At 43.7% G+C, this 57,671-nt stretch carries 52 protein-coding genes (1 of these 52 running past the window's edge); 29 read left to right on the top strand and 23 right to left on the bottom strand.

Translation table 11 applies throughout. The annotated features are described in order from the left end of the window. Together QEP08_RS17595 and QEP08_RS17590 are read right to left on the bottom strand one after the other, a co-directional pair. Nucleotides 1-1,079, bottom strand: partial view of a GMC oxidoreductase gene (locus tag QEP08_RS17595; protein WP_285059939.1) — the 5' portion only. 625 nt of this gene lie to the left of the window's left edge; only the first 1,079 of its 1,704 coding nucleotides appear in the window; it begins with the start codon at nucleotides 1,077-1,079; its stop codon lies beyond the left edge, outside the window. 18 nt (nucleotides 1,080-1,097) lie between these two features. Further along, complete coding sequence (locus tag QEP08_RS17590; RefSeq protein ID WP_285059938.1) at nucleotides 1,098-1,787, bottom strand: gluconate 2-dehydrogenase subunit 3 family protein; 690 nt, start codon at nucleotides 1,785-1,787, stop codon at nucleotides 1,098-1,100. Between the two features lie 185 nt (nucleotides 1,788-1,972). Here QEP08_RS17590 and QEP08_RS17585 point away from each other — a divergent pair, with 185 nt between their 5' ends. Beyond that, nucleotides 1,973-2,917, top strand: coding sequence for an NAD-dependent epimerase/dehydratase family protein (locus QEP08_RS17585; RefSeq protein ID WP_285059936.1), 945 nt, complete (start codon nucleotides 1,973-1,975; stop codon nucleotides 2,915-2,917). A 36-nt stretch (nucleotides 2,918-2,953) separates the two neighbouring features. Beyond that, nucleotides 2,954-3,682, top strand: a complete 729-nt coding sequence (locus tag QEP08_RS17580) for a YebC/PmpR family DNA-binding transcriptional regulator (protein ID WP_285059935.1) — start codon at nucleotides 2,954-2,956, stop codon at nucleotides 3,680-3,682. Nucleotides 3,683-3,693: 11 nt separating this feature from the next. On the opposite strand, the gene QEP08_RS17575 is transcribed toward QEP08_RS17580, so the two are convergent. Then, the gene (locus QEP08_RS17575; RefSeq protein WP_285059934.1) at nucleotides 3,694-4,632 is read right to left on the bottom strand and encodes a glycoside hydrolase family 43 protein; all 939 of its coding nucleotides are present in this window, start codon (nucleotides 4,630-4,632) and stop codon (nucleotides 3,694-3,696) included. A gap of 6 nt (nucleotides 4,633-4,638) precedes the next feature. Continuing rightward, nucleotides 4,639-5,424, bottom strand: coding sequence for a carboxylesterase family protein (locus tag QEP08_RS17570; RefSeq protein WP_285059933.1), 786 nt, complete (start codon nucleotides 5,422-5,424; stop codon nucleotides 4,639-4,641). A 140-nt stretch (nucleotides 5,425-5,564) separates the two neighbouring features. Between QEP08_RS17570 and QEP08_RS17565 the strand changes: the two genes are divergently transcribed. Next, a complete protein-coding gene (locus tag QEP08_RS17565) occupies nucleotides 5,565-6,347 on the top strand; it encodes an AraC family transcriptional regulator (protein WP_285059932.1) in 783 nt (260 codons plus the stop codon). Nucleotides 6,348-6,423: 76 nt separating this feature from the next. After that, complete coding sequence (locus QEP08_RS17560; protein WP_285059931.1) at nucleotides 6,424-6,846, top strand: VOC family protein; 423 nt, start codon at nucleotides 6,424-6,426, stop codon at nucleotides 6,844-6,846. Nucleotides 6,847-6,853: 7 nt separating this feature from the next. On the opposite strand, the gene bglX is transcribed toward QEP08_RS17560, so the two are convergent. From bglX to trhO, 8 genes are all read right to left on the bottom strand, one after another. Next, nucleotides 6,854-9,154 (bottom strand): beta-glucosidase BglX, encoded by a 2,301-nt coding sequence (bglX, locus tag QEP08_RS17555; RefSeq protein ID WP_285059930.1) that lies wholly within the window; start codon nucleotides 9,152-9,154, stop codon nucleotides 6,854-6,856. A gap of 10 nt (nucleotides 9,155-9,164) precedes the next feature. Continuing rightward, a complete protein-coding gene (locus tag QEP08_RS17550) occupies nucleotides 9,165-9,830 on the bottom strand; it encodes a GDSL-type esterase/lipase family protein (protein WP_285059929.1) in 666 nt (221 codons plus the stop codon). A gap of 13 nt (nucleotides 9,831-9,843) precedes the next feature. Further along, nucleotides 9,844-11,592, bottom strand: a complete 1,749-nt coding sequence (locus QEP08_RS17545; RefSeq protein ID WP_285059928.1) for a family 43 glycosylhydrolase — start codon at nucleotides 11,590-11,592, stop codon at nucleotides 9,844-9,846. Beyond that, entirely contained in the window at nucleotides 11,589-12,953 is a 1,365-nt protein-coding gene (locus tag QEP08_RS17540) for a glucoamylase family protein (RefSeq protein WP_285059927.1), read from the bottom strand. The genes QEP08_RS17545 and QEP08_RS17540 overlap by 4 nt, the downstream gene beginning before the upstream one ends. 61 nt (nucleotides 12,954-13,014) lie before the next feature. Continuing rightward, nucleotides 13,015-14,496, bottom strand: a complete 1,482-nt coding sequence (locus QEP08_RS17535; RefSeq protein WP_285059926.1) for a RagB/SusD family nutrient uptake outer membrane protein — start codon at nucleotides 14,494-14,496, stop codon at nucleotides 13,015-13,017. 11 nt (nucleotides 14,497-14,507) lie between these two features. Next, nucleotides 14,508-17,513 carry a SusC/RagA family TonB-linked outer membrane protein gene (locus QEP08_RS17530; RefSeq protein ID WP_285059925.1) on the bottom strand — a complete coding sequence of 1,002 codons (3,006 nt, stop codon included), beginning with the start codon at nucleotides 17,511-17,513 and terminating at the stop codon, nucleotides 14,508-14,510. A 246-nt stretch (nucleotides 17,514-17,759) separates the two neighbouring features. After that, nucleotides 17,760-20,657, bottom strand: coding sequence for a triple tyrosine motif-containing protein (locus tag QEP08_RS17525; RefSeq protein ID WP_285059924.1), 2,898 nt, complete (start codon nucleotides 20,655-20,657; stop codon nucleotides 17,760-17,762). A gap of 15 nt (nucleotides 20,658-20,672) precedes the next feature. Then, on the bottom strand, nucleotides 20,673-21,608 hold the full coding sequence (gene trhO, locus QEP08_RS17520) for an oxygen-dependent tRNA uridine(34) hydroxylase TrhO (protein ID WP_285059923.1): 936 nt from the start codon (nucleotides 21,606-21,608) through the stop codon (nucleotides 20,673-20,675). Nucleotides 21,609-21,996: 388 nt separating this feature from the next. On the opposite strand from trhO, the gene QEP08_RS17515 reads away from it, so the two are divergent. Next, nucleotides 21,997-24,126, top strand: coding sequence for a hypothetical protein (locus QEP08_RS17515; protein WP_285059922.1), 2,130 nt, complete (start codon nucleotides 21,997-21,999; stop codon nucleotides 24,124-24,126). Between the two features lie 33 nt (nucleotides 24,127-24,159). On the opposite strand, the gene QEP08_RS17510 is transcribed toward QEP08_RS17515, so the two are convergent. Then, nucleotides 24,160-24,897, bottom strand: a complete 738-nt coding sequence (locus QEP08_RS17510) for an SDR family oxidoreductase (protein WP_285059921.1) — start codon at nucleotides 24,895-24,897, stop codon at nucleotides 24,160-24,162. A gap of 83 nt (nucleotides 24,898-24,980) precedes the next feature. Beyond that, on the bottom strand, nucleotides 24,981-25,571 hold the full coding sequence (locus QEP08_RS17505; RefSeq protein WP_285059920.1) for a TetR/AcrR family transcriptional regulator: 591 nt from the start codon (nucleotides 25,569-25,571) through the stop codon (nucleotides 24,981-24,983). Between the two features lie 192 nt (nucleotides 25,572-25,763). Here QEP08_RS17505 and QEP08_RS17500 point away from each other — a divergent pair, with 192 nt between their 5' ends. Then, complete coding sequence (locus tag QEP08_RS17500) at nucleotides 25,764-26,948, top strand: C1 family peptidase (RefSeq protein WP_431844617.1); 1,185 nt, start codon at nucleotides 25,764-25,766, stop codon at nucleotides 26,946-26,948. A gap of 143 nt (nucleotides 26,949-27,091) precedes the next feature. Here QEP08_RS17500 and QEP08_RS17495 read toward each other — a convergent pair whose 3' ends face one another. After that, nucleotides 27,092-29,539 (bottom strand): DUF5686 and carboxypeptidase regulatory-like domain-containing protein, encoded by a 2,448-nt coding sequence (locus QEP08_RS17495; RefSeq protein ID WP_285059919.1) that lies wholly within the window; start codon nucleotides 29,537-29,539, stop codon nucleotides 27,092-27,094. A 143-nt stretch (nucleotides 29,540-29,682) separates the two neighbouring features. Here QEP08_RS17495 and kbl point away from each other — a divergent pair, with 143 nt between their 5' ends. From kbl to QEP08_RS17460, 7 genes are all read left to right on the top strand, one after another. Then, entirely contained in the window at nucleotides 29,683-30,870 is a 1,188-nt protein-coding gene (kbl, locus tag QEP08_RS17490; RefSeq protein WP_285059918.1) for a glycine C-acetyltransferase, read from the top strand. Between the two features lie 30 nt (nucleotides 30,871-30,900). Continuing rightward, nucleotides 30,901-31,938: a phenylalanine--tRNA ligase subunit alpha gene (gene pheS, locus QEP08_RS17485; protein WP_285059917.1), complete on the top strand. Its 1,038-nt coding sequence runs from the start codon at nucleotides 30,901-30,903 to the stop codon at nucleotides 31,936-31,938. Next, the gene (locus QEP08_RS17480; RefSeq protein WP_285059916.1) at nucleotides 31,938-32,354 is read left to right on the top strand and encodes a Rieske (2Fe-2S) protein; all 417 of its coding nucleotides are present in this window, start codon (nucleotides 31,938-31,940) and stop codon (nucleotides 32,352-32,354) included. The genes pheS and QEP08_RS17480 overlap by 1 nt, the downstream gene beginning before the upstream one ends. Continuing rightward, nucleotides 32,354-32,929: a TetR/AcrR family transcriptional regulator gene (locus QEP08_RS17475; protein ID WP_285059915.1), complete on the top strand. Its 576-nt coding sequence runs from the start codon at nucleotides 32,354-32,356 to the stop codon at nucleotides 32,927-32,929. Before QEP08_RS17480 ends, QEP08_RS17475 begins: the two co-directional genes overlap by 1 nt. Before the next feature lie 70 nt (nucleotides 32,930-32,999). Continuing rightward, nucleotides 33,000-33,110, top strand: coding sequence for a phenylalanyl-tRNA synthetase subunit alpha (locus QEP08_RS17470; protein ID WP_285059914.1), 111 nt, complete (start codon nucleotides 33,000-33,002; stop codon nucleotides 33,108-33,110). 155 nt (nucleotides 33,111-33,265) lie between these two features. Beyond that, the gene (rlmD, locus tag QEP08_RS17465; protein WP_285059913.1) at nucleotides 33,266-34,729 is read left to right on the top strand and encodes a 23S rRNA (uracil(1939)-C(5))-methyltransferase RlmD; all 1,464 of its coding nucleotides are present in this window, start codon (nucleotides 33,266-33,268) and stop codon (nucleotides 34,727-34,729) included. Between the two features lie 21 nt (nucleotides 34,730-34,750). Then, nucleotides 34,751-35,158, top strand: a complete 408-nt coding sequence (locus QEP08_RS17460) for a hypothetical protein (RefSeq protein ID WP_285059912.1) — start codon at nucleotides 34,751-34,753, stop codon at nucleotides 35,156-35,158. 66 nt (nucleotides 35,159-35,224) lie between these two features. On the opposite strand, the gene QEP08_RS17455 is transcribed toward QEP08_RS17460, so the two are convergent. After that, entirely contained in the window at nucleotides 35,225-35,935 is a 711-nt protein-coding gene (locus QEP08_RS17455; protein ID WP_285059911.1) for a head GIN domain-containing protein, read from the bottom strand. 197 nt (nucleotides 35,936-36,132) lie between these two features. Between QEP08_RS17455 and QEP08_RS17450 the strand changes: the two genes are divergently transcribed. The 5 genes from QEP08_RS17450 (at nucleotide 36,133) to hemH (ending at nucleotide 40,194) form a co-directional block, all read left to right on the top strand. Further along, nucleotides 36,133-36,642: a phosphoribosyltransferase family protein gene (locus tag QEP08_RS17450; protein ID WP_285059910.1), complete on the top strand. Its 510-nt coding sequence runs from the start codon at nucleotides 36,133-36,135 to the stop codon at nucleotides 36,640-36,642. Nucleotides 36,643-36,679: 37 nt separating this feature from the next. After that, the gene (locus tag QEP08_RS17445) at nucleotides 36,680-37,303 is read left to right on the top strand and encodes a 1-acyl-sn-glycerol-3-phosphate acyltransferase (protein WP_285059909.1); all 624 of its coding nucleotides are present in this window, start codon (nucleotides 36,680-36,682) and stop codon (nucleotides 37,301-37,303) included. After that, a complete protein-coding gene (locus tag QEP08_RS17440; protein WP_285059908.1) occupies nucleotides 37,300-38,214 on the top strand; it encodes a hypothetical protein in 915 nt (304 codons plus the stop codon). Before QEP08_RS17445 ends, QEP08_RS17440 begins: the two co-directional genes overlap by 4 nt. Nucleotides 38,215-38,266: 52 nt before the next feature. After that, entirely contained in the window at nucleotides 38,267-39,115 is an 849-nt protein-coding gene (locus tag QEP08_RS17435) for a 4-hydroxy-3-methylbut-2-enyl diphosphate reductase (protein WP_285059907.1), read from the top strand. 65 nt (nucleotides 39,116-39,180) lie between these two features. Then, entirely contained in the window at nucleotides 39,181-40,194 is a 1,014-nt protein-coding gene (gene hemH, locus QEP08_RS17430; protein WP_285059906.1) for a ferrochelatase, read from the top strand. Here hemH and QEP08_RS17425 read toward each other — a convergent pair. Then, nucleotides 40,191-41,405 carry a 3-deoxy-D-manno-octulosonic acid transferase gene (locus QEP08_RS17425; RefSeq protein WP_285059905.1) on the bottom strand — a complete coding sequence of 405 codons (1,215 nt, stop codon included), beginning with the start codon at nucleotides 41,403-41,405 and terminating at the stop codon, nucleotides 40,191-40,193. The genes hemH and QEP08_RS17425 overlap by 4 nt on opposite strands. A 62-nt stretch (nucleotides 41,406-41,467) precedes the next feature. On the opposite strand from QEP08_RS17425, the gene QEP08_RS17420 reads away from it, so the two are divergent. Genes QEP08_RS17420 through rfbB form a run of 5 tightly spaced genes read left to right on the top strand, consistent with a single transcriptional unit; the run spans nucleotide 41,468 to nucleotide 46,420 of the window. Then, nucleotides 41,468-42,778, top strand: coding sequence for a UDP-glucose dehydrogenase family protein (locus tag QEP08_RS17420; RefSeq protein ID WP_285059904.1), 1,311 nt, complete (start codon nucleotides 41,468-41,470; stop codon nucleotides 42,776-42,778). Then, complete coding sequence (locus QEP08_RS17415) at nucleotides 42,778-43,767, top strand: UDP-glucuronic acid decarboxylase family protein (RefSeq protein ID WP_285059903.1); 990 nt, start codon at nucleotides 42,778-42,780, stop codon at nucleotides 43,765-43,767. Before QEP08_RS17420 ends, QEP08_RS17415 begins: the two co-directional genes overlap by 1 nt. Nucleotides 43,768-43,776: 9 nt before the next feature. Further along, nucleotides 43,777-44,799 carry a UDP-glucose 4-epimerase GalE gene (gene galE / locus QEP08_RS17410; protein WP_285059902.1) on the top strand — a complete coding sequence of 341 codons (1,023 nt, stop codon included), beginning with the start codon at nucleotides 43,777-43,779 and terminating at the stop codon, nucleotides 44,797-44,799. Next, complete coding sequence (locus QEP08_RS17405; RefSeq protein WP_285059901.1) at nucleotides 44,800-45,366, top strand: hypothetical protein; 567 nt, start codon at nucleotides 44,800-44,802, stop codon at nucleotides 45,364-45,366. It begins immediately after the preceding gene. Between the two features lies 1 nt (nucleotide 45,367). Next, a complete protein-coding gene (gene rfbB, locus QEP08_RS17400) occupies nucleotides 45,368-46,420 on the top strand; it encodes a dTDP-glucose 4,6-dehydratase (RefSeq protein WP_285059900.1) in 1,053 nt (350 codons plus the stop codon). Nucleotides 46,421-46,423: 3 nt separating this feature from the next. Here the strand turns inward: rfbB and QEP08_RS17395 are convergent, their stop codons facing one another. Together QEP08_RS17395 and QEP08_RS17390 are read right to left on the bottom strand one after the other, a co-directional pair. After that, nucleotides 46,424-47,656, bottom strand: a complete 1,233-nt coding sequence (locus tag QEP08_RS17395; protein ID WP_285059899.1) for an ABC transporter permease — start codon at nucleotides 47,654-47,656, stop codon at nucleotides 46,424-46,426. A gap of 91 nt (nucleotides 47,657-47,747) precedes the next feature. After that, nucleotides 47,748-48,101 carry a HesB/IscA family protein gene (locus QEP08_RS17390; RefSeq protein ID WP_285059898.1) on the bottom strand — a complete coding sequence of 118 codons (354 nt, stop codon included), beginning with the start codon at nucleotides 48,099-48,101 and terminating at the stop codon, nucleotides 47,748-47,750. A gap of 124 nt (nucleotides 48,102-48,225) precedes the next feature. Between QEP08_RS17390 and QEP08_RS17385 the strand changes: the two genes are divergently transcribed. The 3 genes from QEP08_RS17385 (at nucleotide 48,226) to dnaA (ending at nucleotide 51,932) form a co-directional block, all read left to right on the top strand. Then, entirely contained in the window at nucleotides 48,226-48,756 is a 531-nt protein-coding gene (locus QEP08_RS17385; RefSeq protein ID WP_285059897.1) for a DUF7935 family protein, read from the top strand. A gap of 3 nt (nucleotides 48,757-48,759) precedes the next feature. Further along, complete coding sequence (locus tag QEP08_RS17380) at nucleotides 48,760-50,307, top strand: acyl-CoA mutase large subunit family protein (protein WP_285059896.1); 1,548 nt, start codon at nucleotides 48,760-48,762, stop codon at nucleotides 50,305-50,307. 194 nt (nucleotides 50,308-50,501) lie between these two features. Then, on the top strand, nucleotides 50,502-51,932 hold the full coding sequence (gene dnaA / locus QEP08_RS17375; RefSeq protein ID WP_285059895.1) for a chromosomal replication initiator protein DnaA: 1,431 nt from the start codon (nucleotides 50,502-50,504) through the stop codon (nucleotides 51,930-51,932). A gap of 70 nt (nucleotides 51,933-52,002) precedes the next feature. Here dnaA and QEP08_RS17370 read toward each other — a convergent pair whose 3' ends face one another. From QEP08_RS17370 to QEP08_RS17355, 4 genes are all read right to left on the bottom strand, one after another. After that, the gene (locus QEP08_RS17370) at nucleotides 52,003-52,554 is read right to left on the bottom strand and encodes an NUDIX hydrolase (RefSeq protein ID WP_285059894.1); all 552 of its coding nucleotides are present in this window, start codon (nucleotides 52,552-52,554) and stop codon (nucleotides 52,003-52,005) included. Between the two features lie 89 nt (nucleotides 52,555-52,643). Then, on the bottom strand, nucleotides 52,644-53,411 hold the full coding sequence (locus tag QEP08_RS17365; protein WP_285059892.1) for a TPM domain-containing protein: 768 nt from the start codon (nucleotides 53,409-53,411) through the stop codon (nucleotides 52,644-52,646). Continuing rightward, nucleotides 53,408-53,857 (bottom strand): TPM domain-containing protein, encoded by a 450-nt coding sequence (locus tag QEP08_RS17360; protein ID WP_285059890.1) that lies wholly within the window; start codon nucleotides 53,855-53,857, stop codon nucleotides 53,408-53,410. Before QEP08_RS17360 ends, QEP08_RS17365 begins: the two co-directional genes overlap by 4 nt. Before the next feature lie 9 nt (nucleotides 53,858-53,866). After that, a complete protein-coding gene (locus QEP08_RS17355) occupies nucleotides 53,867-54,448 on the bottom strand; it encodes a LemA family protein (RefSeq protein WP_285059889.1) in 582 nt (193 codons plus the stop codon). Nucleotides 54,449-54,630: 182 nt separating this feature from the next. On the opposite strand from QEP08_RS17355, the gene QEP08_RS17350 reads away from it, so the two are divergent. From QEP08_RS17350 to QEP08_RS17340, 3 genes are read left to right on the top strand one after another with little or no spacing between them, the layout of a single operon-like run. Beyond that, nucleotides 54,631-56,172 carry an NAD(P)/FAD-dependent oxidoreductase gene (locus QEP08_RS17350; protein WP_285059888.1) on the top strand — a complete coding sequence of 514 codons (1,542 nt, stop codon included), beginning with the start codon at nucleotides 54,631-54,633 and terminating at the stop codon, nucleotides 56,170-56,172. A 30-nt stretch (nucleotides 56,173-56,202) separates the two neighbouring features. Next, nucleotides 56,203-56,658, top strand: coding sequence for a DinB family protein (locus QEP08_RS17345; protein ID WP_285059887.1), 456 nt, complete (start codon nucleotides 56,203-56,205; stop codon nucleotides 56,656-56,658). A 3-nt stretch (nucleotides 56,659-56,661) separates the two neighbouring features. Beyond that, the gene (locus QEP08_RS17340) at nucleotides 56,662-57,021 is read left to right on the top strand and encodes a CoA-binding protein (protein WP_285059886.1); all 360 of its coding nucleotides are present in this window, start codon (nucleotides 56,662-56,664) and stop codon (nucleotides 57,019-57,021) included. Nucleotides 57,022-57,671: the final 650 nt, after the last annotated feature.

The raw sequence follows: 57,671 nt of genomic DNA, 5'->3' as shown, positions 1-57,671 counted from the left end.
CCATAAGTATATTTGTCTTTAAAGTCTTCAGACCTTCCGGAAGCACCGCAACGGAAGTGGTGGTCCATCAGATTGTGTCCAAGTTGTCCGCTTCCATTTCCCAGGCCGTTTGGATGTTCATTGGAAGTAGAGTTTAACAGCAGGAAGGTTGAGCCTAAAGTAGAGCCGTTCACAAATACGATCTTTGCAAAGTATTCTATGGTTTCTTTTGTCTCTGAATCGATTACTACGACACCTTTTGCCTTTTGGGTTTCTTTGTCGTAAATGATGGTATTTACCAAAGAAAATGGCCTGAGGGTCAGGTTGTTGGTAGCTACTGCTGCGGGCAGAGTGGAAGACTGTGTGCTGAAATAGGCTCCGTAAGGACAGCCCCTGCTGCACAGGTTCCGGTACTGACAGCTGCCACGTCCGCCATGCGGTACTGTAAGATTAGCTACACGGCCGATTGTCATGATCCTTGACTTTTTCCACTTGTCCTCAATCCTTTTCTTCACATCCTTTTCTAAGCAGTTCATCTCCATCGGAGGAAGGAACTGTCCGTCGGGCAAAGCGGGCCAGCCTTCATTTTGTCCGCTGATGCCTGCAAATTTTTCTACATAGTCATACCATGGAGCAAGGTCTTTGTACCGGATCGGCCAGTCTACACCATGACCATCTTTAAGGTTATCTTCAAAATTCAGATCGCTGAAGCGGTAGCTCTGTCTGCCCCACATTAATGATTTTCCGCCAACATGAAATCCGCGGTACCAGTCAAAACGCTTAACTTCTGTATATGGGCAGTCGTGGTCATTTACCCAAAAACTCTCGTTGAACTCTGAGTATGGATAATCTCTTTTTTGTACCGGATGCGCCTCTTTTTGTGCTTCTGTGATTCTGCCCCGGTGTTCAAATTCCCATGGCTTTTTCAGGGCTGTGGTATAATCTTTTACATGCTCAATGTTTCTTCCTCTTTCGAGTAATAAAACTTTTAAGCCTTTTTCTGTCAATTCCTTTGCCGCCCATCCGCCACTTATTCCAGAACCGACAACAATGGCGTCATAAGTATTATTAGCCGTAGCTTTAGTATTTAAATTGCTCATTTTTGTACGCTAAATGGTTTAAGATGCCCAGACTCTTTGTCCGGGTTTTAAATCCGCACAACCATCATAACGGCCCGGGATTTCTACATATTCATAGGCCTTGGTTGCGCCTGTTTCTGAAGTGAAATAACCCAGCAGGGTTAAATCGCGCGCGATGGCAAAGAAACGGGGTTTCATATTGAGTTTTTCCTTTGGCAATATAGAAACCTCTTCCTGATTCTCCGTTTGTGATTTTGCATCTTCAGGATTTGTCGTTTTCTTTTCACGGTCGGCCTTTTCCTGGCTGTCCAGGGCATCCCTTTCCGCCTTGGTATCCACGACAGTTTGGTCGCGCAATTTGCTCAATAGCTGCTGGCGCTGGTCCACGGAAATTTCCAGGAATGATTTTTTGAATTCGTCTTTCGATTGCTCCTCCAGATCCTCAAGGCCTTTTACGAAAGCTTTTTGCGCGTCTTCCGGATAGCAGTCTTTGACCATTAATGCAATAAATGGTCCGACACCAGCGGCCTTGGCACCTGGTGTATTTGTAGTAGGGATGATAATGTCAGCAACCTCTGTGATCATTTTAAGCTGATCTTCGGTAAACAAGCTTCCATTGGTTTTGGTAGATGGTGAATTACAGCCTTCCAGGAATACTCCTATGGTGGTCGCGGATAACGCGCCCCCCATTAAAAAGGCCATGTTCTTCACAGCTTCTCTTCTGTCCATATTTGGCGGTTTAGGTGTTTTGGTGCTTTAAGTGTGCTTTTGTTTTGTAATATTAAGAAAAAAATAAATGGTTAGTGTTCTAAATACACAATTAAAGTAAATATATAATCTTTTTGTTACTTAATCAATCCAACGTAAATCGAGGCATAAATATTTTATTTACTTTTGCCAAAATCCCAGTATTTATGACGGAAAAAATAATAGTGTTGGGCTCTAACGGGCAGATAGGAACTGAGCTGGTAACGGCGTTACGAAAAAGTTACGGAGAAGACCATGTAATTGCCTGCGACATTCGCAGACCTGATTATGACATCAAGAATTCAGGACCTTTTGAATTTGTAAATGTCCTTGAAAAAGAGACCTTAAATCACATCTTTGCCAAATACAAGCCTACACAGGTCTATTTGCTGGCGGCATTACTGTCCGCTACGGGCGAGCAAAATCCAAAGCTGGCCTGGGACCTCAACATGAACGGCCTGCTCAATATATTGGACCTCGTCATTACTTATGGAACGGCTAAAGTTTACTGGCCAAGTTCAATAGCTGTTTTTGGACCAAACTCTCCAAAGGACGGCACTCCGCAATACTGTGTAATGGACCCCAATACGGTCTATGGCATCAGTAAACTTGCAGGCGAACGCTGGTGTGAATATTACCATCAGAAATTTGGACTGGATGTTCGCAGCATCAGGTATCCCGGACTGATCAGCTGGAAAGCAGCGCCCGGAGGCGGTACAACAGATTATGCAATCCATATTTTTCACGATGCGCTGAAAAAAGGCAGTTACGCTTCATTCCTGAATGCGGCAACTGAACTGCCGATGATGTATATGGAGGATGCCATCAGGGGTACAATCGAATTGATGGATGCGGAAGCAGCTAAAATATCGATCAGATCCAGTTATAACTTTACCGGGTTTAGTTTTACCCCGGAGGTTCTTGCTGAGGAGATCAGGAAACATATTCCGGATTTTAAATTAACTTACACCGAAAATGATCCCCGTCAGGCGATTGCCAATAGCTGGCCGAGGTCTATTGACGATAGTTATGCAAGGGGGGACTGGGCCTGGAAGCCTGAGTTTGACCTGGGCAGAATGACAGAAGATATGTTTAAGAATTTAAAAAAGTAAGTACCTGACGACCGAAAAATAAATAAAACCAAAGAAATGGGAAGAGCATTTGAATTTAGAAAAGAAAGAAAATTTAAGCGTTGGGCCAAAATGGCCGTACAATTTACCCGGATAGGTAAGGATATTGTGATGGCGGTGAAAGAGGCGGGGCCTCATCCGGAAACAAATTCACGTCTCCGTACTGCCATACAGAATGCGAAGGCGGTCAATATGCCCAAAGACAGAGTAGATGCCGCTATAAAGAGAGCTTCTGATAAAAGCATGGCCAACTATGAAGAAATTGTTTATGAAGGATATGCGCCGCATGGTGTTGCCGTACTTATTGAAACGGCTACGGACAATACAAATCGTACAGTTGCAAATGTACGGAGCTACTTCAATAAAACCAACGGTACTTTGGGCAAAACGGGTTCTCTTGATTTTGTGTTCAGCCGAAAATCTATATTTAGGTTTGTTCCTACCGAAAATCTGGATCTTGAGGAGCTTGAGTTTGAACTGATAGATGCAGGCCTTGAAGAATTGTACGTCGAAGCCGATGAAGATGGAAATGACATTGCGGTAGCACAGGGTGCATTTGAAAATTTTGGATCGCTGCAGAAGGCACTCGAAGAAAAAGGCATTGAGCTGAAAAGTTCCAAGCTGGAGCGGATTGCGCTTTCGCATCATGAGGTAACCGAAGAACAGGCAGCCGATGTATTAAAACTGATCGATAAGCTGGAGGAAGATGACGACGTCCAGGCCGTGTACCATAATATGGCGGAATAACTGCAGGGGCGTTATCTGATGATGGTCAGTTTGCCCTTGTTTTCTGAAACGCTGTAAATAACCGGCCGTTCTGTCTGGCTGTTTGGCGCATGATAGGAGATTTTCAGTTGTCCGGAGAAATCTCTGAACAACATGGCATGTCCGCCATCATCGTTGTTCAGGGGTTGAGGATCCTGCTTCCATGGGCCATTGATGGTTCCACTTTCAGATCTCGCAACACCAATTGCATATTTTCCGGATTTTGTAAAGCTGGACCATAAGATCAGTAAGCTGCCGCCTTTTGTCCGGTACATAAATGGGGCATCAGTGACATAGCCTGTTACCGACTGTGCAGTTATTGTACCCGTCCATGGGGCGTCGCTGCCTTTAAAAAGAATAACGGGAGCGCCCTCGGTTCTTTTCAGGTCGGCTGACAGGCGCTGGGCCACCACTTCTCCATCTTTAACTTCAAGCCATTCATGGCAATAAATAATCCAGGGCTGACGGGCGGCATCTACAAAGAGTGTACCGTCAAGCGCCATCCAGTTTGCCGGGGTGGTTGCCTGGTTTACGAGCGGCACAAAGCCACCTGTAGGCTTGTCAGAGACCAGGATGGAGGTGCCGCGCATTTTATTGGTGCCACTAAATGTGGCAAACACATAATATTTACCGTTGTAAGCCAGCAGATCGGGTGCCCAGAAGTCTTTTTTGCCCCAAAAATCAGTTCCTGCAGTGAAAATGTTGCCTTCATCTCTCCAGTTTTTCAGGTCTTTGCTGCTATATAGCTTAAATGAAGGTAGTTTATTGACGGCCAGATAATAAGTTTTAGATGCGGGGTCGGCCAATATAAAAGGATCACGGGCCTTTAAAGATGCATAGTCTATCGGATAGGATTGCCTGCCCGGATCAAGCATAACAGAACTCAGTAATAATATGCCTGCTGTGGCAAGCATCAGTGTCAGTCTGATCATCGCGGCTTATTTTCGTTCGTTAGAAAATAACCATGACAACAGTTCGGGCTCTGCGAATGCCGAGTCCCAGCTGTTGTGATTGTCCTCCGGATACAGCGTGATCTTAGGGTCTACGCCAAGTACCTTTAGCTGATCTGCAATGGCAGTCGATAATGCGACAGGTACCACATTGTCTTTTTCGCCATGAAAGATCCACAACGGGGTCTTTTTATATTTCCGGACATTGGCAACGTTGTCCCCTCCGCAAATGGCGAAGGCGGCTGCAAACATTTTGCGTTTGCGTCTCAGAATTTCGTACGTGCCCATCCCGCCCATGGAAAGCCCTCCGATATAAACCCTGTTTTTATCCACGTAAGGTTTGTCTAAAAAATTGTCAATCATCCCCAAAAGCGCATGCATGGATTTGGTGGGTTTTCCTCCGGTCAAAAAGTTAAAGCGCTCTTTGCCGGGCTGATCAGTAAGATCTACGTTTGCCCAGAAGCTGTCACTGCTGCATTGTGGAAAAACAATAATGGCAGGAAACTGCTTGCGGACACTTTCGTTAAGAAATAACTTGCCGCCATGTGTCAGCTGCTTTTCGTTGTCATTGCCACGTTCCCCTGAACCGTGCAGGAAGAAAAGTATGGGGTATTTCTGTTTGGCATCAAAATTTTCAGGGAACAGCAGTCTATAATAAATGCTGTCCTTGCCTTCGATAAAATTCCCCCTGTCGTATTTTTTGAAATCCTGGGCATTGCCGTTGATGGTAACTGACAATAGTACCAGAGTAACTGTTAATTTAAATCGGTCCATCTTACTAAATTAGCAAAATCAGTTTGTCTTTTTAAATTTTTATTTGGGATAGCCGTTGCGGTGAATGCACGCTGGGTGCAGAGATTGGATAAGGGTTACTTGATATTTAGTGTCAGGGGTATTATCTTAGTGAGATAGGAATGAATGTCAGAAATCTCAAACCAGCCGTAGAGGTTGCGGAATATGTCGAAAGGATATTGGTGATTGAAAATCATCAAATGATAACCCCCTTTTCCCTGCCGCTGTTTGCCAATGGTTTACCAACTTTGCTTTTCAAATCAACCAGAGGGATCATTAACAATAGTATGACCACGCATCTTACCCTCTTTGGGCAGACGATTCTTCCGGAGACGATTAGGTTTGATGAGGACTTTACGGCAATTGCCTATTTTTTTAAGCCCTGGTCGCTCAGTTCGGTCTTTGATGTGCCGGCCCGGGAACTGACGGACAAGCCTGTCGATTTGAATCTGGTCATGCCGAAGAAGGCGACTGAACTTCAGGACCGCTTGCTGAATGCCGGTGCTGTGGAAAGCATGACTGCTTTGCTGGACCAATTTATCCTGCTTCTGGTGGCCAGTTCTAAAAGGGAGTCTGATCTGATCAAATATGCCGTGAGCAGGATTGCCGGGCAACCGCTGCCAGAAATTTCTATACTGCTCCAAAAGGAATTGCACATCACTGAAAGGACATTCCGAAGAACGTTCGAGAAAAATATCGGTATTGCACCCAACTTATATAGACGGATCTGCCAGTTTAATGCAGCATTTCAGCAGTTAAACGGCAGGAGCTATGAGAAGTTATCGGACATTGCATTTCAGCATGGCTACGCCGATCAGAGCCATTATATCCGTTCCTTCAAAGAGTTCACCAGCATCACACCTAAAGAATACCTCAACTTTGGCAGTTCGTCAGAAAATACATAATTGTCCGTTTCATTCTATTTTGACTTTCCTGTCAACCCTATTTTTGTTGTATATCATTAATTTAAATTCAATAGAAATGAAAAATCAAATGTATCCATGTTTATGGTTTGACGGACAAGCCAAAGCAGCCGCAGACTACTACTGCTCTATTTTTAAAAACTCCAGGATCACCGCGGAAAACCCGATTGTGGTAAAATTTGAGCTCAACGGAAATCAATTTATGGCCTTAAATGGCGGGGCAAAATACAAACCTACTCCTGCAACTTCTTATGTGGTTGAATGTGAAACTCAGGAAGAAATTGATCATTACTGGGAAAAGCTGGGCGAAGGCGGCAGGTACGACGAGTGCGGCTGGCTTGATGATAAATTTGGTTTTTCCTGGCAAATCGTTCCCTCAGTTTTACATCGGTTAATGGCTGATCCTGAGCGGGCTCCACGGGTGATAGCAGCATTTGTGAAAATGTCAAAATTCAATATTCAGGAATTGCTGGAGGCATAAAGGCGTCTTACTTCATCAATGTAAACTGCGATGCTGTGACATCCCGGGAGTTGCCACCTATATAAACTTTAAAGTCACCGGGTTCTGCTGCGAATTTCAAATTGGTATTGTAAAACTTCAGATCTTCTTCGGTGATTTTGAAAGTCAGTGTTTTGGCTTCTCCCGGATCTAAACTGATCTTTTGAAAGCCTTTCAACTGTTTGACAGGTCTTGTTGAACTTCCGACGAGGTCCTGGATATAGAGCTGTACCACTTCTTTGCCTTCCCTGGAGCCGGTATTTTTAACACTGATGCTTGCGGTAATGGAACCACCGGATTTCAGGGCTTTGCTGCTTAGAGAAAGGTTGCTGTATTCAAATGTGGTGTAACTTAATCCGTAGCCAAAAGGATAAAGCGGATCGTTGCTCACGTCCAGGTAGTTGGAGCGGAACTTGGAAAACCATTTGCCTTCCTGCAAAGGTCTGCCGGTATTCTTGTGGCTGTAATACAAAGGGATCTGACCTACGTTCTGAGGGAAGGTCGCTGTTAGCTTTCCGGAAGGGTTCACGTCGCCAAACAGGACATCGGTGATTGCTGCGCCGGCTTCTGTTCCGCCAAACCAGACATTCAATATGGCAGGAACATTTTCATTTTCCCAGTTCAGGACCAGCGGACGGCCACTAAACAAAACCAGTACAACCGGTTTGCCCGTTTTTAGCAGGGCATGGAGCAATCTTTTTTGTACATCAGGGATTTCCAGGTTTGTCCTGCTTGAAGCCTCACCAGTCATTTCAGAGCTTTCACCTAAAGCAGCCAGTACCACATCAGATTTTTTGGCAATGGATACAGCTTCTTTGATGATTTCTTCTTCAGGCCTGTTGTCTCTGGGAATATCCCTGCCAAACATGGTTGCCCTTTGTTGATAGGCAGTGTCTTCTACCAGATTTGAACCCAGGCTATGCAGGATCTTTACCTGGTTACCCACGAGAGCTGTCATGCTTTCCAATAGGGATTTGGTATTGGCCAGGTCGCTGTTGACACTCCAGGTGCCCGGCATGTTAGCCCCTGTATTGGCCAGCGGGCCGATCAATGCTACGGTTCCCGCTTTTTTTAGCGGAAGCGTCTGGTTTTCATTTTTTAACAGGACAAATGATTGTCCGGCTACTTCACGTGCATATTTGAGATGCTCCGGCTTTAAGATCTCTGTTTTTGCACGCTCTTCATTGCAGTAACGGAAAGGGTCCTCGAACAGGCCGAGCTTGTATTTCGCTTCCAGCACCAGCCGGCAGGCCTGGTCTATCTGCTGCTGCTTTACCCTGCCTTCTTTTAAAGATTTTTTAAGGGTGGTCAGAAATCCCTCGCCCACCATATCCATTTCCACTCCTGCGTTCAAGGATAATGCTGAAACGGTTTGCAGGTCTCCAAGGCCGTGGTCTATCAGCTCGTTCACTGCGGTATAATCTGTCACTACAAATCCTTTGAAGCCCCACTGCTTGCGCAAAACATCAGTCATCAGCCATTTGTTTGCTGTAGCGGGCACTCCATTGATGTCATTGAAAGAGGTCATGACACTTCCTGCGCCCCCGTCTATAGCTGCTTTATAGGGAGGCAAATAATCGTTATACATCCTGTCGAGGCTCATGTCTGTGGTATTGTAATCCCGGCCGGCCTCCGCGGCTCCATATAATGCAAAGTGTTTTACACAGGCCATCATGGTGTTGTATTTGGACAGATCGTCGCCCTGATAGCCGCGGACCATGGCTTTAGCAATCTGGGATCCAAGGTAAGTGTCTTCACCGGAACCTTCAGAGATCCTCCCCCAGCGCGGGTCCCTGGATATGTCGACCATGGGGGAGAAAGTCCAGTTGAGTCCGTCTGCTGTGGCCTCAGTAGCAGCAATCCTTGCGGTTTGCTGGATCATGGGTAAATCCCAGGTACAGGATAGTGCCAGTGGAATGGGGAACGTCGTCTTGTAACCATGAATCACATCCTGTCCGAAGATGATCGGTATTTTAAGCCTGGTATGGTTCACCGCAATTTCTTGTGCCTTGCGGATGCGCGCAGGAGTGGTTAAACTGAAAATACCTCCTACCTGTCCGTTTTTTATTTTGGCCTCTACATTCGTACTTACTGCAGATCCCGTGGTTGCTTCTCCGCCCGTCAGCAGGTTCAGTTGCCCGATCTTCTCATCAACTGTCATTTTAGACATCAATGCGTTGATGAAAGTGTTCATTTTTTGGTCGGCTGTAGCGACGGTTTTTTTCTTTTGGGCTAACGCAGGGGCTGCGGTGGTCAGCAGCGCAAGTAAAAACAGGCAGGTGGCTTTCATAGGTATTTGTTTATTTCTTTTTTAAGTAGGGAGTGATCTCCTTTGCCCAGATTTCATAACCCGCAGGTTTCATATGCAGCATATCATTCTGGAACAATTCGGGTCTCATTTCTCCTTTGCTGTCCAGCATTTTTGTGGCAATATCTATGTAGGCTGCGTTCTTTTGTTTAGCGATAAATTCCCTGACCAGGGCATTCCCCTTAATGACTTCCGGAACGAACTTGCTGCGTGAGGGACTCAGTTTCATGGAAATAAAAGCAATGGAGGTCTTTGGGAGTTCTTTGCGGATGTTGCTGAACAGGGTAGTGAAACGGCTCAGGACCTCCTCTGCGCTGGCGCCTGAGGCAATGTCATTGTCACCGCAATAGATTACGACCTGACGGGGTTTATATCTTAGTATCACCTGGTCGATATTGTCATTGACCTGTGGAAGTACCGATCCGCCGAAGCCGCGGTTGAGGACATTGTATTCCTTATAGATGGTCTCCAAATCTTTCCACATTCTTATGGATGAGCTACCGGTAAAAACAATCCCGTTTTTGGCAGGCATAGCGATGCTGTCCTGACGCTGAAATTGTTGCATCTCTTTCCAGAATGGTTTGTCCTGTGCAAATGAACTGATAGAAAGGCATACCAGCGAGATAAGGAAAAGGCGAAATAAAAAGTTGTGTTTCATTTTAATGTTGATTTTAGTTTACGTTGACAACCTTTGTCCGTGGTGACACACCGCTTTCATTGATTGCTTCGATACTAAAGTAGTAAGTTTTATCTTTATCCATTCCTTTATACCAATACTCATTGGTATTGTAGACCATAATACAGTTGTACAATTTGTCCGGAGCTGTTCCGATGTAGATGTTATAGGCATAAGCATTTTCCACGGGGTTCCATTTGAGCCAGGCGCTCCGTTTGTCTTTTTCAGTCCTGAGTACAGTGAAATCTTTTACAGTTTGCGGCGCCTCCAGATTGGCATTGCCAAATACCCGGAGTCCGCTGATGGCGAATTTCCCGGTTGGCATATGGATGTTCTCCAGTTTGATGAAACGCGCCTTTACCGGCTTTTCGAGTTCGATATAGTCATGCGGAACATCTGTTTTGTTAGCGCTTTTATCTTTTAGAACCGTCCATTTGGTGCCGTCTGCTGAGTACCACAATTTATACTGATGATAGATGTCTGTTTTTTTACCTAAAAATTCAGCATCCTGATCGGCATAATTGATCTGCACGGCATTTACTGTGGAGACCGTACCGAGATCTGTCTGGATCCATTCGTCTTTTTCTCCTGTTTTTGCGCTCCAGTACGTTTTAATGCTTTCATCTACTGCATTATTGGCGTTGTAAGCACCCAATGTAGAAGAAACAGAGACAGGCTTGTTGTAGTTGAGCAGCATCCATCCCGTAAAACCGCTTTTCAAATGATCTGCGGATTTGCTGGGCAGATAATGTGGGTAATCTCCAAACGCAGCATCCATATACATCACGTCATCTTTATCAAAACCCGCAGGCCAGATACCCAGACGGCGCTCAAAGTTGTTCTTTACGGAGATGGCGATGGTAGAAACGTGCCAGTAATTTTTCCAATTGTCCTGGTAAGTAGCGCCATGACCTGCACCCCGTGCAAAGCCGCCTGGCTTATATGAAAAGGGCAGGGACTGATGCTCAAATGGACCTAAGGGGCTTTTGCCTATGGCTACACCATCTGCATATCCGCTGAACTCTGTGCCTGGTGCCCCATATTGAAGGTAGTATTTGCCATTGTGTTTGTTCATCCAGGCACCCTCCATAAATGGATTGAGAAAGGTATTGTCCAGGTATTCTCCGAATCTCTGCCATCCGTAGCGGTCGGGATCGAGTAGTAAAAGTTCTTTCCTGGTTCCAATAGGTGCAAATGTTTTGCGGTTCAGCTCTATTCCATAAAGCGGATAAACGTTGCTGCTGCCGTTGTACATGTACAGTTTTCCATCATCATCTACAAAATGGGCAGGGTCCCAGCCTCCGATCTCAAATTCATGCACGACTTCTTTCCACTCATTCTTTTTTGGATCGGTACTCATCCATATGGGGAAGTTTTTGGAATACGTAGATCCGAATACCAGCATGGTGTCGCCCTGTATCCATACAGACGGTGCGCAGAGGTCATCATAGACCTTGTGCTCGGGCCGGAGGAAATGGCGGGAGACAAACTTCCAGTTGTACATGTCGCTGCTCCACCAGTAGCCCCACTGGTTGGTGGAGAATAAGTAGTAATCTCCTTTGTAATTGACCATCACCGGGTCTGCGGTCGCCCGGTGTTTGCCTTGTTCGGCGAAATTTGGAATGGGCGTATAGCCATAGTCCAGGTTGATCGGGTTACAGTAAGTCGTCTGTTTTTTTTGTGCAGCGGTGATCAGACCGGCAAACAGCAGTACTAAAAGGACGATATATTTTCTGATGCTCATTTTTGCAATGCCGGACTTTCAAAGCCCAATTTTTTTAAACCTTCTTTAATCTCGGGATTACTCATAAATAATTTCCAGAGCAGGCCTGTTCTGTAGTTTTCGATCATCACAATGATGGGCCCCTGGTCTATAGCCAGGTGCGATTTGGCGTACCAGTTGTGCTGCTCACTGAAGGCGTCTACAAAACCGTACTGGCTCCAGATCTTATCACCAAGGTCAAAGTAGAAATGCTTTAGCGCCTGCATTGAGAATTCGGGGGTATAAGGGAAGGCAGACAGGGCTGCGGTAGGAGATATGACACCGAGATCCTCATTAGGGGAGTGGGCCGCATAACCCTGGTAACTGTCGCTGGCTGTGAGCCCCCAACTGTTGGCGCCGTAGCCTTTAAAGTTTTTTGGATTGGCCAGTACGTAGGCGCGGTTGATCAGGGTATGGTTTTTATTTTGTTCCCAATAGTCGGCATACTGGTCTTTCAGGCCTCTGGGGTCTAAACCTAAAAATGAATACTGCGAAAAGAACAGCGGGCCGCCGTTGTCAAAGCCAAGAGGCAGTTTGTACCCATAAAACTCCTTGCCGTTCTTGAAGAAGTTGCTTTGTGCCCAGCCGCGGTGATAGACGGAGGCCGGCACGGGATAGCGTTTGCCGGAGGCGGCCAAAACATAGGTGATCAGGCATTCATTATACCCGCGCAGCGGAAAGTTCATGGCCCAGCCATTGTTCGGGCTCCAGTGCCAGTACAGGACTTCTTCTCCGCCTTTTGTGAACCAGTCCCATTCTATTTCATCCCATAACCAGGTAATGCGGTTTCTCAGTTCGTTTTCTACAGGTGTGTTTGCATTGAAGTATTGTTTTGCGGTCAATAGCCCCTGGAATAAATATGACGACTCCACAAGATCTGCCCCATCGTCCTTCCTGCTAAATGGAATGGTCTTGCCTGTTGCTCCGTTCAGCCAATGCGGAAATACGCCATGGTAAGCGTCAGCCTTGCTTAGGAAATTCACCATTTTTAAAAGAAACCTGGAGGCGCTGTCGCGTGTGATCCATTTTCTGTCGGTCGCAACAATGGTAGCCATGATGCCAAAACCGGTTCCGCCTGTTGTAGTCACTTCATTGCCATAGCCAAAAGACGCATTGCTTCTTTCCCTGGCCAGGCCACTTACCGGATGTGCGAAATCCCAGAAATACCTGAATGTCTGTTTTTGTACAAGGTCGAGCAGCTGGTCGTCTGTCAGGTTCTTTTGGATCTTGAGTTCGGGTTTTATCGCACCAGAGGTTTTGCCCGGTTGGGCCTTTGCACAGGCTGCAAGGAAAAATCCGCAAAACGTCAGCAGGAATACAGTTTTTTTATAGGTATGGATCATGATTTTAAATTTAAGAGGTTGTCCGGACAAGTCAGAACAACCCCTAAAATAGCGATAAGTATTAATTGTATCCTGGGTTTTGGGTCAATTTGCCACCACTCAGGTCAATTTCCGTAGCAGGAATCGGCCATACTTCATTTTTGTTTGCTTTCCAGCCTTTGGGGCCAAAGATCTGTGGTGCGCGTCCCTGGCGGATCACATCAAAGTAACGGTCGTTTTCCATTGCCAGTTCGACCTGACGCTCATGCCAGATGGCATTACGCAGTTCGGTTTTGTCGTTGGTGGTCACGTCTGGCAGTATGTTTGGATTGCCGCCCCTGGCACGTGCACGCACGCGGTTCAGCGAAGATTTAGCCTGTGCCGGATTGCCCAGCTCGTTCGCAGCTTCTGCGTTCATTAGTAAGACGTCTGCAAACCGCGTTACACGTATATTTTGCTGTGCGCCCTCGTTGTATCCTGATACCCGCATGCTGAAAGGAACATAAGATTTTTGATTGTACCGTTCGTTTGGAACCGAATTAGGAATGACATCACCCTGCGGGGTCGTTTCGCCACGGAAAATAATAGTGGCATCTCTGCGCGGATCGCCCGGTTCAAATGCATCGGCTAATGCCTGTGACGGACTGTTGAAACCCCATCCGCCGCCGGTCACACCGGCTACGCCCTGTACCTGGCTATATTGTGAGTTGGATGCAGCAGTATTTCCTTCCAGCAGTTCAGCCTGGATCTCAAATACTGACTCGATGTTGTTCTCGTTCTCGGTACGGAAACCTTTTTCGAAGTTCGGGAAAAGATCATAGCCCAGACCCATGACCTGGTTGGTCAGCGAAAGCACTTGATCCCATTTTTGCTGATACATAGCAACTTTGGCATGCAGGCCCAGTGCCGCACCCTTTGTTGCCCTGCCTTTGTCATCTGCGCCGTAAGATGGCGGCAAGACTGCCGAGGCTTCGGTCAGGTCTTTTTCAATCTGGGCATAAGTTTCTGCTTTTTCTGCTTGAGGAATATTAAATTCAGTTGCATCTTTTGGCTCATGCAATCTGAGCGGCACACGTCCGAAAGCCCTTGCCAGTCTAAAATAAGAATAGGCTCTTACAAATTTGGCTTCGGCTATATATCTTGCCTTCAGATTTTCATCCATGGTAATGCCAGGGATACTGTCTATGGCCTGGTTGCAAAGCCGGATGTTTTGGTACTGACCGTTCCAGAAACCCTGCAACGAACCTTGTGTAGAGGTGACCGTGAAGGTGTCAAAAAGATTGAAAAAGGTAGCATCTGTTGGTGTACTTCCTTTATCTGCCTCATCAGCACCGGTGCTTTCGATCACAATGGCGTTAAAGGCCACATTGTCCCAGTTACGGAGCCGCGCGTATAGGGCGTTTACAGCTTTCCCTGCATCTTCGGCAGTTTTCCAAAACGCTGTTTCAGGCTGTTGTGCCTGAGGCGGAACATTTAGAAAATCCTTTTTGCAAGAGGCGATAAGCATTACGGAGCTCAGTGCGGCAATCGCTAAGCAATATTTTATGTTAATATGTGTTTTCATTGTTGAATCGATTAGAATGTTAAATTGACTCCAAAATTATAAGTCGCAAACAGCGGATACAGGTTAGTATCAATACCAGCATCCAAAGGGGCACCTCCAACTTCCGGACTAAAGCCTTTGTACCCGAAAATATTCACCGCGTTTTGTGCATTGAGGAACAATCTCAATCTTTGTGCTTTCCATTTAGAAGTCAGGGCGGCTGGAAGGGTATAACCCAGCTGGACGTTTCTCAACCTGATATAATCGCCTTTTTCCACGTAAAATGAGTTAGGAGAATTGTTTAGCCCACTCGCAAGGTTCGCTGAGGCATAGTTATTGGACGAGCCCGCTGCCGTCCAGCGGTTCTTAAAGAAATCCTTGGTGTAATTCTCATTACCAAAACGGTTGGCTAGGTTAGAATTCATGATTTCTACGCCCCCGACACCTTGAATGTCCAGCGACAGATCAAAGTTTTTGTAAGCAAAATTGGTGTTGAGACCATAAGTAACCCTTGGATTGGGATTCCCCAGTACAACTCTGTCACGTGAATCGATGATGCCATCGTTATTGGTGTCCGCATATTTAAAATCACCCGCTTTAAAACTATTGTTGGTCCATTCCGCCGCTTCGGCAGCCGTCTGGAACACGCCTGTAACCTGATAGCCAAAAAACTCACCGATCGGGCGGTTGTTTACTGTTCTTGTTGCGAGGTATCCACTGGTAAGACCGGCTCCTCCCGCATAAATCGGGTTATTGCCAGACAGTACGTTCAATACTTTGTTTTGGTTGAAACCAATATTGCCGCTGATGGAATAGGTGAAGCCACCTTCAGTTTTATCTGACCATGAAGCGACCACTTCATAGCCTCGGTTCCGAATATCGGACTGGTTGCTGTTAAGCCGATCGGTTGCTCCCAAACTGCCTAATACTGGAATTCCGAAGATCGCACTTTCCGTAGTACGGCTATAATAATCAGCCTCAATTTTCAGCCGGTTTTCCAGGAATCCCATTTCCAGGCCTGCATCTATTCCATTGCTGCGTTCCCAAAGCAATACCGGGTTCACTATTTTCGTATTGCCCGCACCGGTGTAAGGTTTGCCGCCAAAGAAAGCAATCAGCTCACCCGTTTGGGTAATTGTAGCGGTAGAGGGATTGAAAGGCACTCCTGCATTACCGATCTTACCCCAGCTTCCGCGAAGTTTCAGGTTGCTGAACAGCGTCTGGTCTTTCATGAAGTCTTCGTTGCTGATTACCCAACCTGCTCCGATGGACGGAAAATTACCCCATGCATTGTTACCAAAGAATTGGGACGCACCGTCACGTCTGAAAGAAGCATTCAGCAGGTATTTATTTTTGTAGGCATAATTTACCCTTGCAAAGTAGGAGGCGAAAGTGGAAAGTTCACCTCCGTCTTCAACTGTTTTGGTGCCTGCATTGCCAAGAGCAAGGTAAAGGTCACTTTGTGAGCTGAAAGGTACTCCTTGCGCCTCTGCATTCAAAAAATAATATTTCCTGCGCTGGGCACCTTGCCCAAGCAAAACGGTGAAACGGTGATCTTCTAATTGTTTGTCGAAGGTCAGTGTATTTTCGATGATCCAGTTGCGGCGTTCATTGCGGTCAATGTCCAGCTTGGAGATGGTCGTTTTCTGATTGGTAGTTGCTTCGTACTTAGGTACGTAACCCCTTACTTCCTCCTGTGAGAAATCGCCGCCAAAGCTGGTCCGGAAGGTAAAGTCCCTCAAAAACTTCAATTCCGCGAAGACATTACCGGTTATATTATACTTTGTTGTCCTTTGATTGAAGAAATCCAGTGTAGCTTGTGGATTTATGTTACTGCCGTTACCCAAGTTGAAATCAGCAGGATCTCCGTAGGAGCCATCTGGATTGAACACAGGCACTACCGGCGAAGCCGCATATAATCCCCTGAAGATTGCAGTAGGTGCATCATTGGACCTGCTCGAAGTCCCCGCAACGTTATAGCCGATCTTTAGAGGCTCGAATAGCTGAATGTCGTTGGAAAGCCTGGCTGTATACCGTTTAAAATTGTTCTTTTTAACAATGCCATCCTGATTTAGAAAACCCAGTGAAAGATTGTAAGTCGATTTTTCGGAACCGCCGTTTACGGATAGTTGGTGGTTAGTGATCATCGCGTCCCTTAATACCTGGTCATACCAGTCTGTGCCCTGGCCCAGGTTTGTATTACTGAATAAAGGTGCCTGACCCAATAATGCATAGGCCTCATTGACCGCAGTTGCATATTCACTAGCATTGGTCATTTCTACTTTATTGGTCACGCGCTGAGTTCCGACGGTACCGTTATAGTTGATCGTCGGGTCACCTTTTTTTCCTTTGACTGTTGTTACGAGGACAACACCGTTGGCACCGCGGATACCGTAAATGGATTGGGCAGATGCGTCCTTCAATATACTGATATCAGCAATGTCGGCAGGGTTTAGAAAGTTGATATTTTCATACCATACCCCGTCTACTACATAAAGCGCCCCTGTATTTCCATAAATGGTACTGGTTCCCCTGATGTTGATCTGCGGAGTTGAGCCCGGTGCCCCAAGGTTCGTGATCTGAACCCCGGCAACCTTGCCTTGCAGGCCGCTTACCGGATTGGGTGAGACTTGTTTTGCAATATCTTCGCCCTTTACGGTAGCAACGGATCCGGTCACATCAATTTTTCGCTGTGTACCATACCCCACCACTACTACTTGTTCCAGCATTTCAGATGATGCCGATAAAGATACATTGATCACAGTCTGGTTATTTACCGCAACTTCTTTAGTAGAATAGCCTATATAGGTAATCACCAGGGTTGCATTAGCCGGTGCGCTGACCGCGAATTTACCGGCGGCATTGGTCGTTGTTCCTGTAGTTGTTCCCTTTACCAATATGCCAACACCAGGCAGCGGGTTATTGTCTGCCGAGTCAATAACAGTACCAGTCACAGTAATATTCTGTGCCGAGGCTGTGTTGATCATAAGTAGGAAAAAGAAGGAGAATACAGAAAACTGAGTAAGAATTCTTTTCATACGTTTAAGTTTATTTTAGTTGGTTAAATCTCCGCAGAAGTAGCAGTGATCGCAAAAAAAAGGCCTTCACATTACTACATCAAACACAAGTTTTATATTCTCAGAACAAACAAAACGCAGCCTTGGTTTCGCTAAAAGTCATTGTTTTTATACCTGCATAGCAAATATCACTACAACAATCGCAGAGAGAGAAAAGTATATGCTGAAGAAGCCGGGAAGGGGCTGATGAGAGGTAATGATGTAGTATTATAGCTCCATAAGGAACTCTACCAGGTTCTTGTCGTGGGGTACATCGAGTTTCTTCCGGAGCCTGTAGCGCCGGATTTCGACTCCCCGCAGTGAAATATTTAGTAAAGATGCCATTTCTTTGCTGCTCATATTCATCCTCAGATAGGCACAGAGTTTAAGGTCGTTGGGAACCAGGTCAGGGTGATTTGCCTTCAGCTTTTTAAAGAAACTCTCATGTGCCTCGTTAAAGCTGTTTTCAAAAAGATTCCAGTCACGTTCGTCGTTCATGCCTTCATCTATTACCTTCTGGATTCTGCGCAACTGTTCTTCACCCAGCAGTTTTCCGCTGGAATCTTTCAGTTTGAGGATTTCCTGACTGATCTTTTGCAGCAATTCATTTTTATAAACCAGGCTCATTGCCGAATTGGCCAGCTCTCTGTTCTTGCCTGCAAGTTCTATCTGCAACTTTTCGGTCTGCAGTTGAATGATGTGCCTTTCGTTAGCTTCCGCCTCTTTCCTGAGCAGTTCATCCTGTTCCGCCTGCATTCTTGCCGTAATAATCTGTTTGTCTTTTTTCAGCTTTCTCTCGTAGAGTTTACGCCCCAATAGCAGCAGGCCTGCAAACAAAATTACATACACTACGAATGCCCATTTGTTCAGGTAAAAAGGAGGGAGTACGGTGAATCTGAATGGTGTGGTCTCAGTCACTTGCTGGGCATTGATCCTTGCCCTTACCTTAAAAATATAGGTGCCTGCAGACAAGTTGGTAAAGTCTTTTTGGGAGGCGGCATCCCATTCAGACCAGTTCCTTGAATAGCCCTCCAGAAAATACTGATAAGTCACTTTTGACTGCCGGTAGAAAGGAAGTGCATAAGCAATGCGGATGTTGTTGTGTGTAAAAGGGATCTCTGTCTCTGTATTGCCGTTGCCGGTTTCGCTCAAAATGCGAACGGTATCGGTAATGTCCTCTACCTTACGGATCAAAACGGCCGGAAGATTACGCTTCGCTGGCGTGGCTTGCTGGCTCCCGGCGTCATAAATAATAAAACCGTCATCTACGCTGATCAGGTAAATGCCATTGCTGATCCTGCTGATATTCTCATAATACTGAACCATACGGCCGTTTAGCATACTGAAGGTGCTGGAGTCAATATGAATACGGCCTGGCATGGACAGATCAGCCAATGCAGTCCGTCCATGATCAATAAACCAATATTTTCCGGATCCGGCTGCAATGATTTTATTTGATCCCGCAAAACTGCCCAGAGCCTTGTTCAGCGCAGTATACTTCGAAAAGCGATTGCTGATCTCGTCGTAATTATAAAAACCCTCGTCTGAAGAATATACCAGTTTATTTTGTAAAGAAAAAATATTGATATTGAAATCGTCAGGCAAGCCGTTGCTTTGACTGTAATAATCTAAGTGGAGCACCTTATCAAGGCTGCTATTGAGTTTAAGCCTGTAAAGTCCCTTGTAGGCATGACCTATCCAGAGGTCGCCTTTTTCATCCTGCTCCACATACCTGGACGGTTCCCTGAATCCGGCAATTTCATGATGAAATACCCAAAGACCCTGCTGATTTTTTTTATATGCGATCAGGCCGTTATAGGATCCCTGAATCAGAAATTCCGGATTAGATTTCAGCTTTTTAATGGTCCAGCCGCCGGCCGCATAGGTAATGTTAATAAAACGGTTGCCGTCTACCCTGAAAGTACCGCTGTTGTGTCCGCACAGCAGCTGCCCGTCTATTTCAGTAAGGTCCCATACCTGTCCTTGCGAACCGGGTATCAGTTTAAAATCAAACGAACTGTAACGGCTTTCTGCTGTACCCGGCCAAATGCTGTAAAAAAGGCCCTGATTGGTGCCGAGGTATATGTGGCCTTTGTAAATCAGGCTGGAATATACTGTGCCAAACAGACCGCTCTTGTCAAAGTAGGCATACAGCGGAGAATTGAGCTCTACCCGGTCTATTCCATTGTCCAGGCCTGTCCACAGGTTTTGGTCATTATCGCAGAACAGGCTGAGCACAGTGTTGTTTTGCATTCCGCTGGTCTTATTGATCTGCTGGACCATATTTCCCTGCTCATCAATAATCACCAGGCCGTTAAGGATGGTACCGAAGGCGTAATACCTGCCCATAATGAAACTGCCATTGTTGAGCTGGTACGTTTTTAAAAATTGATCAGCGGAACTTTTAAAAGGGGTATAGCGTTCTCCATCGTATAGAAAAAGACCATTGCTGCTTGTCCCAACCAGCCAGCGCCCGTCTTTATAGGGCAGTACTGTCATGATCAGTCCGGGTAGTAATGGCCCTGAATTTTTTAACGGATACAAAGCGTTTCCTTTCAATTCAAACAGTCCTTTGTTCAATATTTCTACACAAAATCTTTTGCCAATCTGGTGCAGAAACAGAAAACCTTCCGGCCTGGTCAAAACTTTAATCTCGTTTCCCTGGTAGATGTAAATGCATTTGAAGGACTGGAAAATGACCCGGCTTCCGTCGACATAGATCTTCCAAACCTCATCATTGATCTTAAGCGGTTTTGGGATAAGTTTGATCAGCGAAGTATAAACCAGTCTGCGGTTTTTGTAAGACCAGTAACCAAATTCGCCGAAGCCACCTGTATAAATCCGGTCTGAACCGGTTGCTACCGCCCGGACGATCTGCCTGTTGGGCATTTCATACTGATGCCAGTATCTGCCGTCGTAAGTAAGCAGCCCCTGGGCATTGCCAAAATACATTACGCCGTTTCTATCCTTCGCAACAGACCAGTTCTGATTACCAGACTGGTAAACGGACTTGGGATAATTCTGAATATAAGGTACGCCGATACTTTTGATGTCCTCTGCCAGGGCAGCAACCGCAAAAAAGCAAATAACTGCGCAAAGAAGATATTTCAGGGATTTAAGGGTCATGAAGGGCAAAGGTAGTTATTTGCCCGTGTTAATTGGCTGTGGCACTTTTACATAGTACCCGGTGCCGTCATATACCCGTTTGCGCGGGTTTGTCGTACAAGCAACCGAGCAGCAGCCCTGCAATTCTTCACCGCAGGCATCACATTGCGTAAAATGCTCATTGCACTCGGGATTGGCGCAGTTGATCATTTTTGGGGTGATGGTTCCGCAGTTGCGGCAGGTAGAGACGATTTTGGGGTTTACCGTGTTGACGTCAACCGCGATCCGGTTGTCAAATACATAACACTTGCCTTCGAAATCTTCACCGCCTGCTTCCTTGCCGTATTTGATGATCCCGCCATGCAGCTGGTAAACATCACTAAAGCCATGGTGAAGGAGCAGTGCCGAAGCTTTTTCACATTTGATGCCCCCGGTGCAGTAAGTCAGTACTTTTTTGTCTTTATACTGCGCCAGTTCATTGATCTTGTCCGGAAAATCCCTGAAGTTTTCAATGTCAAGCGTCACTGCGTTTTTAAATTTTCCGAGGTTGTGCTCGTAATTTGAGCGCACATCGAGGATGACCACATCTTCCTGATCTATCATTTTCTGAAACTCTGCAGGTTCTAAATGCTTGCCGGTTTGTTTATTGGGATCAATGATATTTGGGTCCCTAAGGCCTGAATGTACAATCTCCGACTTATAGCGGCAATGCATTTTGATGAACGAAGGCTCGCTTACGTTGTCGATCTTAAAGTCTGTTTTTGCAAAGCGCTCATCGGCACGTATGGCAGCCATATAGGCTTCACAGGATTCTTTTGTTCCTGATACGGTGCCGTTCAAGCCTTCGTCGGCCACGATGATCCGGCCTACAAGGTTCAGGGATTTACAAAAAGCAAGATGATCGGTGGCAAATTGTTCTGCGTTGGCTATTGGACTATAGCAATAGTAAAGTAGTGTCTGATAAGTTGTCATAATTCATTGATACCGGTGCAAACGGCGTTTAATGCGGGACAAAGATAGGAAATATTTATAAAGTACGCCCCCGTAAAAGTTTGAACAAAGGTCAGGGTGAGGTCTGGTTCCTTTTTGGTATTTATCTGTTGGTATTGTTGCTTGTACTTCAAGCAAAAGCCAGGCGGACCTCGCGACATCCTTGCACAATCGCTGGACCACCCAACCACCTTGCAACCATTGGACAAGGATCAGGAAGAGGTCATAAGGATATAGTAATATAAAGGTAGCAATAAGGTAATAGAATGGACTTGAACGCTGAATTTTTATTACCTTCATTTTAGGAAAAATTAAATAGACCTGACACACAATGAAGCTCAAAATATTTTTAACATGCGTATTTACACCTATGGCATATTTTTGCCTGGGGCAGGCCCCGCAGACAGAGAAAACAGCATTCCAGACGGGTAGTGCCTGGCGGCCGGAGATCGATGTCCGGTCGGATATAGCGATCGTTTATGGTGCGGGTGACCGTAAGAGTATGACGTTTGAACAGCGGGTACAGTCCTGGCGGGACAATGGTTATCAGACGCACTTCATGACGGGCATAGCCTGGGGTGAATACCAGGATTATTTTCTCGGCAAGTGGGATGGGAAGAACCATCAGGACATCGGACAGGTTGAGCGGGACGGCAAGGTGATCTGGCATGGTGGCGGGGTGCCTTACATTGTACCTGTAAAGTCTTTCCTTGATTATATGAAAACGGCGATCATCAAAAAAGTGATAGATGCGGGGATCAGTTCCATATACCTGGAAGAACCGGAGTTTTGGGCAAGGGCCGGGTATAGTGAGGTGTTCAAAAATGAGTGGAAGTCTTTCTATGGTTTTGACTGGAGACCCCAGCATGAATCTGCCGAAAATACCTATTTGTCACACAAACTGAAATACCAGCTTTATTACAATGCAATTAAGGAGGTATCAGCTTATGCTAAGTCTTATGGCAAAGAAAAGGGGATGGACATCAAGGTTTACATCGCGACGCATTCGCTGGTCAATTATTCTTCCTGGAGGATCGTGAGCCCTGAGGCTAGCCTGGCGTCTTTGCCGGGTATTGATGGTTACATTGCTCAAGTCTGGACAGGTACTTCACGTGAGCCAACTTATTATGACGGTCAGAAGAAAGAACGTGTTTTTGAAAATGCTTTTCTGGAATATGGTTCTATGGTTTCGATGACGGCCCCGACGGGACGTAAAATGTTCTTTCTTACAGATCCTATAGAGGACTGGCCACGCGACTGGGGTGATTATAAAAGAAATTATCAGGCGACATTTACCGCCAAGCTTTTATACCCCATGGTGAATAACTACGAGGTGATGCCCTGGCCGGAACGCATTTATACCAGGCCTTATAAGCTGGCCAGCAGTAAAGAAGAGGTGCTGATCCCGAAATACTATTCGACCCAGATGCAAGTGATGGTGAATGCACTGAATGACATGCCTTTGTCTGATAACAGGGTAACGGGTGTCAATGGGATTGGTGTTTTGATGGGCAATAGTTTAATGTTCCAGCAGTTTCCCGTGCATAAAGGCTACACTGATCCGGCGTTTTCCAATTTCTATGGTCAGACTTTGCCCTTATTGAAAAACGGGGTGCCGGTACAGACGGTTCATATGGAAAACTTGTCGTTCAGCAATACATTGAAGGATATAAAAGTGCTGATCGTGAGTTATTCGAATATGAAGCCATTTTCCCCTGAGGTGAACCAACATTTGGCGGACTGGGTAAGAGGCGGGGGAGTGCTGGTGTATTGCGGCAGTGATGATGATCCTTATCAATCGGTTTTGGAATGGTGGAATACAAAGGGAAATTCCTATAAGGCACCATCGGAACACTTGTTTGGTTTAATGAACATTAGGGCGGAGGAAGGCAAACGTCTGAGATTTGGCAAAGGTTCGGTGTATGTAATCAGGCAAGACCCAAAAGATTTTGTGCTGAAAGCTGATTCAGATCAGGAGTATATCCAAACGGTGAAACATGCCTATGAAGTTGATGCAAGGGCGGGTAAGCTGTTGTTTAAAAACAACCTCTACCTGGCGCGGGGTGCATATGATGTGGTCTCGGTCATGGATGAGCATCCAGATGCAAAACCCTATGTTGTCAAAGGTCCTGTGGTGGATCTGTTTGATCCGGATTTGCCTGTGCTTGCCGAAAAAGTGATCAATCCGGGAGAACAGGGTTTCTTGTACAATATTACCAGGGTAAAGGATAAGTCAAAACCAATGGTGCTGGCTTCTGCGTCAAGAATATCAGCGGAAGCCAGCACAAAAGGCGCTTATTCGTTCATCTGCAAAAGCCCGGCAAACACGGTAAACAGCATCCGGATATTGCTGCCAGCTGAGCCAAAAATTATAATGGTTACGGATCATGCCGGGAGGAAGGTCGCCAATGTTAAAACTTCCTGGGATGCAGGGTCAAAAACCTATTATATGGGCTTTGACAATAGTCCGGAAGGCATTGGTGTGAAACTGAGCTGGTAGGTTCATCGACAGGAGCTTATGCAGGGTTCATTGCTATGCAGGGTTCATTGCTGCGAGGGCCTCTGCCGGAGACTGGAGATAAAGTTCATAGATCTTCTGCGTATTCCCCACACGTACTTCGTAGTTGTCTGCCTGGATGGCTGTGATCAGATCACTGGCTACCTGAGCTGCGGGTATACCGGTTTTACCATTGATCGGGGCGCTGAATTCTGTATCGACCAGCGGCGGCATGAGTTCAAAAACCTTGACGTTTGATGTACGCTCAAGTATGATCCTTAAAGACTGCGTGTAGGAGTGCAGTGCTGCTTTGGATGCAGAATAGGTCGGTAATGATCCGGGTACAAAAGCAACTATAGAGGAAACATTGACCACTGCTGCCTGAGGTTGTAATTTTAGTAAAGGAATTAATTTTTCGTTGAGACGGATCACCGCCAGATAGTTGGTCAGCATTTCATCCTGAGCTTTTTCAAAGGCATCTTCGTTATTGGCCAGTTTATACAGGTGCGCTGCACCGGCATTGTTGATTACGATATTGACTTCGGGAGCATTATTTTTTATGAAGTCTACTAGTTTTTCTGTGTCCTCAGGATTGCTGATATCACCAGTGAAGCCGGTTGCGCCGGGAAGCTTGGCGAGTGCTTCAGTAAGTCTTTGTTGGTTTCTGCCGGTGATGATGATTTTGTTTCCAGCTTCAGCAAATGATTTTGCAAGTTCGAATCCGATTCCGGCTGTTCCGCCGGTTATCAGGACTGTGTTATTTGTAATGTTCATCTTTTTTAGTCTTTAATGTATTTTATTTTCTTCTCTTGGCTTATGTGAAATAGACCGATCGGTCTATATTTGGTCAAAAAAAATCATTGTGAGAAAGATTCTATTTCAGCCTTCAGTATGTCATTCATGATTTTCATTTGTTGGTTGCTGTTTTGGATCCTGCCAACCAGAATTGCACCTTCTGTTGAAAGGTACATTTTGACAGCAAATGCGCCTGCGTTTACTGAAGGGCTAAATTCACCGCTTTCAATACCATCTGCGATCACCCTGGTAATTCTGTCCTGGGTGTCTTTGATCGTTTTGTTTACCGCCTGTTTGATCACCGGGTTGGTGTCGTCAGCTTCGGTTCCGAAATTGAGAACCGGGCAGCCCCCTTTGTCACTATACAGAAGGGCATCTTCGTAAAAATCCAGTAATGCGTACAGTTTATCCTTTGCACTGTCCCTGCTGTTGAGCGCAGCATCAATCAGGCCAAGCAGATTTTTGGAAAGGTATTTGAAAACTTCCAGGCAGATCTCTTCCTTGTTTTCAAAATTCCCATATATACCTCCTTTGGCAAGATTTGCAGCCTGCATGATGTCGTTAATGGAAGTTCCGGCCATCCCTTTCTTATTGAAAAGCACGGCTGCTTTTTCAATAATGTGCTGGCGGGTTTTTTCTGCTTTCGTTAACATGGTTTAAAGATAAGACCGATCGGTCTTATCTTGCAAATATTTACTGTCATCTCTCTGACATAATCAAAATTGGGGGTGTTAAAGTAAATTTGGTGTGACCCGCATATTGTAAACGTTGTTTTTGTTCCAAAATTAATTATGTTTGCCTTTGTAGAGCTAAACAACTTATACTAACTAACTTTATACATACAAATGACTAAAATTTCAATGAAACCATTGTGGTTGGCTGCGGGCTTACTGCTTGGAACCAATGTAGGGTTCGCACAGGACAATCTGGTTAATTCACTTAAAGACAATCAAAGTGAGGCAAGCAAGAACAGCTTCACTTTTACGGAAGTAATGAATGCAGAAGCGACTTCTGTGAAAAATCAAAAATCGTCAGGTACTTGCTGGAGTTACAGTACCAATTCTTTTCTGGAATCGGAGATGATCCGCATGGGCAAAAAACCGGTTGATCTGGCTGATCTTTTTTCGGCACGGAATGTTTACGTGGAAAAGGGGATCAATTATGTGCGCATGCACGGCGCCCTGACGCTGGGTGACGGTGGTGCATGCCATGATGTGATCAATATGTTTGCAAAATATGGCGCGATGCCGCAGGACGTTTATACAGGAAATGATTATGGCGGTAAGACTTCATCAGATAAAATGAACAAGCTAACGGAAGCTATTCTTAAAAAGGCGGTACAGGGTGATTTTGATCCGAACTGGAAGACGAAATACATCGGGACTATTGATTCCTGTATGGGCGCGGTTCCCGAAAAGTTCACTTATGAGGGGAAAGAATATACGCCGAAGACTTTTGCAAAAGAGGTAGTCGGTATCAATCCGGCTGATTATGTAGAACTTTCTTCTTTCAATACTTCTCCTTATTACCAAAAAACAGTATTGATGGTGCCGGATAACTGGTCTTATGATCAGGTGTATAATGTTCAGATGGACGACATCATAAAGATCATTGACAATGCACTGAAAGGTGGCTTTACCGTTGCCTGGGCTACTGACGTAAGCGAGAAAGGCTTTAGCTGGAAAAACGGAGTGGCATATGTACCTCAGACGGATTTTGAAAGCATGAGTGCTGAGGAGAAAAAGGCAATGTTCAACGGACCAAAACCTGAGAAGGAAATTACAGTTGAGCTGCGCCAGGCTGCGTTTGACGATTATCAGACTACTGACGATCACGGGATGCAGATCACAGGGATGGCGAAGGACCAGAATGGTAAAGAGTACTACATCGTGAAAAATTCATGGGGTGCTACCAATGATTATAAAGGTTATTTATACGTAACCAAGAATTTTGTGAAGTATAAAACCACTGCGTTTTTGCTGCACAAGAAAGGGATCCCGTCTGACATCAGGAAGAAACTGGATTTATAGGTTTTAAGCAATTCGCATAATCATATCGTCATTGCGGGGCACGAAGCAATCTCAGACAGGATAATCAAGATGAGATCGCTTTGTGCCTCGCAATGACTTTTTTAGGGCTGGTCGCAAGTTTGTTTATTCAGTTATAACAACTCTTAAAACCCATATGTAAGCCTGAACCCGTGATCCACCCGCCTTTTGCCATCATATGCAAAACCATAAGCTGCCCTGAAGATCAGCCGCTGCAAACCAAAATAGAACTCTGTGTAGTTTCTCTTAACTGGTTGGGTCAGGTAGCTGACACCTACCAGTTCCTCAAGTTTTAACTTGCGCAGCAGGGGGACCTTATTGGTCAGGAAACCTGAGAAATTATGTTCATAATGGAATTCCGCATATTCCCGGTTGGTGCTGAACATGTAAAAATCAAGGAACAGGAACTTTCTGAGGTCAGGTTTGCTTAACAATGAATTGTTGCCCCGGAAGTGTTTTTGTTCGGGGTAATAGACTACATCATTGTTCAGGTATTTACCTGCTCCGGCAACGAATGAGGAATAGCCCAACATGCCCATGCTGATCCTGTCCTCTGATACTTCGAGTGAGACGCGGTCGTAATCAACATCACTGTTTAGCAATCCGCTGATTCCTTTTTTATAATTCAGTTTGATCACGGGATATTTCGAAGGCTGATAAAACTTCCCGTCCGGACGGGTGATATAGGTCTGTCCAATGGTGTAGGTCAGCGTTGCGTCTACAGTCAGGGCCCGATAGGTAGGGAACAATTCCTTTTCAGTTTCGGGATTGAAAGGGTTGTTTGAGGTAAATGTTTCTCCTTTAAGGTCTTTTATCTTGAAGTGTGTGGTGTTTACCAAGTTTGTGTTTCTGGAATAACCGGCTATTATTTGCCCCTGAAGACCATTGGCCAGTTCTCTTGCGGTTCCGATGTTCGCAAATTCCTTTTTGTAGAATTTGGAAAAATTGGTTTCAAAAAACAGGGAATTGATGGAGTTGCCCAGTAAACTCATGGAACCATAGTTATTGAGATCGAAAATACCTGAACCCGCACTAAAGCTGACGTTTGCCCTTTTTACCGGGTCGTAAAAATAATTGGCGCTGAGGCTTCCTGTAAATGTCTTGTTAGAAAAACCATATCTTGCTTCAGGCCTGATGTTGTAGTACTTTCTGTCCTCCAGGTATTTTGTATAGGTAATACCGTATTTCAAAGCAAAACCTTCTACAGTATTGTAAAATACCGATCTGTATAAGGGGTCGAAGGCATAAGATTTTTTAGCATAACGGTTGTTTATGGTGTAACCGGTGACCAGTAATTTCACAATGCCAAATTTATTGTTCGCCCGTTCTACTGAGTCCAGATAATGTCTGGAGGTTTTGAGCACAGCTACGCTGTCCTTTCTGATGTAATCCCGGCTTTCTTCTGCAGTAAGCGGAATGGGGCGGTTGTTGAGCCAAAAAAGGGAATCTTTTTTATTTACTGCTTTGGTGATCTTAAGGATCTCGCCGTTGAAATGATTTTTTGGAAAATCAGGGTGGATGTTGTAATTGCTGTAAACCCCGACATAGTACCCTTCAAATTTGAATCCAAACACATTTCCATTGAACTGGAAATTGATGTTGGAAGGCATATATGTATTTTCCACCTTCAGGAATTGCTGAGAAATATTTAAGGTGTCCAGCAGGTTTATTCCTGTGTTTTTGGTCAGGTAAACCTCCGCATTAAGCAGGTGATAACTGTCATCACTGATGTAGATTGTGCCCCTGAAAGCGGGGTCATGTTCCCTTTTTGGAATAATCTGGATTTTATTGACCGTTTGTCCGTTTTCAGTGGCTGTACCGATGAGCTTATAACGGTAATAAAGGAACGCGCCGTCTGATATCGGCGAAACAAAACCACGTGTGCTCAGTGTATTTTCCAGCAGTATATTCTCGTAAAAATTGATGATGAGATCGGAAGCCTTGTTGAAACTAAAGGCGTTGTTGCGGCCGGCAACTTTGGAGGAAATCATTTCTTCATGGATCTTGCCCGGTCGCTCAAATGAAAACTTAGAAGTAGACTCTGATAAATACAAAATGCCTTTTCGATTGGTATCCAGATCAAGTGTCTTCTGGATGTCCCGCCCAAAGAATTTCTTTGGCGCACCAACCAGCTTCTGAACTCCTTTGATATAGACGTCTGTGGTATAAGCATCGACTTCGGTCAGGTGCCTGCTTCTGCTTTTGATTGCTTGTCTGATGATCTCATTGGCGGGGTCTTCGCCATTACCTCTGATGGTCACTCCCTGCAGTGTGTAATTCTCGGATGTCAGCACTGCGTTTTCTATGGTGTTTTCTGACAGGGTAATGGTTTTCTCCAGTAGTTTATAGCCAATCGCCTTATAAACTATGGTGACAGTGCCTTTATCTAATGCAAAAGCATAAACTCCATCAACATTGGCGGAAGTTCCGGTTGTCGTATTTTTGATGTAAACTGAAGCGAACGGCACGACTTGTCCTTCGTTGTCTTTTATAGTCCCGCTTAATTTAATTTGTTGTGCTTTGCAAAGAAATGCGCAAATAAGTAATGTTAGCGTCAGTGTGGTGTTCTTCATTAAAGAGGATTATGGGCTAAATATCCGATTAGTTATTAAAGTTAACAGAAATATCTTGTTAAAGTTTGTTAAGTGTATTTTATTGGATTACCTATCTAAGACGATATTTATATAACTTTGGCTGCAACAACTAGATTATTATTATGTACAAAACATTACAACCGGTGCTCCAGCAAGAACTGGCACAAATAGAAAAGGACGGATTATATAAACGTGAACGTATCATAGTAACCCCTCAGGGTGCTGACATCAAGGTGAGTACAGGTCAGGAAGTGGTAAATTTCTGCGCTAACAATTATCTGGGGCTGTCGTCGCATCCTTTAGTGATAGCAGCGGCAAAAAAAGCGGTGGATAAATATGGATATGGGATGTCTTCTGTACGGTTTATCTGTGGTACGCAGGATGTGCATAAGGAACTGGAGGAAAAGATCTCAAAATTCCTGGGAACGGAAGACACTATTTTATATGCAGCAGCGTTTGATGCCAATGGCGGTGTTTTTGAGCCTTTGTTTAATGACCAGGATGCCATAATATCTGATGAACTGAACCATGCGTCTATTATTGATGGTGTGCGTCTGTGCAAGGCAAAGCGTTTCAGGTATAAAAATGCGGATATGGCGGATCTGGAACAGCAGCTGATCGCTGCCAGGGATTCCAGGCACCGGATCATCGTTACCGATGGTGCTTTTTCTATGGACGGTGTAGTGGCACCTTTGGATAAAATCTGTGACCTGGCGGATAAATACGAAGCTTTAGTTATGATCGATGAGTCACATTGTACAGGTTTTATCGGTAAGACTGGTCGAGGCACGCATGAGCACTTTAATGTAATGGACAGGGTTGACATCATTACGGGTACTCTGGGTAAGGCATTGGGTGGCGCTTCAGGTGGTTTTACCTCTGGTAAAAAGGAAATCATCGACATGTTGCGCCAAAGGTCCCGACCTTATCTTTTCTCTAATACCCTGGCGCCTGCTATTGCAGGGGCATCAGTGGCAGTTCTTGACTTGTTAAGTGAAACTACAGACCTGAGGGATAAACTGGAGCAGAATACTGCTTATTTCCGTAAGAAGATGACTGAAGCTGGTTTTGACATTAAGGAAGGGGTGCACCCTATTGTGCCGGTCATGTTGTATGATGCGAAGCTGGCGCAGGAGTTTGCTGCAAAAATGCTGGAGGAGGGTATTTATGTGATCGGGTTTTATTATCCGGTAGTGGCCCAGGGCAAGGCAAGGATCCGTGTACAGCTTTCTGCGGGGCATGAACAGCACCACCTGGATAAGGCTATTGCTGCATTTACAAAAGTAGGTAAGGCATTGGGTGTAATATAAAATTGTATAAATAGCTGTATATTTGACCCCATGCTACAAGATAAGATAACACAGTATGCTGCGGAAGTAAATGCATTTTCCACAGATAAAGCAGATGAGTTAGAGCAGTTTCGTATTAAGTTCCTGGGAACTAAGGGGATTATCAAAGATATTTTTGATGAGTTTAAAGCGGTTTCACCCGGGGAGAAAAGATCCCTGGGCAAGATTTTAAATGAATTTAAACAGCTGGCCGAAGCAAAATACCAGACTTTAAAAGATCAGGGCGGGGTAACGGAAGCTGCCGCTGATTCTGGTCTGGACCTGACCCTGCCTGGTGAGGGTTTTGAAGTAGGAGCACGCCACCCGCTGGCCCTGGTGAGAAGAGAGATTATTGAGATTTTTAACAAGCTGGGTTTTGTAGTAGCAGAGGGTCCGGAAATAGAGGATGACTGGCATAATTTCTCCGCATTGAACTTCCCGGAAGAACATCCGGCAAGAGATATGCAGGACACTTTCTTTATTAAAAAAGGTGGTGAAAAAGGTGATATAGCACTTCGTACGCACACTTCATCTGTACAGGTGAGAATGATGGAAGCTGGTCAGCCACCTTTCAGAGCAATCATGCCCGGCAGGGTATACCGCAATGAGGCGATCTCTGCAAGGGCACATTGTTTCTTTCACCAGGTGGAAGGACTTTATGTGGATGAGAACGTATCATTTGCGGATTTAAAGCAGACGCTGTTTTATTTTGTACAGGAGCTGTACGGGGAAGGAACGAAAGTTCGTTTCCGCCCTTCTTATTTTCCGTTTACCGAACCTTCTGCAGAAATGGATATCTCATGTACGATCTGCAAAGGCGCAGGATGTCCGATGTGTAAATATAGCGGCTGGGTAGAGATTCTGGGCTGCGGCATGGTGGATCCGAATGTTTTGGAAAACTGCGGTATTGACAGTAAAAAATACAGCGGATTTGCTTTTGGAATGGGCATCGAACGTATCGCCAACTTAAAATTTGAGATCAAAGACCTTCGCCTGTTCTCAGAAAATGATGCACGGTTTTTAAAACAGTACAAAACCTCATTAATATAATGAAAAAGATAGCCGGAATTTGGATATTACTTTGGATGATGTGTGCCGCCTGCGGCAAGGCAGATATAGCAATTCCTAATGTTCCGGTGAATTTTAGTGCGCTCCTGACAGATCCGAGGCTTCTGAGGCTAAGCAGTCCCGGACAGGGGGTATTGATTAAGGACCACGGTGTGGCGGGCCTGATCATTTACCACAAACTGGACGGCAGTTACGTGTCTTATGACCGTTGCAGCACAGTAAATCCGGAGGAAAAGTGCGCTGTTGTACTGGATGAGTCAAATTTTGCGGTCACTGATAAATGCACGGGTGCAAAATTTTCCCTGGAAGATGGCAGTCCGGTTAAGGCCCCTGCGAAAAGGGCCTTAAAGATGTACACTACATCTATACAGGGAAATACTATACATGTAACGAATTGATGGAACCGGAAAAAATTAAAGAAAGCATAATCAAGGCTGCAAAAGAGCTTTTTAGAAAATACGGTTATCATAAGACCAGTGTCAACGAAATCGCTAAGAAAGCCAGGATCGCAAAAGCGACCATTTATAAATATTTTGAAAGCAAGGAACAAATACTGGACGCTATTCTGATGAATTATCTGGATTTGAACCTTCATGAGATATTAAAAAATAAAGCCCAGTTTGCAGACGAAGAGGAGCATCTGAAGGCACTGGTCATGAAGACCTGCAGGTTGACTTATACCGTGTGTAATGAGTTTATCGGCTGGGATTTTGTCAGGGAAAATGCCAATTCCCAGGAGTTTCTTAAGCATTTATCAGATCAGCTGGAATCTTTACTGTTGTCTGCTTACCTGGAACTCGACCACTTTAAGAATAATCCATCGCGCAAGGAAGGGTTGGCTTTTTTGCTCAAAGCGAGTAAAAGCATTGTATTCTCATTTGCATTTACATCTGTAAGTGATTCTGATGTACGCAAGAACTTTGTCAGTTTCCAAAAAGAACTGCTTCCTTTTTTGGTTAAAGCTGCCTTATAGTTATTCGTTGTACCGTTTTGGTATTTGGTATAAAAACACCTATATTTGGTAATATATCAATATAACGGCCATGAGTAATGAAATTTTGGAAATTTCTGTTTCGGTAGAGGAAAAATTTGATATGAGTTTTAATTGGCTAAGTGGCCTTTTTGGTTTTATCCTTAAGGTTTTAGGTAAATAAAGCTTGATCTGATGATTTCCTGGTAAAAGGGTGCAGTCTGCGTCTTTAAGAAATCTTGCGCCGTAATAAAATTTAAAACTATTATTCGCATCTTTGCATTTTTTAGCTGTACGGGATTATTGCCGTTGCAGTTTTATATTAAGTTATGCCGCACAATGAGTAGAAATAGAAAACCGGGAACTGTAAGCATTATTCCAAATCTAAATATAATTGACATTGCCGAAGAGGGTAAGGGTGTAGGCAAGGCAGATGAGCTGGTGATTTTTGTCGATAAAGCGGTTCCGGGAGATGTGGCAGACGTGCGTATAGTTAAAAAGAAAAAGAACTTTGCGGAGGCTGTCATTGAAAGTCTAAATAAAGCTTCTGTGTTAAGAACAGACCCTTTTTGTCAGCATTTTGGCACTTGTGGCGGTTGCAAATGGCAACATATGGAATATGATGCCCAGTTGAAATTTAAACATAAGAACGTAGAGGCGGCACTCCAGCGCCTCGCAAAGATCGATACCGCAGGTATGGAGCCTATTTTGGGTTCTGCTGAGAATAAGTATTACAGGAATAAGCTGGAGTATACTTTTTCGAATAAACGCTGGTTAAATAAAGAGGACATTATAGAACGGGGGGTACTTGAGGACGAGCCTGGTACCGAAGGGCCTGATTCTGCTCTTGAAATGAATGCGCTGGGCTTTCATGTTCCTTTACGGTTTGACAAGATACTTGACATTCAGCACTGCTACCTGCAGGCTGAACCGTCAAATACGATAAGAAATTCGGTCCGCACTTATGCGTTGGAAAACAGCATGAGCTTTTATGACCTCCGCAACCATGAGGGTAGTTTGAGGAACCTCATCATACGTACTTCTTCTACTGGTGAAGTAATGGTTGTGGTGGTTTTTGCCTATGTGAGCCAGGAACAGGCTGACGGACTGATGGAGCATCTGAAACTAAATTTTCCGGCAATTACTTCTCTGCTGTATATTATCAACCAAAAAAAGAACGATACTATATTTGACCAGGAGGTAATTACCTATTCGGGAAGGGATTACATTTTTGAAGAAATGGATGGTCTGAAATTTAAGATTGGCCCAAAGTCATTTTACCAGACCAATTCTGATCAGGCGCATGAATTGTATAAAATTACGAAGGAGTTTGCAGGCTTTTCCGGGAATGAACTGGTTTATGACCTTTATACCGGGGCCGGGACGATTGCAAATTTTGTGGCAGGGAATGTTAAGCAGGTGATCGGGATTGAATATGTCCCGACAGCTATTGAAGATGCAAAGTTCAATTCGCAGCTTAATAAAATCGACAATACGATTTTCTATGCCGGTGATATGAAAGACATTCTGACAAGAGAATTTATTGCTGCGCATGGCAAGCCTGATGTGGTCATCACTGATCCGCCGAGAGCCGGAATGCATGCGGATGTGGTAGCACGGTTGCTGGAAATGGAAGCTGATAAAATTGTATATGTCAGCTGTAATGCGGCTACACAGGCTAGAGACCTCGCCCTCCTGAAAGATAAATATGAAGCGCTGAGGATCAAGCCGGTTGACATGTTTCCTCATACTCAGCATGTTGAAAACGTTGTTTTGTTGAAATTTGCTGGCAGCGCGGTGTAGCGCTTTTGAAAATTAATTATAATGGATATAGAAGAATTATTGCCGCAGCAGCCGGAAGGTGAGAAACCTGAAACTAAAAAACAAAGTCCGCTGATCAGTCTCGAAAAAGATCTGGAATTGTACGCCGGCTCTATTAAAGAGGTTGCAGTTGAGATTATAGCAGAGGGCATTTCTGCTAATCCTATATTTATTGCCCATCAGTATACGGTCAGTATTGGGGAAGTGATCCTGGACCGCAAGGACTTGAATACGGAATGGACAATTCAGGCATCTACATTTGAAGAATTTGTAGAGAAGGGGATTATTCAGCCTGATAAAAAGACCTTATTCCTGAAAAATTATAAAAAGCCTGAAGATTTTATGTGTGTGTTTGTGATCGTTCCGGAAGGGGCTAACTTTATTTTCTATCCCTACAAGGATAACGGTTAGGTTATGGCACAAAAAATCCCTAACGGCCTCCACCGGTAGGGATTCACTAAAAACTAAACTTAAATATTAATTTATCTTGTTGACTTCTCCGCTTTTGCCTGAGGATTTTTTTACAGCAGGGTTTCCTTTATAGTTTACATCACTACCGCCGCTTGCTGTTACATCAAGTGCTTTAGTGACATGAATATTGGCGTCAGAGCCGCCGCTTGCCGTCACCCGGGCATTTTCTACCACAAAGCCAAGTGCATCTATATCGCTTCCGCCGCTGCTGCTGGCCTCCATATTTGTCGCATTTCCTTTTATATTTACATCAGAACCACCACTGGTCTGAATTTGGATATCCTTGGCCGCAACATTTAAATCAATGTCCGAACCACCAGATGCGCTTATAGATAATTTATCTGTTTTTAAAGTGTTTTGTGAATACACGTCACTACCGCCACTGGCGGAAATGGCCTGCAGCGTTTTATAGTTCACATATACTTTGATGCTTTGACCTTTAAACAATCTGCCCCAGCTGATGTTGTCTTTATATCTGATGTTCAGGTTATTTCCTTTTTTTTCAACAACTACGTTTTTTAACAGATCGGCATGCGCACTGACCCTGATGTTTTCAGAACTGCTTTGTGTAAGATAAAGATCTATACCGCTTGACACGGAAACTTCCGTAAAATTGGTAATGGCTATGTCTTTATTCTCCTGAGCTTTGATCGCTCTTGAATTCGCAGAAAGTGCGATGAAAACAATTGCAATTAAAGTGAAGCTGGAATTTTTCATAATCGGTTAGGTTAGGGGTTCATGAATTAGACGCAGACTAGCACAAAACGTTGCATTATTTGTAAATTATTTTTAAATATATTTTTTCACCGGTCATTTTTGTGCGGGAGGAGGAAGGATAAAATAAAATTTTAGCTAAGTTTGATTTTCAACCTTAAAATGGTTCTTTTTGTAGGACGTAAAACAATGTGACACCAATGGCAGAATCTCAGTTACTTATTCTCAATAAAGAACAGATACAACAAAAAATTAACAGGATTGCTTACCAGATTTTGGAAGACAACCTGGATGAACAGGAAATTGTACTGGCGGGGATATGGGACCGCGGATATAAACTTGCTTTACGTTTGAAATCGGTATTGTCTAAAATCTCTGATCTTAAAATCACAATGCTCAGGATAGACCTGGACAGGCTCAACAGTAAGCTGGTTGCGAATACTGATCTGGACGAATCACAATGGAAAAATAAGGTAGTGATATTGGTAGATGATGTATTGAATAGCGGCAAGACCCTTGCATACGGCCTTGGCGTGTTTCTGAACACACCACATAAAAAAATAAGGACTGTGGTTCTCGTAGACAGAAGTCATAAAATATTTCCAATAGCAACTGACTTTGTAGGGCTGCAGCTGGCAACTATATTAAAGGAACACGTGGACGTGGTGATGGATGTGGAAGGCGAAGAGGATCGGGTGTATTTAAGCTAAAACTTGCATTTGAGTGGAATAATTCCCATTTTAGGGGATGCACCGGTTCAAAAAAAATCCTTTTATCCTTCATTTTTTTTCCTGGTATATAGCTCATTTGCTCAGGAAGGACTTCGCCGGTTATCGTTTTAACAAACTGGAAATTAATACGGACGAAGCTGTACTGCTGCTCGCCAATCATTTTAGCTGGTGGGATGGTTTTTTAATGTTTCAGTTAAACAGACTCCTTTTTAAAAAGCAATTTCATGTTTTAATTAATCATCAGGACTACAGCCGGCACTGGTACCTGAAGTACCTTGGCGCATTTGCCGCTGAAAATAGTAAAAAAGACGTGATTGAAACATTGATCTATGCCGGGAAATTGCTGGATGATCCAAACAACCTGGTGCTCCTATTCCCTCAGGGCAGATCTTATACAAGTCACGTTACAGGTATTAATTTCGAAAAGGGCATAATGCAGGTGATCAATTCTTCAAAAAAGCAATTTCAAATCGTCTTTTCTGTGAGTCTTTCAGATTATTATGGAAGGCGTAAACCTACAATGGACACTTATCTGAGGTCCTGGGAAGCGGAAGAGTATATGAGCCTGCAGTTGCTTAAGAGCGCGTATAATAAGCATTATGATGATGCGGTTAAAGATCAAAATAAAAAGGAAGTATGATTTTGTTCGTTTATGCGGGTCTCATCTTCCTGGTATTAAGATTTTCAGTTACGCTGTTTAACTTTCTGTCGAATCCTAAGCTGGGATATTATGGGAAACACTATACGGACAAAGTCTCCATTGTTATATTCAGCGCTATTGAAGGCGATGATCACAGTCAATTACTGGCATCGATAAAAGAGCAGGATTATAAGGAGGTCGAAATCCTGGTTAAGGAACCGGGAGAAAAGATAAGTGACATTGCGGCCCTGGCTACTGGTAAGTATCTTTTATTTTTAAAGGGGAAACTGAGTATCAGCAAAGGACTGATCAATAATTTGATTTACCGGGCTAAAGTATATGATCTTGCACTGATCAGTTTGGTGCCGAACAGAAAGTTTAATGGTTTTTTTGAGCGGTGTATTTATCCGTTGAACGATTTCGTGCTGATGAATATATTCCCCATGAGGCTGATCAGGTTAATTAATATTCCTGCTTTTTTTGTGGCCAGTCAGCCATGTATGTTTTTTAATGCGGACAAGTACAGACAAAACTTAATCAGTGGAAACCAGGCTAAAGCGAAAATGGAGCTCCTGCAGGCAAATGGATTTGTTTATTTGGAAGATCATTCCGGTATGAGTTCTGTTGGAGAGGGGGTGCTCAGGATATTTGGTAATAATGTATTTGCAGCTTCCATTTACCTATTGCTCGTCACATTTTGCCCTGTTGTTATGGCGGTGAATTTTGATCCTGTTTTTTTAGCGTTACCGGTAGGTCTTATTTTTCTGACCCGGGTGATGATATCTTTTTTAACTGCCCAGAATCAAATGGTTAATCTATTGCTGCACCCCTTGCAGATTTTGATGCTGGTAGTTGTGATGGTGAAAGCAATGGCAATACGGGTGCTGACACTTACAAGACAGAAGAAATGAAAATATCAAAGTCTTTTTGCTTAATTTTGCAGACTATGCTTGTATATAAATCATGAAATACGACCTAACAGTAACTATTGATAAGGCTTCAGGCTTTTGTTTTGGAGTAGTCTATGCTATTGATATGGCGGAAGATATCCTGGACAATGAAGATTATTTGTATTGCCTGGGGGATATTGTTCACAATGATGAAGAAGTAAAGCGATTGACGGATAAAGGGCTTAGAATCATAGATCATGAACAATTGCAAACGCTCCATAATGAAAAAGTACTGATCAGGGCACATGGCGAAGCACCATCTACTTATAAACTGGCTATGGAAAACCAGCTGACACTAATTGATGCATCCTGCCCGGTGGTGTTGAAATTACAGAACAGGATAAAAAATTCTCATGATGACGATGAGCAGATTCTCATATTTGGCAAGCACGGGCACGCGGAGGTTGTAGGGTTGCAGGGTCAGACAGATGGTAAGGCGATTGTTTTTCAGGATATTGCTGAACTGGATGACGCTGATCTTCCTGCAAAATTCACATTGTATAGCCAGACTACAAAAAGTACCGATAGATTTTATCAGATCAAAGATGAGCTGCTAAGCAGAGGATATGAAGTAAAGGCTAATGATACGATATGCAGGCAGGTTTCTAACAGGTATGGTGACCTGGAGAAATTTGTTGTAAATTTTGACAGTATTGTTTTTGTATCAGGTAAGAAATCATCAAATGGGAAGGTGCTTTATGATGTTTGCAAAAAACACAATACAAATTCACATTTTATTTCTAATGTGGATGAAATAGATTTCAGCTGGTTCTCTCCGGGGGATAAGATTGGGATCTGCGGCGCTACATCAACCCCGATGTGGCTTATGGAGGAGGTGAAAACTTTTTTGCTCGATCATTAAAAAGTAAATATTGCTTTTATGCTTAAGGAATCAATGAGATAATAAGTTAATTTCGCGCCGTAACTATGGGAAAAAAGGGTGTATTGCTGGTAAATTTAGGGACTCCGGATAGTCCGGAGGTAGCTGACGTGCGTAAATATCTAGATCAGTTTTTGATGGATGAACGTGTGATAGATGTCAATGCATTTAAACGTGCGCTTCTGGTTAAAGGAATCATTGTTCCTTTCAGAAGCCCGAAAACGTCTAAGCTTTACAAAGAGATCTGGGACGGGAATGGTTCTCCTTTGTTGTACTACAGCAAGATCCAGGCTAACCTGCTGCAGGAAAAACTGGGTGACGAATATCATGTTGAACTTGCAATGCGCTATCAGAATCCTTCTATATTGTCAGCATTGGAGAAGATGAAAGCGGGTCTCGTGGAAAGTATAAAAGTAATACCCATGTTTCCCCAATATGCGTCAGCGAGTACGGGATCAGTTATGCAGAGCGTAATGGAGATCATCAGTAAATGGCCTACTGTGCCCCCCGTATCTTTTGTCAGCTCTTTTCATGATAACGACCTGGTGATTGAGACCTTCGCGAATAATGCGCTAAAATATCAGCCGGATAGCTACGACCATGTATTGTTTAGTTTTCACGGGCTCCCGGAACGTCAGCTTTTGAAATGTGATCATACTGGCCATTATTGTCTGAAGCAAGATAACTGCTGTGAATCGATGAATGACACCAACAAGTTCTGTTATTCTGCGCAGGGCTATGATACAGCCAGACTGATCGCAGCTAAACTCAACATTGCAAGGGAGAATTATACAGTTTGTTTTCAATCGAGACTGGGGAAAGAACCATGGGTACAACCCTATACCACTGATGTGCTAAAGAAACTTGCCGGGGAAGGTAAAAAGAGATTACTGGTGTTTAGCCCTGCTTTTGTTGCTGATTGTCTGGAAACGCTGTATGAAATCACGGTAGAGTATCATGAAGAGTTTAAAGCACTGGGCGGTGAACATGTCCAGCTGGTGGAAAGCCTTAATGATGACCCCAGGTTTATAGATGCGCTGGCGGGGATGGCAGTGGCCTAAAAATACTGCTGTATATAATTTATAATCTGGTCTGTTGATCCTGTTTTAGAGATCACATAGTTTTTCGCGGCACCGCCTGATTGCTTATTTGTGAGGAGTGATTTGAACGCATCGAGAAGCTCATCCTCATTTCTGACACTTACAGCTGCTTCTAGCGAGATCAGGTCCTTTGCCTCCTGGAATTTTTCATATTTTGGTCCGAAAATAACGGGTATGCCAAATGCGGCGGCTTCAAGCGTGTTGTGGATTCCTGCACCAAAGCCTCCTCCTATGTACGCGATGCTTCCATATTGATAAAGTGAAGATAACAAGCCTATGTTGTCGATGATCAATACCTGGCTTTTTTGTTTTGTTTCCTGCAGATCGGAATACTTTATGTTCCCAACCAGTAGCTTCCGAAGGCTGTTGACATGATCCTCGTCGACTTCGTGGGGGGCGACTATGAATTTCCAGTCGGGGCAGGCAGAAATTAATACGGATAAGATTTTTTCATCATCAGGCCAGGTGCTTCCGGCAACAAGAACGGGCGCGGTTCCACAAAATTCTTCAACAAGATCGAATGTCTTCGGTGAAGCGGCATTTTCCGCCACCCGGTCAAATCTGGTATCACCGCTCAGACTGGTATTTTCCAGCTGAATGCTGCTGAGCAATGCCCTGCTTTCTTCATTTTGCAGAAAGAAGTGGTCGACAAAACTTAGTATTTTACGGTTAAATGAGCCATACCACTTGAAATAGACCTGGCCGGCCCTGAATATTCCGGAAATGATAAATAAAGGAGTGCCATTTTTTTTTAATGCTTTAAAATAATGGTACCAGTATTCATATTTGGTGAAGATTGCGATTTCCGGATTTAGAGCAGCTATTAGTTTTTCGGCATTTTCAGCAGTATCCAAAGGCAGGTAGAACACTCCGTCTGCAAGTGGGTAATTCTTCCTGATTTCATAACCGGAAGGAGAGAAGAAAGTAATGGCTATCCGTTTTTGGGGATACAGCACTTTTATTTTCTCCAATACAGTCCTGCCTTGTTCAAATTCCCCAAGGGATGCAAAATGAAACCAGATGTGCTTTTGCGATGGGTCAACGGCAAGCGTTATTTTTTTGAAGATATTTTTTCTGCCCTCTATAAAAAGTGAAGCTTTTGTGCTGAAAGGAGAAAGCAGGTAAATAATGAGTCCATAAAGTTGAATCCCTATATTATAAAGCCAAAGCATTTTGTTGTTTATTTGTTATCTTAGCCGAAGATACCTCAATAAAGTTAAATCGAAATTAATATATGAAAATAGCTGTAATAGGAACAGGTTATGTGGGTCTTGTAACAGGGACTTGTTTAGCTGAAACCGGGAACAATGTAATCTGTGTTGACGTAAATGCTGCCAAAGTACAAAAAATGCAGGCAGGTGAAATACCAATCTATGAACCGGGTCTGGATGTTTTGTTTCACAGGAATATTGCCCAGCGCAGACTTACTTTTACTACAGACCTGGCAGCGGGTATTAAAGATGCCCAGATCATATTCATGGCGTTGCCAACCCCTCCTGGCGGAGATGGGGCTGCAGATCTTTCCTATATTCTGGGGGCAGCAAAAGACATTTCCAAACTGGTTACCGAATACAAAGTTATTGTAAATAAATCAACCGTTCCGGTGGGAACGGCTGATAAGGTACAGGCTGTTTTTAAAGAACACACCTCAGTAGAGATCGATGTGGTTTCTAATCCTGAGTTTCTGCGTGAAGGTGTCGCTGTAGATGATTTTATGAAACCTGACCGTGTGGTGATCGGAACGACCAGTGAAAAGGCCAAAAAACTGATGGCAGAATTATATGGTCCTTATGTACGGCAGGGCAATCCTATTTTGTTTATGGACGAACGCTCTTCTGAGCTTACTAAATATGCTGCAAATTCATTTCTGGCGACAAAGATCACTTTTATGAATGAGGTGGCCAATCTTTGTGAAATTGTCGGCGCCGATGTGGATGCCGTCAGAAAAGGGATTGGATCAGATGATCGTATAGGTAAGCGTTTTCTGTTCCCGGGAATAGGTTATGGCGGAAGCTGTTTCCCTAAGGATGTGCAGGCTCTGGCTAAATCTGCAGATGAGCACGATTATGATTTTCAAATCCTGAAAGCGGTCATGAAGGTAAATGAAAAACAAAAAACTGTTTTGGTGGAGAAACTTTTGAAGTACTATAAAGGTGATCTGAAAGGTAAGCACTTTGCGTTGTGGGGGCTGGCTTTCAAACCTGAGACTGATGACATCCGCGAAGCTCCTGCATTGTACATCATCGAGGATCTGTTGAAGCATGGTGCTACGGTAAGTACTTTCGATCCTGAAGGAATTGCCAATGTAAAGGCTTTGATAGGTGATAAAATTCAATACGCGGAAGACCAGTACGCTGCTTTGAAAGGAGCTGATGCCTTACTGATTGCTACGGAATGGTCGGTTTTCAGAAACCCTGATTTTGACAGAATGGAAGAAACTTTGACCAATAAGGTGATTTTTGACGGACGTAATCTTTATGACCTTCAAAAAATGATCGATCTTGGATATTATTACAATAGTGTTGGACGTAAGCTGATAGATTAATGGGACGTAAAAGAGTTTTAATAACAGGTGCTGCAGGTTTTCTGGGATCTCATTTATGTGACCGGTTTATCAAAGAGGGTTATCATGTAATTGGTATGGACAACCTGATCACGGGTGACCTGCAAAATATTGAACATTTGTTTGGCCTGGAGAATTTTGAGTTTTCTCATCATGACGTTTCAAAATTTGTTTATGTATCCGGGAAGCTGGATTATATCCTGCATTTTGCATCCCCGGCCAGTCCGATAGATTATTTAAAAATTCCCATCCAGACATTGAAAGTGGGCTCATTAGGCACCCATAATCTTTTGGGACTGGCGAAAAATAAAAACGCCCGCATGCTGATCGCTTCAACATCTGAGGTATACGGAGACCCGAGTGTCAATCCTCAGCCGGAAGAATACTGGGGAAATGTGAATCCGGTTGGCCCGAGAGGGGTATATGACGAAGCAAAGCGCTTTCAGGAAGCGATGACGATGGCTTACCATACTTTTCACGGACTAGAGACAAGGATAGTCCGGATTTTCAATACTTATGGACCAAGAATGCGCCTGAATGACGGAAGGGTACTCCCTGCTTTTATTGGTCAGGCACTTCGCGGCGAAGACCTGACAGTATTTGGGGACGGGTCTCAGACCAGGTCTTTTTGTTATGTAGATGATTTAATTGAAGGTATTTACAGATTACTGCTGAGTGATTATGCACAGCCGGTTAATATTGGAAATCCTGATGAGATTACAATTAAACAGTTTGGCGAGGAGATCATTAAACTAACAGGTACCACCCAGAAACTGGTATTGCGGGATTTACCTGTTGATGACCCCAAACAGCGCAGGCCTGACATTACAAAGGCAAGGTCTATTCTTGGCTGGGAACCAAAAATAAGCAGGGCGGAAGGACTTAAGATAACTTACGAGTATTTTAAGTCGTTGCCGAAAGAAGCATTAGTAAATAAAGAACATAAAGATTTTACAACCTATAATCGTTAATTAAGAAGAATGTCGAAAATATTAGTGACTGGCGGGACCGGCTTTATTGGTTCACATACAGTGGTAGAATTATACAATGCAGGCTATGAAGTAATCATTATTGATGACCTGTCCAATTCCAATCCAAAAATACTCGATCAAATTGAAGCTATTATCGGAGTAAAACCAGAATTTGTTGAACTTGACCTGTGCGATGAGGCTAAAATTAATGAATTTGCTGATAAACATAAGGATATATCAGGAGTGATTCACTTTGCAGCATTCAAAGCAGTAGGAGAATCGGTTCAACAGCCTTTGAAATATTATAGAAATAATTTCTATTCACTGATCAATTTGATCAATGCTTTTAATAGCTCCTTAAAATTGGTTTTCTCTTCCTCATGTACCGTTTATGGTCAGCCAGATGTACTGCCTGTAACTGAAGAGGCACCAACAAAAAAGGCGGAGTCACCTTATGGAAATACCAAGCAGATCGCTGAAGAAATTCTACAGGAAACCTGTGCCGTTACACCTTCTCTAAAGGTTACTTCCCTTCGTTATTTTAATCCTGTGGGGGCACATCATACTTCGTTGATCGGTGAATTGCCGATCGGCGTTCCTCAAAATCTGGTTCCTTTTATCACCCAGTCAGCCATAGGCAAACGTGGTCCCATTACTGTTTATGGCAATGATTATAATACCCCTGACGGAAGTGCCATCAGAGATTACATTCATGTTGTTGACCTGGCAAAGGCGCATGTTGCTGCCATTAAAAGACTGGAGAGTGATAAAGCTGAATCCAATTATGAAGTTTTCAACCTGGGGACAGGTAAAGGGTCAACCGTATTAGAGGTCATTGATGCTTTTGAAAAATCAACCGGTGAAAAATTGAATTATACGATCGGCCCGAGAAGAGCCGGAGACATTGAGCAGGTATGGGGAGATGTCACCAAGTCAACAGAAGTACTGGGCTGGAAGGCGGAACTTGGGTTAGAAGAAATGATGTCTTCTGCATGGAAATGGGAGAAATATTTAAAGGAAAATCCATTCTAGATGCTGTTAAGTGAGCATAAGGATCTTAAACTGGCGATCAGGTCTCTTCCTGAAAAGGAAAAAGATAAACTTTTGCTCAGGCTCATTGCTAAAGATAAAGTTTTAACCGAGCATCTTCATTTTAAATTGCTGGAAGACGAACAAGATCTTGCTGATCGGCATGAGGCATTAATAACGCTGATTGACACTGGTATGATCGAGCTTTTAAACAGTAGAAAATTGACATCCAAAGATACCCTTGCAAAGATGAGAGGGTTTTTGGGGCAGATCAATCACCATTTTAAAGTGACTAAAGATATCAGTTCAGATATCGAATTAAGACTACACTTGCTTGCACTGATTCCTATGGCATTTAACGAAAGTATTTTTTCTCCTTTATATAAGTTTAATGAAAAGTTAATGGTTTATTTTGTTAAATCAACGCAGAGTGTTTTGAATAAATACTATAGAATGCATGAAGACCTTCAATTCGATCTCAGGGAACAGCTAAATGACATTTTAAATAAAATATACACCAATAAGTCTGAGGCTGTGGCCCGGGAACTTGGTTTGCCAAAAGAATTATAGCATGAAAAAAATATTAATAACAGGAGGTGCAGGTTTCATAGGTTCTCATGTAGTGAGAAGGTTTGTAAATAAGTATCCGGATTACCAGATTATGAACCTGGATAAGCTGACCTATGCGGGAAATTTAGCAAACCTGACGGATATAGAAGATAAGCCGAATTACAGTTTTGTCAAAGCGGACATTACTGATGCATTTGAAATAAATAAGCTTTTCCAAAAAGAAAAATTTGATGCAGTCATTCATCTGGCGGCAGAATCTCATGTGGACCGTTCGATAACTGATCCTACGGCGTTTGTGATGACCAATGTGATCGGGACTGTTAACCTGTTGAATGCGGCCAGGGAATGTTGGAAAGGAAGCTACACAAACAAACGTTTTTATCATGTTTCTACAGATGAGGTCTATGGGGCACTAGGAGATACGGGTATGTTTACCGAAACTACCGCCTATGATCCGCATAGCCCGTATTCGGCATCGAAAGCTTCCTCGGACCACTTTGTAAGGGCCTACCATGATACTTATGGACTGGATGTGGTGATCTCCAACTGTTCGAACAATTACGGGTCGCATCATTTTCCTGAAAAGCTGATCCCTCTGGCAATCAATAACATTAAAAACAACCAGCCTGTGCCGGTATATGGAAAAGGGGAGAATGTAAGGGACTGGCTATGGGTAGAAGACCATGCAAGGGCGATAGATGTTATTTTTCATGGGGCGAAAACAGGGGAGACCTATAATATAGGCGGGCACAACGAATGGAAAAACATTGACCTGATCCATTTACTGTGCAGGATTATGGATGAAAAATTGGGCAGGGCGTCAGGTGAATCGGCGAAACTGATCACCTTTGTAACTGACAGGGCAGGGCATGACCTTCGCTATGCGATCGATTCAACGAAATTGCAAAAGGAACTGGACTGGGTACCGAGCCTGCAATTTGAAGAAGGGCTGGCCAAAACAGTGGACTGGTACCTGGAGAACGAAGAATGGCTGAGTAATGTCACCTCAGGAAACTACCAGGCTTATTATGAAACTCAATATCACGGGAAATAAAGATTATTCATATCTTAATGCTTCTACCGGGTCAAGCTTAGACGCTTTTTTTGCGGGATAATATCCTGAGCCGATTCCTACAAGTACACAAAGCGCAAAGCCACCCATGATCCATTCCCAGGGAACGAGGAACGAGCCGCCCATTGAAAAAGAGATCAGGTTTCCTATAGCGATCCCTAAAAATATACCAAAGGCACCACCAATAAGGCAGATCATTACTGCTTCGATTAGAAATTGCTTTCGGATCACAGCAGGGTTGGCCCCGATTGCTTTTCGTATACCTATTTCCCTGGTTCTCTCCGTTACCGATACCAGCATGATATTCATCAGGCCGATTGATGCGCCGATCAGTGTGATAGCGCCAATGGCTATGCCTCCTATCACAATATAGCTCAATTGCTCAAACAAGGTCTGCGCAATTGCATCACTTTTGGTGATCTCAAAATTATTTGGTTCAGTGATCTTCACTTTTCTGATATTTCTAAATTCAGCGGTAGCTTCTCCGATCACATTGTCCATTTGTTCGTTATTTGGCACTGCTACCGTTATCGTATATGACGGATTTGAGTTGGAATTGATCAATTTGGCTTTTAGTAACGGAACAAACACAGTTCTATCTCCGCTAAAGCCCATACTCTGACCTTTGGTTACAAGTACACCTATAACTTTTAATCTGTTATTGCCTACATTGATGACCTTATCAAGCGGGTCTTGGTTTTTGAAAAGCTTGTCTTTGATTTCGCTGCCTATGATACATAGGTTGTTTCCTGAAAATGCTTCTTTCTGGCTAAAATTTCTTCCTAAAGCCAAATCAAGGCCTTGAGAATTTAAACCGTTTTCATCAATACCCTGAATGTTGACGTTGGGGTTTGTTTTTTCTATTCCATATTTGGCCGTTGATCCTCCGCTGGCAAATACACTTATTGCCACATTTGCGGGGGCATTCAATCTTTCTTTAAAACTGGTGGCATCCTCATATTTAATTGACCGGAATGGTTTTGGCCTTTTTCCTCCGCCACCTATTCTGATCCCTGTTCCCCTGTTTCTTATCGTAAAAGAATTGGCGCCCATACTTGAAAACGCTTCGGTCATGCTGGTTTTCACTGCGTCCAGCGTAGTCAAAATACCTACTAACGCAGATAACCCGATAGCAATGATCAACGCCGTAAGCAAAGTACGCAGCCGGTTACTTTTTATAGATTGAATTGCTAGTCTTACGTTTTCGGTATAGGTCATTATATAGAAATAAAATTCTTTAAGGGATAAAATTAAAAAGTCCCGCTGTTAAGACAACGAGACCACCTATAATGTTACAATTAAAATCTGTCTAAACAGAAAAGCTTGTCCCGCAACCGCAAGTACTGTTCGCATTGGGGTTGCTGAAAGTAAAACCTCTTGAATTTAGTCCATCCTGCCAGTCTACCTGCATTCCCAGCAGGTACATTTGGTGCGCCTTGTGCATAAAAACTTTAATGCCGTCAATTATGAATTCCTGATCGCCGTCTTTTTTTTGATCAAAACCAAGTACGTAGGTCATCCCTGAGCAGCCTCCCCCTTCAACTCCAACACGTAATCCGAAATCCTCAGAAATCTCCTGCTGGTCCTTCAATTTAAAAAGCTCTTTAACTGCTCCTTCTGTAAAAGTAACCGGTGCAAATGCTGTATCCACTGTAGTACTCATATTGTTTAATATTATATTCCGTATCGTAGCCTGTTAAAAAATTGTTTTATCATGTAAAGATAAATAAAATGCAGACTTTTGCTGGGATAAAAGACTAATTATTACCGTATTCAAACAAAGCTGAATGGACATAAATAAACTGATATTGGATATTGCAGGACTTGCCGGTGGCGGTGTGATCATTGTGACAGCCGGATATTTCCTGGTCAGACCCGACATACATAGATACTTAAGGTTGAAGTCGGCAGAAGTAAAAAAAGAAGAGCGGCCTCAATTGCTGATGTTAAGATTACAGGCGCATGAAAGACTGATCCTTTTTATAGAGCGCATTAATCCAACCAATTTATTGATAAGATTGCACTACCAGGGCATTTCATTAGCCGATATGCAATCTATACTGCTTAATGAAATCAGGTTCGAATACCAGCATAATGTAGCACAACAGCTGTATGTGAGTCCGCTGATATGGGATGTCGTGAGTAAGCTAAAAGAAGATACTCTGGCGATGATCAACAATGCGGTGAGAAATCTTCCTGCTGATGCGGAAGGCGTAGACCTGAGTAAGAAAATTTTACAGCATATGGCAGCTTCAGCTGAAAACCCTTATGATCTGACCCTGACGCTAATAAAAAAAGATATTCAAGAACTGTTTTAAGTCATGGAAGAAAAAAAGATTGTGACTAGCTCCGGTATAGAGATTAAAGAAATTTATCTTTCTGCACCACCATTAACGGAAGCCCCCGGCGAATTTCCATTCACCAGAGGTATCCAAAAAGATATGTACAGGGGCCGGCTGTGGACGATGCGGCAGTATGCCGGTTTTTCAACAGCCGAAGAATCAAACAAGCGTTACCATTACTTATTGGCGCAGGGGACGATGGGTCTTTCAGTCGCTTTTGATCTGCCTACTCAAATCGGCTATGACTCTGATCATGAGATGGCGGAAGGAGAAGTGGGAAAAGTAGGTGTGGCAATTGATTCGCTTAAAGATATGGAAATGCTTTTTGACGGGATTGAGCTCCAGAAAATTACGACATCAATGACCATCAATGCTACAGCGTCTATTTTACTGGCAATGTACATCGCACTGGCCAAAAAGCAGGGAGCGGACATCAGGCAGATCTCCGGAACCATACAAAACGATATATTGAAGGAGTACGCCGCCAGAGGTACTTATATTTATCCGCCAAAGCCTTCAATGAGGATCATTACTGATATTTTTGAATATTGCAGCAGAGAGGTGCCGAGGTGGAATACCATTTCTATTTCAGGATACCACATTAGAGAGGCAGGGTCAACCGCAGTGCAGGAACTTGCATTTACACTTGCCAATGGGAAGGCATATTTAATGGCAGCTCTTGAAAAAGGGTTGGACATTAATATTTTCGCGAGGCGGCTGTCCTTCTTTTTTAACTGCCACAACAATTTCTTTGAAGAAATAGCAAAATTCAGAGCCGCCCGGAGAATGTGGGCCAAAATAACCAGGGGACTGGGGGCCACAGATGAAAAAGCACAAATGCTAAGATTCCATACGCAGACCGGCGGTTCCACACTTACTGCACAGCAGCCGCTTAATAACGTAATCAGAGTAACTAATCAGGCCATGGCAGCAGTATTGGGGGGGACACAGTCGCTCCATACCAACGGGTATGATGAAGCTTTATCCCTACCTACAGAAGCAGCAGCAAAGATCGCCTTGAGGACCCAGCAGGTGATTGCATTTGAAAGCGGGGTAACTGATACAGTAGACCCTTTGGCAGGCTCTTTTTTTGTGGAGACCCTGACCGATGAGATAGAAGCTGCGGCGCAGTTGTTTATAGATAAAATTGATGCAATGGGCGGTTCAGTCAATGCCATTGAACAGGGCTATATACAAAATGAAATAGCGGATGCCGCCTATCGTCATCAGCTGGAAGTAGAAGAGGGAAGCAGGGTCATAGTAGGCGTTAATAAGTTTATCCAGAAGACGGAGGCCATCAATGATGGTTTCGCTATTGATGAATCAATCCGCACGGTACAGACTATAAAGCTGAATACGCTTAAAGCTGAGCGGGACAATGAGGCTGTGTCAGTTGCATTGGATAATCTTAAGGAAGCTGCGAAAGGAACAGCCAATCTGATGCCTTTTATACTCGCTGCAGTAGAGGCTTATGCGACCCTCGGAGAAGTAGCTGATGCAATGCGTAGTGTTTTCGGAGAATATTAAAAAGTATGTTAATAAATAGTTATCAACACAAAAAATTCAGGTTAAGCGGGGTATGCGACTGCTGTCTAAGTACTTACCAAATAAATGAAAATTAAGTTTTTTTTGTTGATAATTTTTTGAATATTCGATCTCTCGAAACAGCAGTTTTTTTATGCTCGTATCGTCACTGTAAACCAACAAATTATAGAATAACTATGGAAAAAACTTGTACAGAAGTATGGAAAAACTGTCTCCAAATTATAAAGGATAACATTCCGACCCAAAGTTTCAAAACTTGGTTCGAACCTATATCCGCACTAAAATTGGAAGGCAAAGTTTTGACTATACAGGTACCAAGCTTATTCTTCTATGAATGGTTGGAAGAGCATTATGTTGGCCTGTTGCGTAAGACAGTAAAGAAACAATTGGGAGACGAAGGAAGATTGGAGTATAACATTGTTGTGGATAAATCTTCTAACACAGGTTCTCCTTATACGACCAATATGCCGAGTAATGGAAACGGGGCAGAAGCCAAGATACAATCTATGCCGATTCCTGTTTCGATAAACAAGGACATTAAGAACCCGTTTATCATTCCGGGTTTAAAAAAGCTTAACGTAGACCCCCAGTTAAATTCAAACTATACCTTTGAAAATTACATAGAAGGAGATTGCAACCGTCTTGCACGTTCAGCAGGTTATGCGGTGGCCGCAAAGCCGGGAGGTACCTCCTTTAACCCTCTGATGATCTACGGCGGCGTAGGGTTGGGTAAGACCCATCTCGCCCAGGCAATTGGTAACGAGATTAAACGCAATATGCCTGATAAGCTGGTGATCTATGTGTCCTGCGAAAAATTTTGTCAACAGTTTGTAGATTCACTGAAGAATAACACGATTAACGATTTCGTTAACTTCTATCAGGCGATGGACGTGATCATCATGGATGATGTGCACAATTTTGCCGGTAAGGAGAAAACACAGGACATTTTCTTTCATATTTTCAACCACCTGCACCAGTCGGGCAAACAGGTCATCCTTTCGTCTGATAAAGCGCCGAAAGACCTTGCCGGATTAGAAGAAAGGCTATTGAGCCGTTTCAAATGGGGGTTGTCTGCAGATCTCCAGATTCCTGATCTGGAAACCAGGATCGCCATCCTGAAAAAGAAGATGTATGCAGATGGCATAGAGCTTCCCGCCGAGGTGATAGAATATGTAGCGCATAATATTGATAACAATGTAAGGGAGCTCGAGGGGGCAATGGTGTCCTTGCTGGCCCAGTCCACGCTCAACAAGAAAGACATTGACCTTGCTCTTGCCAAGCAGATGCTGAAGAACTTTATTAAGAATACATCCAAGGAAATCTCAATGGAATACATCCAAAAATTGGTATGTGAGTATTTTGAGGTTCCGGTCGATATGGTGAAGTCTCAGACACGCAAGCGCGAGATTGTTCAGGCACGCCAAATTTCAATGTATCTTTCAAAAAGTCATACCAAATCTTCATTGAAAACTATAGGTGCCTTCTTTGGGGGGAGGGATCACTCTACGGTGATATATGCATGCCAGACAGTCGAAGACCTGATCGATACGGACAAAAAGTTTAAAGGTTATGTGCACGATATACAAAAGAAATTAAAAATGAGCTAATGTTATTCATTGCTCAAATAGAAAAGCCGCCGATTAAGAAATCGGCGGCTTTTCTATTTGCTGTCATCTTTTATACAAGTGCGCCGAGCTCCATTAATCCATAAAACAAAGCTGTAGCATGCAGTGCCTGGGCGATTTTATTATCTTTCAAAAGTTGCTTTACTTCTTCAACTGTATACTCTTCGACATTAAGGATCTCATGCTCATCCAAATGCTGCTGATGCGTTTTTATCCCTCCTGTAAGTAAATAGGTATAAGTCACGTTATTTGCAGTAGCTGGATTGGGATAGGTCGTAGCAATCAACTGAGTGCCACTGAAAGAATAGCCGGTTTCTTCAAGCAACTCTCTTTTTATAGCCAGCTCAGGTGCTTCATCTCCATCTATCACCCCTCCCGGAACTTCAAGAGAAATGATGTTGCCTCCATGACGGTATTGTCTCACCAGAATAACTTTATTTTCGGCAGTTAACGCAACAGCGTTCACCCAATTCGGATATTCGAGTACATAATAATCATCTTTTATCGTTCCATTCAGTAAATCGCAGGTGTCGACACGCAGGGTAGCCCATTTTTCTCTCACCAGGTATCTCGATGAGAGCTTCTTCCATTTTAGAATTTCCATTTTAGGTATTAAGATATTGAAGGACGTTTTTCCGACGATCCAGATTAGTCATGTTAACAATGTGATATTTGCCTGCCAATAGCTGCTAATTACCAGCTCCCGCTACTGCCCCCACCGCCGAAGCTGCCTCCGCCAAAACCACCAAAACCGCCGCCGCCGCTGGAACCTCCTCCTCCCCAGCCACCGCCGGAACTTCTTCCTCCCCCAAGCAACATGCTCCAAAATAGTGCGTCAGCAACACCACGGCCACCAATTACCTGGCTGCCGCCGCCGCCTCCGCCACCTTTTTTGACAATGATGATGATCACCACGATGATTAAGAGAATGATGAATATTGAGGGAATACCACCCCCTCCTTTGGCTTTTGGCTTGTCATTTTTATATTCTCCTTTGGTATATTTAATGATAGCATCAGTTCCTGATTCCAGGCCCGCATAATAATCACCGGACTTAAAGTAAGGCTTGATGTCATTTTCAATAATACGTTTGGCATAAATGTCCGGTAAAACACCTTCAAGACCATAACCGGTCTGAATGGAGATCTTTCTGTCGCCCAGGGCTACCAGAATCATAATTCCATTATTCTTGCCCGCACTTCCTACACCCCACTTTCTGCCCAGTTCCAGCGCGTATTCATTGACATCGTAATCGCCGACGGATTTTACGATGGCTACGGCAATTTGGGTAGAAGTAGAATCGTCAAAAGCAACTAATTTTTGCTCCAATTGCTGAATCTGAGCGGATGACAATGTCCCGGTATAGTCATTAACCAGTTTGTTTGGCTTTGCAGGAAAATCCTGGGCGGAGCTAAACAATGACACAAAACTTAAAAACAGGGCTGCTATTAGCTTTTTCATGCCTTGCTACTTTTGTTTTGATCCATAAAAACAATGTCATTCGGCAACTCATTGACGTCGTCATTTTGCGAAGGGAAAAAGAGCGCTAATTTTTCTCCTGCCAGAACGATACCGGCTATAATTCCCTGGGCCAGATTTCCTGCAGCAAAATGTGCCTGCATGGCAACTTTAGTCGTTTCCCAAAAATCGGGAGGAACCACTTTATTGATGCCCCGGTCCCCTATTATAGCAAATTTATGGTCAGCGTGAGCCATATAGATTAATACACCATTATGCCGGGATGTTTTATCCATTCCCAGTTTTGCAAAGTAACTGGTGGCTCTTTCAAATACATCGCCTTCACAATGCTCCTCTAATGCAATTCTGATTTCCCCTGAAGTGGCCTTTTCCGCACTCGATATGGCATTTGAAATCTCTTCCTGTTCTTGTTCCGTGAATAATCCCATGAGGTTGTATTAAAATTCTACTTTAGGTGCGTTTTGGGCACCAGCATCCGCTTTAAATGCCGCTTTCTGACTAAAGCCAAATATTCCGGCAGTAATATTATTTGGGAATGACCTCACCTTGACATTGTAGGTCTGTACGGATTCGTTAAAATCTTTTCTGGCTACAGTTATGCGGTTTTCAGTACCTTCTAACTGGGCTGAGAGTTCGCTGAACTGCTGTGTGGCCTTAAGTTCCGGGTAATTTTCAGTGAGCACCATTAATTTTCCTAAAGCCTGGCTAAGCTGACCTTGGGCTGCCTGATATTTTTGCATATTTTCTTCAGTCAGTTTGTCTGGATCAATGGTGATCTGGCTTGCTTTGGCCCTTGCCTCAATAACCTGGGTCAAAGTTCCCTGCTCAAACTTCGCAGCACCTTTAACAGTACTTACCAGATTGGGGATAAGGTCAGAACGGCGCTGATATTGTGTTTCTACCTGAGCCCATTTTGTTTTTACATCTTCATCGAGTTTAACAAGGCTATTGTAACCACAACCGCTAATGGCAACTAATAGAACTAAAACCGCTACTATTGCTAATACTACTTTTTTCATGTTGTTTCTGTTTGTTTTTTAATTGTCATGAAGCTTGCTACGCAGGTTTCATGTTGTTTTTCTTTTTGTTTATTACCTCAAATGTAATTGTATGAGGGATTTGTTTTTGCACTGGTTAATTTACACATTAGAACTCAACTTTCGTACCTTTGTTACAGTTCGGGATAAAAACCTGACAGTTTATGCAAAAAGATATAGAGATCACACTTGCCCCGGAAGAGTTAGGACAAGATGGCATTATTAGAAAAGCTTTATCAATCGCTTTAGGGGCGGATCAATCTGCCATTAAGGGGTATCAGATATTAAAAAGGTCGATTGATGCACGCTCCCGAAGAGTACTGTATAGATTGCAGGTAAAGGTATTTATCAATGAGACTTTTGTGGCAGAACATTATACAGTCAGCTATCAAAATGTCAGTAATGCAAAACATGTACTGATTATAGGGGCGGGCCCGGCAGGTTTGTTCGCAGCACTCCAATGCATTGAAAATGGATTGAAACCCATCGTACTGGAACGGGGGAAAGATGTAAAGCAGCGCAGGAGAGATCTGGCAGCAATAAATAAAGAGGGAATAGTAAATACAGAATCTAATTATTGTTATGGTGAGGGTGGCGCGGGAACTTATTCCGATGGTAAGCTATATACCCGGTCTAACAAGCGCGGAGACATCAATAAAGTGCTCCAGACCTTTGTACAGCATGGTGCCACAACGGACATTCTTATAGATGCACGCCCCCATATTGGAACAAACAAGCTTCCGAATATCATCACGGCCATTAGAGAAACAATAGAGAATGCCGGCGGAGAGGTGCATTTCGGTCGAAAGGTAACAGATATTCTGGTCGAATTTGGTAAAATAAAAGGGGTGATAACCAATCATGACGAAAAATTACCTGCTGAAGCGATTATCTTAGCCACTGGCCATTCCGCCCGGGATATCTACGAATTGCTGCATAAAAAAAACATCCTTGTCGAAGCTAAGCCATTTGCTTTGGGGGTCAGGATCGAGCATCCGCAAGCTATTATTGATGCGGCTCAATACCACTGCGACATCAGAAGTGAGTTTTTGCCGCCTGCCTATTATAGTTTAGTAGAGCAGGTGGGGGCAAGGGGAGTCTTCTCATTTTGCATGTGCCCCGGAGGGATAATAGCGCCATGCGCTACTCATGACCATGAAATTGTGGTCAATGGCTGGTCGCCTTCAAAAAGAAATAACCCTTATGCCAATTCAGGAACTGTAGTGCAGATTACTCTTGATGACGTGAAGGGCGATGATCCTTTGCGTATGATGCATTTTCAAGCTGAAATAGAGCGGACTGCTTTTAAGCTTGGTGGCGGCGATCTTGTGGCGCCGGCCCAGCGGATGGTTGATTTTGTTGAAGGCAAAGTATCCCCGGACCTTCCAAAAAATTCGTATTTGCCTGGTACCAGGAGTGTGATGCTAAGGGACACCTTGCCGGATTTTGTAGCCTCCAGCTTAAAGAACGCGTTGCCTCTGTTTGGAAAGAAGATGAAAGGTTACTTTACTAATGAAGCGATATTGGTCGGCGTAGAAAGCAGGAGCTCGTCCCCGGTGCGGATACCAAGGGACCGGGAAACTCTTCAGCATCCTCAGGTAGCGGGCTTATTTCCATGTGCAGAGGGTGCAGGCTATGCCGGTGGAATCGTATCTGCGGCTATAGACGGCGTAAATTGTGCCAATGCGGTGATGAAGTATTATTAAACAGATTTGGTAGTCGTTTGTTAGTTAGTTATGATTGATTTTGCAAGTGAACTTAGGAAAGCCTACAGTGGAGATGCCTGGCATGGCAATAACCTGTCGGCGATAATTTCGTCTGTAAAAGACAGGCAGGTTTTTAAAAGGTCCATCCCCAGTGCACATACTATAGCGGAATTGGTGCTTCACCTGACTTCCTGGACGGAAGAAGTGATTTCCAGGTTAATGGGAAATGTGGCCAAAGAACCTGAAAATGGGGACTGGCCTGAAGTAAGTGAAGAAACGCCTGCCTCCTGGGATGTAATCTTGCGTGACTTTCATATTGCCAATGAAAAATTAGTCAACCTGGCCCTGATGATGACCGGTGATCAATGGCTGGAACATGTCCGTCATATAGAAGGTCCCCGTCTGACTAAATGGGAATTATTAAATGGATTGATTCAACATCATGCCTACCATGGTGGGCAAATTGCTTTATTGCTTAAATTCTAGACCGTGAAAAAGACATTAATTATTGGTGCAACGACAAATCCTGCGAGATACGCCTACCTGGCGGCACAAATGCTTACCTCAAAAGGGCATAAGATTGTCAATGTCGGCATAAAAAAAGGAACAGTATTCGGTGTAGAAATAGAAGAGCAGGGCGAGATCCACAAGGACATCGATACCATTACATTATATATCGGTCCGCATTTACAAAGTGGTTATTATGATTATATATTGCAAACGAATCCTAAAAGAGTTGTTTTCAATCCAGGTACTGAAAACAGGGAACTCGAATCCTTGTTAGAACAACATGGTATTGAGTCGGTAAGGGCATGCACATTAGTGCTCCTGTCGACCGGGCAATACTAAATTTGGATATTTTCTGAGGCTTTTTATTGATGGATGTCTGGTCGGGCTTCCCTCATGTATAGGGCGGCTGGGATTGCCTTTGTATTCCTGTATTTTTTATTCACGACAGGACCGATCATGCCTCGCAAAAATTTGCCGTCAGGTTTTGCCATTTTATAACTTTATGAGTTGTTATGCTGAGCAATACCTTTAAAACTGTTCCGGTACTGTAGCATAACAGTTCATATACAATATACAAATATTTAATGTACAGTCCATGTTTTTTCATAAAAACGTGGACTATACATGGACTATAGGTGGACTATAGTACAACCGTATCTTGTCCGTGTCTTATCCGTATATAGCCCTAAAGGGCTGCCGTGTGCCATGTCAGATCATTAAGCTCAGGCACAACTGGTGAGCAGTGATTGAGTAGTTGATTTTTTCTATTTGTGTATCAGGGTATTTAGGTTTAAAGTTGGAATAAAAGTTAGGATTAGTTTGTTGGGGTTGATATTTTTTCTACTTTTGCAACCCGGTTCGGAGGAAGGGAAAAGGGTTTTGGATATAGGAGGGGAGTTGATTGAGAGGATGTAGGGATTTGATTTGTCTTTTTTGGTTTAGGTGTCAGGTTGCCTTTGGGCGCATGATGTTAGCAGAGAAAGAGAAGA

The sequence above is a fragment of the Pedobacter ginsengisoli genome, from assembly GCF_030244015.1.
In the GTDB taxonomy this organism is placed as follows: domain Bacteria; phylum Bacteroidota; class Bacteroidia; order Sphingobacteriales; family Sphingobacteriaceae; genus Pedobacter; species Pedobacter ginsengisoli.
Note: the sequence above shows the minus strand (reverse complement) of the source record. Positions and strands in the feature narration are given on the sequence as shown.

What these genes read in the sequence shown, in the direction of transcription:
- QEP08_RS17565 (WP_285059932.1), top strand. Translation starts at nt 5,565, where the DNA reads ATGAATGTCAGAAATCTCAAACCAGCCGTAGAGGTTGCGGAATATGTC.
- QEP08_RS17445 (WP_285059909.1), top strand. Translation starts at nt 36,680, where the DNA reads ATGCACCGGTTCAAAAAAAATCCTTTTATCCTTCATTTTTTTTCCTGG.
- QEP08_RS17420 (WP_285059904.1), top strand. Translation starts at nt 41,468, where the DNA reads ATGAAAATAGCTGTAATAGGAACAGGTTATGTGGGTCTTGTAACAGGG.
- QEP08_RS17570 (WP_285059933.1), bottom strand. Translation starts at nt 5,424, where the DNA reads ATGGACCGATTTAAATTAACAGTTACTCTGGTACTATTGTCAGTTACC.
- QEP08_RS17540 (WP_285059927.1), bottom strand. Translation starts at nt 12,953, where the DNA reads ATGATCCATACCTATAAAAAAACTGTATTCCTGCTGACGTTTTGCGGA.
- QEP08_RS17535 (WP_285059926.1), bottom strand. Translation starts at nt 14,496, where the DNA reads ATGAAAACACATATTAACATAAAATATTGCTTAGCGATTGCCGCACTG.
- QEP08_RS17525 (WP_285059924.1), bottom strand. Translation starts at nt 20,657, where the DNA reads ATGACCCTTAAATCCCTGAAATATCTTCTTTGCGCAGTTATTTGCTTT.
- kbl (WP_285059918.1), top strand. Translation starts at nt 29,683, where the DNA reads ATGTACAAAACATTACAACCGGTGCTCCAGCAAGAACTGGCACAAATA.
- QEP08_RS17355 (WP_285059889.1), bottom strand. Translation starts at nt 54,448, where the DNA reads ATGAAAAAAGTAGTATTAGCAATAGTAGCGGTTTTAGTTCTATTAGTT.
- QEP08_RS17360 (WP_285059890.1), bottom strand. Translation starts at nt 53,857, where the DNA reads ATGGGATTATTCACGGAACAAGAACAGGAAGAGATTTCAAATGCCATA.
- QEP08_RS17425 (WP_285059905.1), bottom strand. Translation starts at nt 41,405, where the DNA reads ATGCTTTGGCTTTATAATATAGGGATTCAACTTTATGGACTCATTATT.
- galE (WP_285059902.1), top strand. Translation starts at nt 43,777, where the DNA reads ATGTCGAAAATATTAGTGACTGGCGGGACCGGCTTTATTGGTTCACAT.
- QEP08_RS17455 (WP_285059911.1), bottom strand. Translation starts at nt 35,935, where the DNA reads ATGAAAAATTCCAGCTTCACTTTAATTGCAATTGTTTTCATCGCACTT.
- QEP08_RS17580 (WP_285059935.1), top strand. Translation starts at nt 2,954, where the DNA reads ATGGGAAGAGCATTTGAATTTAGAAAAGAAAGAAAATTTAAGCGTTGG.
- QEP08_RS17435 (WP_285059907.1), top strand. Translation starts at nt 38,267, where the DNA reads ATGAAATACGACCTAACAGTAACTATTGATAAGGCTTCAGGCTTTTGT.
- QEP08_RS17530 (WP_285059925.1), bottom strand. Translation starts at nt 17,513, where the DNA reads ATGAAAAGAATTCTTACTCAGTTTTCTGTATTCTCCTTCTTTTTCCTA.
- QEP08_RS17385 (WP_285059897.1), top strand. Translation starts at nt 48,226, where the DNA reads ATGGACATAAATAAACTGATATTGGATATTGCAGGACTTGCCGGTGGC.
- pheS (WP_285059917.1), top strand. Translation starts at nt 30,901, where the DNA reads ATGCTACAAGATAAGATAACACAGTATGCTGCGGAAGTAAATGCATTT.
- QEP08_RS17585 (WP_285059936.1), top strand. Translation starts at nt 1,973, where the DNA reads ATGACGGAAAAAATAATAGTGTTGGGCTCTAACGGGCAGATAGGAACT.
- QEP08_RS17370 (WP_285059894.1), bottom strand. Translation starts at nt 52,554, where the DNA reads ATGGAAATTCTAAAATGGAAGAAGCTCTCATCGAGATACCTGGTGAGA.
- dnaA (WP_285059895.1), top strand. Translation starts at nt 50,502, where the DNA reads ATGGAAAAAACTTGTACAGAAGTATGGAAAAACTGTCTCCAAATTATA.
- QEP08_RS17495 (WP_285059919.1), bottom strand. Translation starts at nt 29,539, where the DNA reads ATGAAGAACACCACACTGACGCTAACATTACTTATTTGCGCATTTCTT.
- QEP08_RS17380 (WP_285059896.1), top strand. Translation starts at nt 48,760, where the DNA reads ATGGAAGAAAAAAAGATTGTGACTAGCTCCGGTATAGAGATTAAAGAA.
- QEP08_RS17470 (WP_285059914.1), top strand. Translation starts at nt 33,000, where the DNA reads ATGAGTAATGAAATTTTGGAAATTTCTGTTTCGGTAGAGGAAAAATTT.
- QEP08_RS17450 (WP_285059910.1), top strand. Translation starts at nt 36,133, where the DNA reads ATGGCAGAATCTCAGTTACTTATTCTCAATAAAGAACAGATACAACAA.
- hemH (WP_285059906.1), top strand. Translation starts at nt 39,181, where the DNA reads ATGGGAAAAAAGGGTGTATTGCTGGTAAATTTAGGGACTCCGGATAGT.
- QEP08_RS17575 (WP_285059934.1), bottom strand. Translation starts at nt 4,632, where the DNA reads ATGATCAGACTGACACTGATGCTTGCCACAGCAGGCATATTATTACTG.
- QEP08_RS17500 (WP_431844617.1), top strand. Translation starts at nt 25,764, where the DNA reads ATGACTAAAATTTCAATGAAACCATTGTGGTTGGCTGCGGGCTTACTG.
- QEP08_RS17505 (WP_285059920.1), bottom strand. Translation starts at nt 25,571, where the DNA reads ATGTTAACGAAAGCAGAAAAAACCCGCCAGCACATTATTGAAAAAGCA.
- QEP08_RS17460 (WP_285059912.1), top strand. Translation starts at nt 34,751, where the DNA reads ATGGATATAGAAGAATTATTGCCGCAGCAGCCGGAAGGTGAGAAACCT.
- QEP08_RS17345 (WP_285059887.1), top strand. Translation starts at nt 56,203, where the DNA reads ATGATTGATTTTGCAAGTGAACTTAGGAAAGCCTACAGTGGAGATGCC.
- QEP08_RS17390 (WP_285059898.1), bottom strand. Translation starts at nt 48,101, where the DNA reads ATGAGTACTACAGTGGATACAGCATTTGCACCGGTTACTTTTACAGAA.
- QEP08_RS17545 (WP_285059928.1), bottom strand. Translation starts at nt 11,592, where the DNA reads ATGAGCATCAGAAAATATATCGTCCTTTTAGTACTGCTGTTTGCCGGT.
- rlmD (WP_285059913.1), top strand. Translation starts at nt 33,266, where the DNA reads ATGAGTAGAAATAGAAAACCGGGAACTGTAAGCATTATTCCAAATCTA.
- QEP08_RS17560 (WP_285059931.1), top strand. Translation starts at nt 6,424, where the DNA reads ATGAAAAATCAAATGTATCCATGTTTATGGTTTGACGGACAAGCCAAA.
- QEP08_RS17395 (WP_285059899.1), bottom strand. Translation starts at nt 47,656, where the DNA reads ATGACCTATACCGAAAACGTAAGACTAGCAATTCAATCTATAAAAAGT.
- QEP08_RS17510 (WP_285059921.1), bottom strand. Translation starts at nt 24,897, where the DNA reads ATGAACATTACAAATAACACAGTCCTGATAACCGGCGGAACAGCCGGA.
- QEP08_RS17480 (WP_285059916.1), top strand. Translation starts at nt 31,938, where the DNA reads ATGAAAAAGATAGCCGGAATTTGGATATTACTTTGGATGATGTGTGCC.
- trhO (WP_285059923.1), bottom strand. Translation starts at nt 21,608, where the DNA reads ATGACAACTTATCAGACACTACTTTACTATTGCTATAGTCCAATAGCC.
- QEP08_RS17405 (WP_285059901.1), top strand. Translation starts at nt 44,800, where the DNA reads ATGCTGTTAAGTGAGCATAAGGATCTTAAACTGGCGATCAGGTCTCTT.
- QEP08_RS17515 (WP_285059922.1), top strand. Translation starts at nt 21,997, where the DNA reads ATGGCATATTTTTGCCTGGGGCAGGCCCCGCAGACAGAGAAAACAGCA.
- QEP08_RS17550 (WP_285059929.1), bottom strand. Translation starts at nt 9,830, where the DNA reads ATGAAACACAACTTTTTATTTCGCCTTTTCCTTATCTCGCTGGTATGC.
- QEP08_RS17475 (WP_285059915.1), top strand. Translation starts at nt 32,354, where the DNA reads ATGGAACCGGAAAAAATTAAAGAAAGCATAATCAAGGCTGCAAAAGAG.
- QEP08_RS17415 (WP_285059903.1), top strand. Translation starts at nt 42,778, where the DNA reads ATGGGACGTAAAAGAGTTTTAATAACAGGTGCTGCAGGTTTTCTGGGA.
- QEP08_RS17440 (WP_285059908.1), top strand. Translation starts at nt 37,300, where the DNA reads ATGATTTTGTTCGTTTATGCGGGTCTCATCTTCCTGGTATTAAGATTT.
- QEP08_RS17365 (WP_285059892.1), bottom strand. Translation starts at nt 53,411, where the DNA reads ATGAAAAAGCTAATAGCAGCCCTGTTTTTAAGTTTTGTGTCATTGTTT.
- QEP08_RS17350 (WP_285059888.1), top strand. Translation starts at nt 54,631, where the DNA reads ATGCAAAAAGATATAGAGATCACACTTGCCCCGGAAGAGTTAGGACAA.
- QEP08_RS17590 (WP_285059938.1), bottom strand. Translation starts at nt 1,787, where the DNA reads ATGGACAGAAGAGAAGCTGTGAAGAACATGGCCTTTTTAATGGGGGGC.
- rfbB (WP_285059900.1), top strand. Translation starts at nt 45,368, where the DNA reads ATGAAAAAAATATTAATAACAGGAGGTGCAGGTTTCATAGGTTCTCAT.
- bglX (WP_285059930.1), bottom strand. Translation starts at nt 9,154, where the DNA reads ATGAAAGCCACCTGCCTGTTTTTACTTGCGCTGCTGACCACCGCAGCC.